Origin of the sequence: Gramella jeungdoensis (assembly GCF_023805255.1) — a bacterium.
Taxonomy (GTDB): Bacteria; Bacteroidota; Bacteroidia; order Flavobacteriales; family Flavobacteriaceae; genus Christiangramia; species Christiangramia jeungdoensis.
The window spans coordinates 1-57671 of sequence record NZ_JAMSCK010000009.1 but is presented as its reverse complement, the minus strand read 5'-3'; the positions used below and the strand labels follow the sequence as shown (position 1 = coordinate 57671).

The 57671-nt window shown below is 38.9% G+C and carries 58 protein-coding genes and 1 other RNA gene (1 of these 59 running past the window's edge); 26 read left to right on the top strand and 33 right to left on the bottom strand.

The features are described from left to right. Positions 1 to 1159, top strand: partial view of an MFS transporter gene (locus NE848_RS17085; RefSeq protein WP_252115829.1) — the 3' portion only. 77 nt of this gene lie to the left of the window's left edge; 1159 of the gene's 1236 nt are visible here — the last part of the coding sequence; the start codon falls outside the window, past its left edge; it ends in the stop codon at positions 1157 to 1159. Between the two features lie 20 nt (positions 1160 to 1179). Here the strand turns inward: NE848_RS17085 and NE848_RS17080 are convergent, their stop codons facing one another. The 4 genes from NE848_RS17080 to NE848_RS17065 form a co-directional block, all read right to left on the bottom strand. Then, positions 1180 to 1713 carry a GNAT family N-acetyltransferase gene (locus tag NE848_RS17080; RefSeq protein WP_252115828.1) on the bottom strand — a complete coding sequence of 178 codons (534 nt, stop codon included), beginning with the start codon at positions 1711 to 1713 and terminating at the stop codon, positions 1180 to 1182. Positions 1714 to 1795: 82 nt separating this feature from the next. Continuing rightward, positions 1796 to 2347 (bottom strand): lipocalin family protein, encoded by a 552-nt coding sequence (locus NE848_RS17075; RefSeq protein WP_252115827.1) that lies wholly within the window; start codon positions 2345 to 2347, stop codon positions 1796 to 1798. Between the two features lie 103 nt (positions 2348 to 2450). Further along, complete coding sequence (locus NE848_RS17070) at positions 2451 to 2879, bottom strand: DUF4268 domain-containing protein (RefSeq protein WP_252115826.1); 429 nt, start codon at positions 2877 to 2879, stop codon at positions 2451 to 2453. Then, on the bottom strand, positions 2880 to 3563 hold the full coding sequence (locus tag NE848_RS17065) for a ZIP family metal transporter (protein WP_252115825.1): 684 nt from the start codon (positions 3561 to 3563) through the stop codon (positions 2880 to 2882). It abuts the gene before it with no gap. Between the two features lie 113 nt (positions 3564 to 3676). On the opposite strand from NE848_RS17065, the gene NE848_RS17060 reads away from it, so the two are divergent. Continuing rightward, on the top strand, positions 3677 to 4837 hold the full coding sequence (locus NE848_RS17060; RefSeq protein ID WP_252115824.1) for a THUMP domain-containing class I SAM-dependent RNA methyltransferase: 1161 nt from the start codon (positions 3677 to 3679) through the stop codon (positions 4835 to 4837). Here the strand turns inward: NE848_RS17060 and NE848_RS17055 are convergent. The 3 genes from NE848_RS17055 to rlmD are packed head-to-tail and all read right to left on the bottom strand — an operon-like array spanning position 4834 to position 7447. Continuing rightward, positions 4834 to 5538 carry a DUF6048 family protein gene (locus NE848_RS17055; RefSeq protein ID WP_252115823.1) on the bottom strand — a complete coding sequence of 235 codons (705 nt, stop codon included), beginning with the start codon at positions 5536 to 5538 and terminating at the stop codon, positions 4834 to 4836. The two genes, NE848_RS17060 and NE848_RS17055, sit on opposite strands and share 4 nt — an antisense overlap. Beyond that, on the bottom strand, positions 5519 to 6037 hold the full coding sequence (locus NE848_RS17050) for a DUF6452 family protein (protein ID WP_252115822.1): 519 nt from the start codon (positions 6035 to 6037) through the stop codon (positions 5519 to 5521). Before NE848_RS17050 ends, NE848_RS17055 begins: the two co-directional genes overlap by 20 nt. Beyond that, entirely contained in the window at positions 6038 to 7447 is a 1410-nt protein-coding gene (gene rlmD, locus NE848_RS17045) for a 23S rRNA (uracil(1939)-C(5))-methyltransferase RlmD (RefSeq protein WP_252115821.1), read from the bottom strand. It abuts the gene before it with no gap. Positions 7448 to 7620: 173 nt separating this feature from the next. Here rlmD and rocD point away from each other — a divergent pair, with 173 nt between their 5' ends. Beyond that, entirely contained in the window at positions 7621 to 8904 is a 1284-nt protein-coding gene (gene rocD, locus NE848_RS17040) for an ornithine--oxo-acid transaminase (RefSeq protein WP_252115820.1), read from the top strand. A gap of 69 nt (positions 8905 to 8973) precedes the next feature. On the opposite strand, the gene NE848_RS17035 is transcribed toward rocD, so the two are convergent. Genes NE848_RS17035 through NE848_RS17025 form a run of 3 tightly spaced genes read right to left on the bottom strand, consistent with a single transcriptional unit; the run spans position 8974 to position 11356 of the window. Beyond that, entirely contained in the window at positions 8974 to 9300 is a 327-nt protein-coding gene (locus NE848_RS17035; protein ID WP_252115819.1) for a CCC motif membrane protein, read from the bottom strand. A gap of 17 nt (positions 9301 to 9317) precedes the next feature. Then, positions 9318 to 9611: a DUF2752 domain-containing protein gene (locus tag NE848_RS17030; protein WP_252115818.1), complete on the bottom strand. Its 294-nt coding sequence runs from the start codon at positions 9609 to 9611 to the stop codon at positions 9318 to 9320. Continuing rightward, on the bottom strand, positions 9608 to 11356 hold the full coding sequence (locus NE848_RS17025; protein ID WP_252115817.1) for a T9SS type A sorting domain-containing protein: 1749 nt from the start codon (positions 11354 to 11356) through the stop codon (positions 9608 to 9610). Before NE848_RS17025 ends, NE848_RS17030 begins: the two co-directional genes overlap by 4 nt. 76 nt (positions 11357 to 11432) lie before the next feature. Between NE848_RS17025 and NE848_RS17020 the strand changes: the two genes are divergently transcribed. Continuing rightward, positions 11433 to 11636, top strand: coding sequence for a hypothetical protein (locus NE848_RS17020; protein WP_252115816.1), 204 nt, complete (start codon positions 11433 to 11435; stop codon positions 11634 to 11636). Next, a complete protein-coding gene (locus NE848_RS17015) occupies positions 11636 to 12184 on the top strand; it encodes a Smr/MutS family protein (protein WP_252115815.1) in 549 nt (182 codons plus the stop codon). Before NE848_RS17020 ends, NE848_RS17015 begins: the two co-directional genes overlap by 1 nt. Before the next feature lie 3 nt (positions 12185 to 12187). Here the strand turns inward: NE848_RS17015 and NE848_RS17010 are convergent, their stop codons facing one another. After that, positions 12188 to 13183: a hypothetical protein gene (locus NE848_RS17010; protein ID WP_252115814.1), complete on the bottom strand. Its 996-nt coding sequence runs from the start codon at positions 13181 to 13183 to the stop codon at positions 12188 to 12190. 87 nt (positions 13184 to 13270) lie between these two features. On the opposite strand from NE848_RS17010, the gene NE848_RS17005 reads away from it, so the two are divergent. Then, entirely contained in the window at positions 13271 to 14419 is a 1149-nt protein-coding gene (locus NE848_RS17005; RefSeq protein ID WP_252115813.1) for a cysteine desulfurase family protein, read from the top strand. A 63-nt stretch (positions 14420 to 14482) separates the two neighbouring features. Here NE848_RS17005 and NE848_RS17000 read toward each other — a convergent pair whose 3' ends face one another. Beyond that, the gene (locus NE848_RS17000; protein ID WP_252115812.1) at positions 14483 to 16174 is read right to left on the bottom strand and encodes a M23 family metallopeptidase; all 1692 of its coding nucleotides are present in this window, start codon (positions 16172 to 16174) and stop codon (positions 14483 to 14485) included. Positions 16175 to 16356: 182 nt separating this feature from the next. Here NE848_RS17000 and NE848_RS16995 point away from each other — a divergent pair, with 182 nt between their 5' ends. The 4 genes from NE848_RS16995 (at position 16357) to rny (ending at position 18750) form a co-directional block, all read left to right on the top strand. Next, positions 16357 to 16647, top strand: a complete 291-nt coding sequence (locus NE848_RS16995) for a hypothetical protein (RefSeq protein WP_252115811.1) — start codon at positions 16357 to 16359, stop codon at positions 16645 to 16647. A gap of 8 nt (positions 16648 to 16655) precedes the next feature. Next, entirely contained in the window at positions 16656 to 16949 is a 294-nt protein-coding gene (locus tag NE848_RS16990) for a cell division protein ZapA (protein ID WP_252115810.1), read from the top strand. 50 nt (positions 16950 to 16999) lie between these two features. Then, positions 17000 to 17131, top strand: a non-coding RNA gene (gene ssrS / locus NE848_RS16985) — 6S RNA. Positions 17132 to 17187: 56 nt separating this feature from the next. Further along, complete coding sequence (gene rny / locus NE848_RS16980; protein ID WP_252115809.1) at positions 17188 to 18750, top strand: ribonuclease Y; 1563 nt, start codon at positions 17188 to 17190, stop codon at positions 18748 to 18750. Between the two features lie 161 nt (positions 18751 to 18911). Here rny and NE848_RS16975 read toward each other — a convergent pair whose 3' ends face one another. Next, complete coding sequence (locus NE848_RS16975) at positions 18912 to 19862, bottom strand: aldo/keto reductase (RefSeq protein WP_252115808.1); 951 nt, start codon at positions 19860 to 19862, stop codon at positions 18912 to 18914. A gap of 77 nt (positions 19863 to 19939) precedes the next feature. After that, positions 19940 to 20836 carry a site-specific tyrosine recombinase XerD gene (gene xerD, locus NE848_RS16970; protein ID WP_252115807.1) on the bottom strand — a complete coding sequence of 299 codons (897 nt, stop codon included), beginning with the start codon at positions 20834 to 20836 and terminating at the stop codon, positions 19940 to 19942. 112 nt (positions 20837 to 20948) lie between these two features. Here xerD and NE848_RS16965 point away from each other — a divergent pair, with 112 nt between their 5' ends. The 5 genes from NE848_RS16965 (at position 20949) to NE848_RS16945 (ending at position 24090) form a co-directional block, all read left to right on the top strand. After that, positions 20949 to 21542, top strand: coding sequence for a porin family protein (locus tag NE848_RS16965; protein WP_252115806.1), 594 nt, complete (start codon positions 20949 to 20951; stop codon positions 21540 to 21542). Between the two features lie 123 nt (positions 21543 to 21665). Next, the gene (locus tag NE848_RS16960) at positions 21666 to 22139 is read left to right on the top strand and encodes a hypothetical protein (protein ID WP_252115805.1); all 474 of its coding nucleotides are present in this window, start codon (positions 21666 to 21668) and stop codon (positions 22137 to 22139) included. Positions 22140 to 22288: 149 nt separating this feature from the next. Further along, positions 22289 to 22900, top strand: a complete 612-nt coding sequence (locus NE848_RS16955; protein WP_252115804.1) for a porin family protein — start codon at positions 22289 to 22291, stop codon at positions 22898 to 22900. Positions 22901 to 22975: 75 nt separating this feature from the next. Continuing rightward, a complete protein-coding gene (gene aroQ, locus NE848_RS16950; protein WP_252115803.1) occupies positions 22976 to 23398 on the top strand; it encodes a type II 3-dehydroquinate dehydratase in 423 nt (140 codons plus the stop codon). After that, complete coding sequence (locus NE848_RS16945) at positions 23398 to 24090, top strand: Dph6-related ATP pyrophosphatase (RefSeq protein WP_252115802.1); 693 nt, start codon at positions 23398 to 23400, stop codon at positions 24088 to 24090. The genes aroQ and NE848_RS16945 overlap by 1 nt, the downstream gene beginning before the upstream one ends. A 198-nt stretch (positions 24091 to 24288) precedes the next feature. Here NE848_RS16945 and lpdA read toward each other — a convergent pair whose 3' ends face one another. The 5 genes from lpdA to NE848_RS16920 all read right to left on the bottom strand — a co-directional run bounded on the left by lpdA (position 24289) and on the right by NE848_RS16920 (position 28144). Next, positions 24289 to 25680, bottom strand: coding sequence for a dihydrolipoyl dehydrogenase (lpdA, locus tag NE848_RS16940; protein WP_252115801.1), 1392 nt, complete (start codon positions 25678 to 25680; stop codon positions 24289 to 24291). Between the two features lie 141 nt (positions 25681 to 25821). Next, positions 25822 to 26343, bottom strand: coding sequence for a collagen-like protein (locus NE848_RS16935; RefSeq protein WP_252115800.1), 522 nt, complete (start codon positions 26341 to 26343; stop codon positions 25822 to 25824). A gap of 15 nt (positions 26344 to 26358) precedes the next feature. Continuing rightward, on the bottom strand, positions 26359 to 26751 hold the full coding sequence (gene msrB, locus NE848_RS16930; protein WP_252115799.1) for a peptide-methionine (R)-S-oxide reductase MsrB: 393 nt from the start codon (positions 26749 to 26751) through the stop codon (positions 26359 to 26361). Between the two features lies 1 nt (position 26752). Next, positions 26753 to 27241: a peptide-methionine (R)-S-oxide reductase MsrB gene (msrB, locus tag NE848_RS16925; RefSeq protein WP_252115798.1), complete on the bottom strand. Its 489-nt coding sequence runs from the start codon at positions 27239 to 27241 to the stop codon at positions 26753 to 26755. A gap of 24 nt (positions 27242 to 27265) precedes the next feature. After that, positions 27266 to 28144 (bottom strand): alpha/beta fold hydrolase, encoded by an 879-nt coding sequence (locus tag NE848_RS16920; protein ID WP_252115797.1) that lies wholly within the window; start codon positions 28142 to 28144, stop codon positions 27266 to 27268. Between the two features lie 189 nt (positions 28145 to 28333). On the opposite strand from NE848_RS16920, the gene NE848_RS16915 reads away from it, so the two are divergent. Both NE848_RS16915 and NE848_RS16910 read left to right on the top strand, forming a co-directional pair. After that, positions 28334 to 29164: a M48 family metallopeptidase gene (locus NE848_RS16915; protein WP_252115796.1), complete on the top strand. Its 831-nt coding sequence runs from the start codon at positions 28334 to 28336 to the stop codon at positions 29162 to 29164. Between the two features lie 68 nt (positions 29165 to 29232). After that, positions 29233 to 30558: an MFS transporter gene (locus tag NE848_RS16910; protein ID WP_252115795.1), complete on the top strand. Its 1326-nt coding sequence runs from the start codon at positions 29233 to 29235 to the stop codon at positions 30556 to 30558. A gap of 150 nt (positions 30559 to 30708) precedes the next feature. Here the strand turns inward: NE848_RS16910 and NE848_RS16905 are convergent, their stop codons facing one another. From NE848_RS16905 to NE848_RS16890, 4 genes are read right to left on the bottom strand one after another with little or no spacing between them, the layout of a single operon-like run. After that, positions 30709 to 31434: a head GIN domain-containing protein gene (locus NE848_RS16905; protein ID WP_252115794.1), complete on the bottom strand. Its 726-nt coding sequence runs from the start codon at positions 31432 to 31434 to the stop codon at positions 30709 to 30711. A gap of 25 nt (positions 31435 to 31459) precedes the next feature. Continuing rightward, positions 31460 to 32584 carry a hypothetical protein gene (locus NE848_RS16900; protein ID WP_252115793.1) on the bottom strand — a complete coding sequence of 375 codons (1125 nt, stop codon included), beginning with the start codon at positions 32582 to 32584 and terminating at the stop codon, positions 31460 to 31462. After that, positions 32565 to 33125 carry a DUF4179 domain-containing protein gene (locus NE848_RS16895; RefSeq protein ID WP_252115792.1) on the bottom strand — a complete coding sequence of 187 codons (561 nt, stop codon included), beginning with the start codon at positions 33123 to 33125 and terminating at the stop codon, positions 32565 to 32567. The genes NE848_RS16900 and NE848_RS16895 overlap by 20 nt, the downstream gene beginning before the upstream one ends. Then, positions 33115 to 33675: an RNA polymerase sigma factor gene (locus NE848_RS16890; protein ID WP_252115791.1), complete on the bottom strand. Its 561-nt coding sequence runs from the start codon at positions 33673 to 33675 to the stop codon at positions 33115 to 33117. Before NE848_RS16890 ends, NE848_RS16895 begins: the two co-directional genes overlap by 11 nt. 211 nt (positions 33676 to 33886) lie before the next feature. On the opposite strand from NE848_RS16890, the gene lon reads away from it, so the two are divergent. From lon to rpsA, 3 genes are all read left to right on the top strand, one after another. Beyond that, positions 33887 to 36337 carry an endopeptidase La gene (gene lon / locus NE848_RS16885; RefSeq protein ID WP_252115790.1) on the top strand — a complete coding sequence of 817 codons (2451 nt, stop codon included), beginning with the start codon at positions 33887 to 33889 and terminating at the stop codon, positions 36335 to 36337. A gap of 88 nt (positions 36338 to 36425) precedes the next feature. Next, positions 36426 to 37130 carry a (d)CMP kinase gene (cmk, locus tag NE848_RS16880; RefSeq protein WP_252115789.1) on the top strand — a complete coding sequence of 235 codons (705 nt, stop codon included), beginning with the start codon at positions 36426 to 36428 and terminating at the stop codon, positions 37128 to 37130. A gap of 202 nt (positions 37131 to 37332) precedes the next feature. Next, positions 37333 to 39192, top strand: coding sequence for a 30S ribosomal protein S1 (gene rpsA, locus NE848_RS16875; RefSeq protein ID WP_252115788.1), 1860 nt, complete (start codon positions 37333 to 37335; stop codon positions 39190 to 39192). Between the two features lie 78 nt (positions 39193 to 39270). Here rpsA and NE848_RS16870 read toward each other — a convergent pair whose 3' ends face one another. The 6 genes from NE848_RS16870 to NE848_RS16845 all read right to left on the bottom strand — a co-directional run bounded on the left by NE848_RS16870 (position 39271) and on the right by NE848_RS16845 (position 47822). Continuing rightward, the gene (locus tag NE848_RS16870) at positions 39271 to 39666 is read right to left on the bottom strand and encodes a response regulator (protein ID WP_252115787.1); all 396 of its coding nucleotides are present in this window, start codon (positions 39664 to 39666) and stop codon (positions 39271 to 39273) included. Continuing rightward, positions 39653 to 42730, bottom strand: coding sequence for a PAS domain-containing protein (locus tag NE848_RS16865; RefSeq protein ID WP_252115786.1), 3078 nt, complete (start codon positions 42728 to 42730; stop codon positions 39653 to 39655). Before NE848_RS16865 ends, NE848_RS16870 begins: the two co-directional genes overlap by 14 nt. Before the next feature lie 123 nt (positions 42731 to 42853). Continuing rightward, positions 42854 to 43276 carry a response regulator gene (locus NE848_RS16860; RefSeq protein ID WP_252115785.1) on the bottom strand — a complete coding sequence of 141 codons (423 nt, stop codon included), beginning with the start codon at positions 43274 to 43276 and terminating at the stop codon, positions 42854 to 42856. Positions 43277 to 43511: 235 nt separating this feature from the next. Next, on the bottom strand, positions 43512 to 44429 hold the full coding sequence (locus NE848_RS16855; RefSeq protein WP_252115784.1) for an alpha/beta fold hydrolase: 918 nt from the start codon (positions 44427 to 44429) through the stop codon (positions 43512 to 43514). A gap of 112 nt (positions 44430 to 44541) precedes the next feature. Beyond that, positions 44542 to 46917: an alpha-L-rhamnosidase-related protein gene (locus NE848_RS16850; protein ID WP_252115783.1), complete on the bottom strand. Its 2376-nt coding sequence runs from the start codon at positions 46915 to 46917 to the stop codon at positions 44542 to 44544. A 59-nt stretch (positions 46918 to 46976) separates the two neighbouring features. Beyond that, positions 46977 to 47822: a GNAT family N-acetyltransferase gene (locus NE848_RS16845; protein ID WP_252115782.1), complete on the bottom strand. Its 846-nt coding sequence runs from the start codon at positions 47820 to 47822 to the stop codon at positions 46977 to 46979. 96 nt (positions 47823 to 47918) lie between these two features. Between NE848_RS16845 and NE848_RS16840 the strand changes: the two genes are divergently transcribed. Continuing rightward, complete coding sequence (locus NE848_RS16840) at positions 47919 to 48923, top strand: alpha/beta hydrolase (RefSeq protein ID WP_252115781.1); 1005 nt, start codon at positions 47919 to 47921, stop codon at positions 48921 to 48923. Between the two features lie 9 nt (positions 48924 to 48932). Here the strand turns inward: NE848_RS16840 and NE848_RS16835 are convergent, their stop codons facing one another. Beyond that, positions 48933 to 49535 (bottom strand): hypothetical protein, encoded by a 603-nt coding sequence (locus NE848_RS16835; protein WP_252115780.1) that lies wholly within the window; start codon positions 49533 to 49535, stop codon positions 48933 to 48935. Between the two features lie 177 nt (positions 49536 to 49712). Here NE848_RS16835 and pyrR point away from each other — a divergent pair, with 177 nt between their 5' ends. From pyrR to NE848_RS16810, 5 genes are all read left to right on the top strand, one after another. Further along, positions 49713 to 50252 carry a bifunctional pyr operon transcriptional regulator/uracil phosphoribosyltransferase PyrR gene (gene pyrR, locus NE848_RS16830; protein ID WP_252115779.1) on the top strand — a complete coding sequence of 180 codons (540 nt, stop codon included), beginning with the start codon at positions 49713 to 49715 and terminating at the stop codon, positions 50250 to 50252. 7 nt (positions 50253 to 50259) lie between these two features. Then, complete coding sequence (locus NE848_RS16825) at positions 50260 to 51192, top strand: aspartate carbamoyltransferase catalytic subunit (RefSeq protein WP_252115778.1); 933 nt, start codon at positions 50260 to 50262, stop codon at positions 51190 to 51192. Positions 51193 to 51248: 56 nt separating this feature from the next. Next, complete coding sequence (locus NE848_RS16820) at positions 51249 to 51581, top strand: ribonuclease Z (RefSeq protein WP_252115777.1); 333 nt, start codon at positions 51249 to 51251, stop codon at positions 51579 to 51581. Positions 51582 to 51624: 43 nt separating this feature from the next. Beyond that, a complete protein-coding gene (locus tag NE848_RS16815; RefSeq protein ID WP_252115776.1) occupies positions 51625 to 52533 on the top strand; it encodes a ribonuclease Z in 909 nt (302 codons plus the stop codon). A 217-nt stretch (positions 52534 to 52750) separates the two neighbouring features. Beyond that, positions 52751 to 53215 carry a CAP domain-containing protein gene (locus NE848_RS16810; RefSeq protein ID WP_252115775.1) on the top strand — a complete coding sequence of 155 codons (465 nt, stop codon included), beginning with the start codon at positions 52751 to 52753 and terminating at the stop codon, positions 53213 to 53215. Between the two features lie 117 nt (positions 53216 to 53332). On the opposite strand, the gene NE848_RS16805 is transcribed toward NE848_RS16810, so the two are convergent. From NE848_RS16805 to NE848_RS16795, 3 genes are all read right to left on the bottom strand, one after another. Further along, positions 53333 to 54817 carry a S41 family peptidase gene (locus NE848_RS16805; protein WP_252115774.1) on the bottom strand — a complete coding sequence of 495 codons (1485 nt, stop codon included), beginning with the start codon at positions 54815 to 54817 and terminating at the stop codon, positions 53333 to 53335. A 531-nt stretch (positions 54818 to 55348) separates the two neighbouring features. Beyond that, positions 55349 to 57211 (bottom strand): OmpA family protein, encoded by a 1863-nt coding sequence (locus tag NE848_RS16800; RefSeq protein ID WP_252115773.1) that lies wholly within the window; start codon positions 57209 to 57211, stop codon positions 55349 to 55351. 17 nt (positions 57212 to 57228) lie between these two features. Continuing rightward, positions 57229 to 57671 (bottom strand): PorP/SprF family type IX secretion system membrane protein (locus NE848_RS16795; protein WP_252115772.1); only part of this gene is annotated, 443 nt, incomplete at its 5' end.

Here is a 57671-nt window from a genome sequence, read left to right as displayed (position 1 = left end):
AGCCTTAAATCCCAGTGCATCGGCCAGTTTCGATTTAACCGAAACTATGGCCGGATTCCTGCCGTTTTCTTTTTTTATCGCATATGGGGTGATGTCTATACCAGCTGGTTTTCTACTGGAAAAATTTGGAGAAAAAAGGATGATGATATCAGGTTTTATCCTGGCATTTATGGGTTCTTTATTATTTGCACTCTTTCCCACTTTTTGGTTGTTTGTGATCAGTTTGTTCGTGATTGGAGCAGGTATGGCTATTTTACAGGTGGTAATTAATCCTTTGCTAAGAATTGCCGGAGGTGAAGAGCATTATGCATTTAATTCTGTTCTTGCTCAGTTAATGTTTGGGCTTGCTTCTTTCATAAGTCCTTTGGTATATTCGTTTCTTGTTGTGAATATGGCTGGCTCTGAAGTTTCATCAAATCTGAACTTCCTTAATAGTATTGTGAATGATGAGATGACCTGGACAATCATGTACTGGTTGTTCTCAGGAATTTCGATTATTATGATAATTGTGGTCTTTTTAACGCCAATGCCAAGAATCTCTTTAAAAGAGGAGGAAAAGGTTGGAAGCGCAAAGACCTATTTAAAATTATTTCGCAGCAGAACCATTATTTTATATTTTTTCGGAATTTTCTCCTACGTTGGTATAGAACAGGGAATATCTTACTGGATGTCTAAATTCCTTCAAATTTATCATGGTCTTGATTATGAAACTACAGGGGCGGTAGCAGTTGGAAGATTTTGGGGGCTTATGACAATTGGTGGGATAGCAGGTCTTTTTTTATTAAAGCTGTTGGATAGTAAACTCGTTCTTAAGATATTCAGCATTCTGGCTATTATTTGTCTTGCTTCAGGGTTGTTTGGGACTACCCAAATTTCTTTTTATGGTTTTCAGGCCAGTGGGTTCTTTTTAGCAGTAATGTTTCCTATAATAATTTCATTAGGTCTTAACTCTTTGAAGGAACATCATGGATCGGCAGCGGGTATTTTTATGTCTGGTATAATGGGGGGCGCGATATTTCAAATACTAATAGGGTTTTTAGGAGATACTTTCTCATTAAAAACTGGGATGATGTTTAATTTCCTTGGGCTGGCATATATTTTAAGTATTGGTTTTTGGGCCAAACCTTTGATAAATAATAAGACCTTAAATAAAAAATAGTTTGAAGGCTGATTAGAGTACTATCTGGCTGGATTTATCTTTGCATAAAATTCCACGTTAATATATTTACCATTTTTTATTTCAGATTCCTTCATACATCCTTCATATTCAAATCCCAGTTTTTTCAGGACTTTGGATGAATTTTTATTTTCTGATTCCACAAAGGCTTCTATTCGATGAAGCTTAAAATCTTTAAACAAATAATTGATCACTTTTTCCCCGGCTTCCTGAATAAATCCATTACCCCAATGATTGGGTAGTAGCCAAAAGCCTAATTCAGCTTTATTATGCTCTTCATGAAAATCATTTAAGCCAATGGCCCCACAGAATTCTTCAGAATTTCTTAACCAGATTGACCACCATTTCCCCGAACCCGATTTTTCCAGGTTTTCATACCAGTTCATCTGTTCTTCTGTTTCTTCGAAACTATCAAAATGAACCCCATAAAACTTAATAACTTCGGGGTGGGAGAGTCCTTTAAAGATGTTTTCATGATCTGCTCTCTGAATTTTTTTTATAATAAGTCGCGGGGTGTTAAGATTGTTTTCGGTCATATTTCTTTATTGCACCATAAAAATAAAAAGCCGCGCCAAAACCAGCACGACTTATATAAGTAATTATTAAAAGTAGTTTATATTATTGGGAATAAACCTGTTTTCCGGTGATGGTCATTTCATAATTAATACCTTCTTCACTGCCTTCCTGCGTGATGTCAAATGCGAGAACCATTCTGGTAGCGGTCAATTCTTGAACTGTATAGGTAAGCACCTGAGGCTGGTTTACACTTTGGGTATTGATTTCTCCGATCTGGTTGGAGATAGTAATTTTGTTTCCGCTAATGGTCCATTCTCCCGTTCCGTTAAAATCAACATTATTGATATTCATATGCATTTGTTCACCCATAAAATCATAGGTCATCAAATAGCTGATACTTCCCTGTGAAATAAATTTTTTATCACTGGTAAATTCAACAGTTGCGTTAACATCCGAAGTTTCAACATTATAATCCATATCTATCGGCTCTCCGGGATAATCAACTTTTGAATTACCAGTATAATAATAGTCGTCTAAATTCCATGTGCCTACTAGGTTTGAAATTTCTATCGAAGCCATGGTTTCGTTGTCCTCTGAACAGCTCACAATGAAGATCACAAAAAGAAAGAGAATAGAAAATCTGATAGTTTTCATATGAATGGTTTGATTGGTTACCCTTAAAAGGAAAGCATGATAGGGTAAGACGAAGTCTCTAACTTTCTGTGAGTCAAATTAATAAAAAAACAGATTCTTTGAATTAATTTTTGATAAAATCGCTAAAATCTTTAAAAAATTCTTCTAAATGCATCATTTTAGCTGCAAGAAATTCTTTTACTACTGGCCAGTCTTTCCGGTTATGTATACTAACATTATCTAGCTGAACATATATCCTGGATACAATTTTCCCTTCCGGTAGTTCATAATTTTCATCATAGATAATTTCTGGGAGATACTCCTCTTTCAGGATCTTTTGTAGCGATAGGAGCTTTTCAAAATAATATTCCCTTATCAAATCATCCTCATCAATGATATCCAGAGAAACCTGTGCTAACTTTCGGTTAAAGGTAAATTTTAACTGGACCTCTTTAATCTTTGTATTATAGAGTATCCATTTTTTAGGATACTCCTTTCCGAAGCTGGTCCAGAATTCCTGTCTCAATCGTTTTGATTCTTCTCTGCTGAACATTTAAATGAAATAGGCGAGTAGGATACCCAGGATTATCACTGCGAGTTTTGAAGCATTAAAGGAATGGTTCTTTGAGGCCTCGAACAAAATTGTTGTCGACACATGCAGGAAGATCCCTATCACTACAGCATTCACAAAGGTTGAATATTCAGATATAAACTCAACATTATTTTTTAGCCAGCTTCCAAGCGGCGTCATCAAAGCAAAAAAGGCCAGAAATAGAAAAACTTTTGTTTTACTGAGCTTACTATGAACCAGGAAAACCGAAAGTATGGCGGCCACAGGTACTTTATGCACAACTACTCCATGAAGCAAATGGTTATCATTATCTAAAGGAAAACCTTCCAGGAGTGAATGAAGGCTTAGACTAAAAAGTAACAGAACAGGGAAAGCTGCTGAGTTTTCCTGGAAATGCAGATGCCCATGTTCCACGCCCTTGGATAGGAATTCTAGAATTATCTGTAGTAATAATCCCAGCATAATAAAAACACCTATCCCTGAATCGGGATCCCGGTACACATCCGGCAAAAGCTCAAGTACCGTTACTGCAAGCAGATAGGCCCCACTAAAGGCTAGCAAAAGCTTAAATCCCGAAGAACTTCCCGGCTTTAAAAAAAGAGAGATTAAATAACCTACAGCAACTGCAAGTATGGGTAGCAGATAAATATAAAGGTTCGTCAACAAAGTATTACTGGTTGGTTGCTTACCGGATGCGCCACGTAAAGCGGAACAATCCTGTAATTATTATACTTTCCGCACAAAATTAACTTATTTTTGTCGTTCTATAAAGAAGGATTATGGCGAATAACTTTAAAATGATCGCAAAGACCTTATATGGTTTTGAAGCGATCCTTGCAAAAGAATTACTGGATCTTGGTGCTATGGATATCAAACAGGGTAACCGGATGGTTAGCTTCGTTGGTGATAAAGGTTTTATGTACAAGGCAAATCTGTGCCTTCGTACAGCCATAAAGATCCTTAAGCCATATGAAAGCTTCAGGGTGAATTCTGAGCAGGAATTATATGATAATATAAAGCGACTGCCCTGGGAAGACTTTCTGGATGTGAATGGTAGTCTTGCAATAGATTCAGCCGTGCACTCTGATATTTTCACGCATTCTCAATATGTTGCATTAAAAACCAAGGACGCCATCGTAGACAGGTTTCGTGACCGATATGGAAAGAGGCCTGATGTAGATCTTGATTTTCCCGATCTTAGGATCAATATTCATATTGAGAAGAATTACTGTAATGTTTCTTTGGACAGCTCTGGTGATTCCCTCCATAAGCGAGGATACAGGGGCGCTACCAATATAGCTCCCATAAACGAGGTGCTTGCCGCAGGGATGCTTCTTCTTTCGGGATGGCAGGGGCAGTGTGACTTTCTGGATCCTATGTGTGGGAGTGGCACTATTCCTATAGAGGCTGCTATGATCGCATGCAATATCCCGCCTAACATTAATAGAAAGGAATTTGCATTCGAAAAATGGAAAGACTGGGATGAAGATCTATTTGAAAAGATCGAGGAATCTGCAATGAAGAAGATCAGGGACTTTAATTTTAAGATCAAGGGCTATGACAAAGCTCCTTCAGCAGTAATGAAGGCCCGGGAGAACGTGAAGAATGCTAATCTTTCAGATTTTATCCAGATAGAACAGAAGAACTTTTTCGAGAGTGAAAAGGAGAATAAAGGATACCTGCATATGCTTTTTAATCCTCCATATGGTGAACGACTGGAAATCGATGTCGAAGAGTTTTACGCTAAAATAGGGGATACCCTTAAACAAAATTACCACGGAACCCATGCCTGGTTCATAGCTACTAATTTTGACGCTATAAAAAGTGTAGGACTAAGAGCTTCCAGAAAGATCAAACTTTTTAATGGTCCTCTGGAAGGAAGACTATTGAAGTATGTGATCTATGAAGGTTCTAAAAAGAAAAGCAAACAGGACAATTAATTCCTCTCTCTTTTATAAAGTGGTATCAGGTAAGAGATAGAATAGCCATAGCCTGCGCCAAATTCACTGCCGTCATAAGTACGTCCAAACCCCGGAATAACCAGATTGTCAAAGTTAGTCGGACTGTTCTGGCCAATTCTTCTTTTTAGTTGAACATTGGCCGAAAGATAAAGATTGTTAAGTACCTCTACCTTAAGACCTACAACCAATTCTGCCCAATTGGCAGTGAGTCCGCTCACTTCACTGTCGTCTTCTCTTATATCCGGTCCAAAATAATCGGAAGAAGTATAAACCCTATATTGATCCAGTGTTTGAGAAAATGTGGCAAAGCCATAACGAACTCCTACAAAAATGGCATTTTGCATATCCTGCCAGTTCTCATAAGCGTTATAATCACCCCCGACTTTAATATAGCTCCCTTTTGTTAAGGTCTGGATATTATCGCCCTCAAAAGTCACCTCTTCGTTTCCTATTTCGGCAGCAGCATAGAAATTATTATAAACCCGGTAATCACCCACCAGTTCCAGGCCGCTATATTTATCATCAAGCAAGGTTCTGAGAGGTTTACTAAGATCTACACCAACTCTTACCCCGTATTTTTCTTTATACCGAACAGTATCTGTTTCGGTCGTCGTTTCCTGGGCAAAACCAGGAAGGCATAAAATCAGGAGAAAAATTAGGCTAGAAAAATATCGATACATGGGCCTGATTTTGATCTTCAACAATTGGGCGTTCAATCTGAATATCCTGTATCCAGTTATCATCGTCATTTTCTACATCTATCTTTAAACCAACATAATTTACCTTATATGCACATGCCCGGTTCAGGTATTCTTCCTCACGGCCATAACTGATAGTTAAAATATCAGAATTTCCAGGCTCTTCGGGCTCTTCACCTTCCTGGGGATCGGCTGGAGTATTCAATGTGAAAATGTATTCTGTAATATCCTGATCGGTCCTAAGAGGAACGGCAATACTATCCTGACTATAACGATTATAAACATAGCTGGTATCATTTCCCACAGAGCGAACTCTGAGGTTTTGCGGAGCCTGAAGTTCTTCGGGAGCTTCATTATCGTAGAACCTGATGATGAGCAATGGAGTGGTCTCAGTACTTTCAGGACAGATGTCGTCACGCTGACAGCCAAAACTGGCTAATAAAAAGCAAATAAGTAAAAATTTACAGGTATATATTTTCATTTATCTTCTTTCTAAGCAAACCACGTTCTCAACATGATGCGTTTGCGGGAACATATCAACTGCCTGTGTGGCCGTTACCTTATAATGTTCGTCCAGCAAAGCCAGATCTCTCGCCTGGGTAGCCGAATTGCAACTAACATACACGATTCGTTCCGGCAATATACCAATAATTTGTGCTACCACATCCTTATGCATACCATCCCTTGGGGGATCGGTTATGATAACGTCTGGATGTCCATGTTTATTGATGAAACTTTCGGTGAAAACCTTACGCATATCGCCAACATGGAATTCCACATTCTCGATATCATTTCTTCTGGCATTTTCCTTCGCGTCGGCAATTGCTTCTGGCACAGCTTCAACGCCAACCACTTTTTTTGCCTGTTTTGCCACGAACTGTGCGATGGTTCCGGTGCCGGTATAAAGATCATATACCAGTTCGTCACCTTTCAGATTGGCATAATTTCTCGCAATCTTATAGAGATTATAGGCCTGGTCAGAATTTGTTTGATAAAATGATTTTGCGTTTATCTTGAACTTGAGACCTTCCATTTCCTCAAAAATATGATCACGACCTTTATAGCATATCACCTCCTGATCGTAAATGGTATCATTTGGTTTGTTATTGACCACATACTGTAGCGAAGTGATCTCTGGAAATTTTTCGGCCAAAGCATTCAGCAATAGCTCACGTTGTTCTTTTCTATCTTCAAAGAACTGAACGAGTATCATTATTTCTCCGGTAGAAGAAGTCCTTATCATAAGAGTACGCAGAAGCCCTTCCTGATTTCGAGTATTGAAGAATTCCAATCCATTCTCAGTAGCGAAATCTTTTACAAAATTCCTGATGGCATTGCTGGGATCTTCCTGAAGATGACACTTTTCAATGTCAAGGATCTTATCCCACATTCCCGGAATATGGAAACCAAGCGCGTTGCGATTTTCAATGTTCTCACCGCTTTGAATCTCTTCCTGGGTTAGCCAGCGGCTATCGCTGAATGAAAATTCCATTTTGTTGCGATAGAAGTAAATCTTTTCACTACCTAATATTGGTGTAACCTCAGGCAATTCTATTTTCCCAAGTCGGCGAAGATTATTTATCACTTCCTGCTGCTTATATTCCAGCTGGTATTTGTATTCCATATTCTGCCACTTGCAGCCACCACAGGTTCCAAAATGTCTGCATACCGGCTCCGTTCTTTTGTCCGAAAGTTTATGGAATTCAACAGCAGTTCCCTGGTAGTATGATTTTCTGCGACGCGTAGTCTGTACATCTGCAATATCTCCGGGCACGGCATTATCTATAAAGATCACTCTTCCATCTGGAGATTTGGCAACTGCCTTGCCTTTGGCACCCGCATCGGTCACTTCAATTTCGCTGAAAAGCTTGTTTTTATTTCTTCTGGCCATAGCGCAAAAATAGGATAATTAACAAGATTTAAAGAGAGGGCGGTTGAAATTTTCAGCAAACATTTAGTATTTTGCAGGAATTCAAAATTGAGGATGATTTCTCTCCTTTTCGTGGGTACTTCCAGAGAAAAAAGAAGGAATTGCGTAACACTAATACAAAAAACAGATTTTACATGCCATTACCAAAAATTAATTCTTCTGAAGAAGCTATTAAACTTGAAGACCAACATGGAGCTCATAACTATCATCCACTACCTGCAGTATTAAGCAGGGGAGAAGGCGTTCATGTATGGGATGTGGAAGGCAAAAAATACTACGATTTTCTTTCGGCCTATTCAGCGGTGAACCAGGGTCATTGTCACCCTAAGATCGTTGAGGCTCTGCATGGGCAGGCTTCTAAACTGGCGCTTACTTCACGTGCATTCCATAACGATGTACTTGGTGCTTATGAAAAATATGCTACGGAATATTTCGGTTTTGATAAGCTCTTACCAATGAACACTGGTGCTGAAGCCGTTGAAACCGCAATCAAGATCGCTCGAAAGTGGGCTTATGAAAGAAAAGGTGTTAAGGAAACCGAAGCCCAGATCATAGTTTGTGAAAACAATTTTCACGGAAGGACTACGACCATTATATCATTCTCTAATGATGAAGAAGCACGTAAGAACTTTGGGCCATATACGCCGGGATTCATAAAGATCCCTTACGATGATCCCGAAGCACTTGAAGCGGCGATCGAGAATAACCCGAGCGTAGCCGGATTTCTTGTGGAGCCTATTCAGGGTGAAGCCGGAGTTTATACGCCAGCTGATGATTTTATGAGTAAGGCCAAAGAGATCTGTAATAAACATAATGTGCTTTTTATGGCTGATGAGATTCAGACAGGAATTGGAAGAACAGGAGGCCTGCTTGCGGTTTGTGGGCACTGTACCTGTGAGAACCATTGTGAAAGGCAGGAAGAAACCTATACCAGACCCGATATTCTGATTCTTGGGAAAGCACTTTCCGGAGGAAATTACCCTGTTTCTGCAGTACTGGCCGATGACGAAGTGATGGATGTGATACAGCCGGGACAGCATGGGTCAACTTTTGGAGGTAACCCTGTAGCTGCAGCCGTAGCTGTTGCGGCCCTTGATGTTGTGAGAGATGAACATCTTACCCAGAATGCAAGAAAGCTAGGGAAACTTTTTCGAAGATTGCTTGATGATTATATCATGGAGTCCAATATCGTTAACCTCGTTAGAGGGCGTGGTCTGCTGAATGCGATTGTGATAAATGATTCTCCTGAAAGCAGCACTGCCTGGGATATTTGTCTGGCACTAAAAGAGAATGGGTTGCTTGCCAAGCCTACTCATGGCAATATAATTCGTTTTGCTCCTCCTTTAGTGATGAACGAAGAGCAATTAAGAGACTGTGTAGACATTATCATAAGGACCTTAAAACAATTTGAGAAATAGTATTAATTTTAATACTCAATAAAAAATCCCGCCACTAAGCGGGATTTTTTTATTCTATATAAATTTAGATTATCCGCCATATTCCCTTATAATCTCTTGCTGTATCTCATAGATTCCTTCAAAGCTTCCATAGAGTATAAGGCTAACTATCAGGCTTATTATACTTAGTGCACTTAATACAAGACCTATTATTGCCAGAATTCTGCCTGTCTTGACATTCTGATATCCGGTATAAAGTTCGGGATTGGCACTGTAGATCTCCATAGCCCGATTAGACATTATGAGGGCTATAATCCCGAAGACCACACCGAGTATCCCGTAGCAGCAACATCCTACAATCGATAAAATACCAAAAACTAAAATAAGGGTGGAATTGGGTAATTCTTTTTTTTCCATAGTGAGGTTTTAATTGGTTAGTTGAAAATATGAATCATTTTAATGATATACGCGATGGCAATGATAACTGCATTAAAAATGATCAGTCCCATTTTTATGCTGTAATCATATCTAAATTTATAAAAAAGATTGAATAGCAGAAATGCCAATAAAACTAACAGGCTGTAAATTGCCGGATACATAAAAAAGGCTTTTGAGAACTCACCCTGAAAAAGTAATACAGCAGCTCTTTGCGCTCCACAACCCGTACATTCAATCCCGAAAAGGGTCTTGTTAAGGCAGGGTAGCATATATTCCTGGAGATTCGTCAATTCTTGATGCCTATCTTTTTAGTTAGTTCCCGCTGATCGGTTGTATTTACCTTTACAATATAAACAGCATTCGATAAATTTCCTGTAGGAAGTGCAAAATCTTTCTGATTCCCTTTGAAACTCTGACTAAATATGATTTTTCCATTAAGGTCGTAAAGCCGAAAACTACTTATTCCGGTATCATAAAGAACTTTTAACTCTAATTTCTCTTCCCTGTTATTCTGGAAAATGTCTATAGTATTAAGAAGGATATTTGGTGGTTTCGGTTTGTAACCTTCTGGTGCCTCAGGATCAGTTTTACTGGTTGGAAGTTTTTCAATATAACTTAGATAGAATCTTTCATTGTATTCACCTTTAGCTAAACTTAGCTTTAGGTAACCTGTTTTTATGCCAAAATAAAGATCATCTTTAGAATCATATATAAACAAACGGTCTGGATTGAAATTATTCAGTTCTGCAACAGAGAACTTAAGGCTGGTTTCTTTTTCCAGTTTAACTTTTAATGGAATGAGTTCCTCATCCTTTTTAGGTCTAACGTTAATTATATAAGCTTCGCCCGAAAGTGACCAGTTAACATCACTGGGTGCTGAATCCATTTTCCGGGCATCCATGGCATGATCTTCATCGGGCGTGGCATTATCCCTTAAAGCGAGAACAAGTTGTCTTATATACGTGGAATCCATTTCAATATTCAATCTCAAAGAAGGGATTGCGGTTTCATGGTTTTTGAATTCGGAAACTCCTGGCTCTTCCTTTTGAAATACTCTTTGTGAATTCTGAAAAACGATCTTACCCTCATTTTTTCCAATTACCATGAATCCTTGCGCGATAGGGCTTATGTCCCTGGCATATAATTGTCCTATCTCGCCTGTTTCGGTACCATCGGGATATTTTCTGAAAATAGCAGGGACATATATCCCCGCACCTGGAGAATAGGTGCCATAGCCACCTTCATAATCTGAAAGATAATGTGAGTTTCCATTCTTTCTGGAATCCCAGAAATAAGCGATCCCGGTAGAAGAAGTATTTTCTGTGAGGAATTTGTCCAGATCCAGGGCCGACGGATATGGATTTCCCACGAGAAGAGTCTGATCTTTTTGAATTGGTAGTTCGATTTTTCCGTCATTGGGCATTCCTCTAAAATCATAAATTTGGGATGAGCCTGCATTTATGGGCTGTCCTTCAATTTCTTTCAGGTTGATGCCATTAACACCCTTCATGGTGAAACCTTCTCCCGGCTTAAGGTCAAAATGATCACCTGCATAATGCCAGTTGGAATAGCTGGTTCCAGAAAAAGTATAGATCCAACGGTTGGAGATGCTTAAAGGATCGCTGCTTCCGTCCAGGGCAGATATAAGTTTTGCATTCCTGCTTTCTGTATTGCTTAAAGGTTCGTAAATGAAATCATTCAGCTGTTTATTTTTATCTCCAATCCTAACGGGTAGTCCCCAGTAATTATAGTCATAGGCATTGGAAGTGCCTTCTTGAAACACAGAGATCTTGCCCGAGCCTTCATTCTGACTGATATTTTTTGCTCCCTGAATTAATTGAGCTTCATTTCTGAAATAGATACTAGCTTGTGTTTCTTTCCTAAGATTTTCGGTAAGATGAATTTCATTTTCTACATAAAGTAACCGGTCTTTTGCATAGAGATAGCTATCCGACTTTTCAGAAGGGGCAATATACAATTGCGCGTAGATTCCACTTACGCTAAAAATCATTAAAAAAAGGAGTGGAAGCTTCATGAAAGCCATAAATTTGCCTAAAAGTAGTAAATAAAGCATTTCAAAATTCACTTTTTAAATTTTTAACTAACTGAAAATGAATAATTCACAGGTGATAAACACGTTGCTTATTGTTATTGGAGGAGGAGTACTTCTTTATACACTTTCAGCCGATGACGTAAGTCCTTATTTTAAGATTGTTGGGCTCGTAATTATTATGTTGGGGCTATACAGGGCAACTAATTTCTGGGTTGCTACCAAGGATGATCATAAAACTGATAATGATAATAAGGAGGATTAATGGACTTAAAACCAGGAGATAGAGTTGAATTGCTTGATGATGAACTAAGCGGGATCGTCCAGGAAATTAAGGGAGAGGAAGTGAGCATTCGCACGGAAGATGGTTTTATAATGACTTTCCCTGCTGAACAATTAGTAAAGATCCATGATGATATTGATCCGGCAGATATGGGTGGTTTCGATTTTGAAGAAGTACTTGAAGAAAAGAAGCCGGCCAAAAAGCCCAGATCCATTCCATCGAGATCAAAGGACAAAAAGCAGCCTCCAATGGAGGTGGATCTTCATGTGAACCAGCTGGTAAGATCAACTAAAGGGATGAGCAATCACGAAATGCTGAATTTACAGCTGGATACTGCCAGGCATAAACTTGAATTCGCTATTAAAAATAGGATACAAAGAATAGTTTTCATACATGGAGTGGGGGAAGGTGTACTGAAAATGGAACTGGAATATCTTTTAGGCAGATATTCAAATATCAGGTTCTATGATGCCGATTATCAGAAATATGGCCTGGGAGCTACCGAAGTCTATATTTTTCAGAATCCCTAATTACTAGCCTTCTGTTTCAGGTGTTTCTTCTTCCCCGTTGGTATCACCACAGGTTGGATCCTGAGCTGGGCATTGAGGAAAGTCTACCCCAGTTGAATTGAGATTTCCCAGATTATAGGTTTGGAACTGAATGGATTCACCCGAGCCATCCTGCTTTTCAAATTTCAGGTTATTTATAAGGATCTGAAGTCCATAACTGCGGGTAATATCATGAGAAATATAAACCTCATGCTGAAATTCTGAGGTTTGTTCCTGGTTTAGATAATTTGATATGCCCTGGGCAGTTTGAAATGCTGCAGGATTGTCTTCGTTACCTTCTTCAACTTCAAATCTGGTAAGAACCCCGTCATCGTCATCATCATTATCCAGGTAATTTGGAATTCCGTCTTCATCTGTATCTCTAAAACCATCTTCGTTAACCGGATCATCGGCACTGTTGGCTAATTCATTTCTGGTTGGCACATTATCCCCATCATCATCAACATCCAGGTAATCTGGTATTCCGTCTTCATCAGTATCCTGGTTTGAATTCCAACCTTCTTCCTGGTTTTCCAGGCCGTCCCCATCGGGATCGGCAGTACCTGTTTCATCAATAAAACCTGTATTCACCACTACGGTTCCTCCCGGTTCACTTGCCCATTCTTCAATAACATCGGGAGAACTTGGAGGCACTACATTACAGAAATAATTATTAGGCACTTCAGAATAATAGATCCGGTAAACCAGGCGGTTATTTTCGGTCAAGGCGAAAGTTACCTGCTCTTCTTCCGGCGGAATAAGATTATCATCTTCATCCACGTCGAGTTGATTATTGTTGAATTCGAGGGAGATTGATTCAAAAACATCATTGTTATTTATAGCATAGATCACGTTCTTGTTTGGGCCGTTGCAGAATTCAAGGGTGCTATCTTCAAAATCGAAACTGGTAACGATAATCTCTCCGTCATCGCAGGCGCTGAACAGAACTAAAAATAATGTGCCCAATAACAAACGTCTCATCAAGATGCTTTTTCAACAAAAATAAAGGAATCAAACTTATAAGGAAGCGATGTAGGAAATTATTTTATTTCCATTAATTTTGCGGTCATGAATAAAGTCTATTTTGATTCAGCAGCAACAACCCAGTTAAGGGAAGAAGTGGTCGACAAAATGACCCGCGTATTAAAAGAAGTTTACGGTAATCCCTCTTCCACTCATAGTTTCGGGAGATCTTCCAAAGCCTTAATAGAGCAGGCCCGAAAGACTGTGGCAAACATTCTTAACGTAAAAGCTTCGGAAATTGTTTTTACCTCCGGAGGTACAGAGGCCGATAATCTTGCTCTTAATAGCGCCGTGCGGGACCTGGGAGTAGAAAGGATCATTACTTCAAAAGTTGAACATCACGCCGTACTTTATACCGTGAATCAACTAAAGGATTGTTTTGATGTAGAAGTAGAATACGTTGCGCTGGATGAAAGAGGAAATGTAGACCTGGTCGATCTTGAAAAGCGATTAGAAAATTCTGATAAGAAGACACTGGTGAGCCTGATGCATGTTAACAATGAGATTGGTAATAAAATAGATCTCAAGAAGACAGCAGAGCTGGTAAAATCTCATAATGCTTTATTCCATTCTGATACCGTGCAATCCATCGGTCATTTTGAACTGGACCTGAATGAAATTCCTGTGGACTTTACCGCGGTAAGCGCTCATAAATTTCATGGCCCTAAAGGGGTTGGATTTGCATTTATAAGGAGAAATTCCGGACTCAAACCTCTTATTTTTGGAGGAGAGCAGGAGCGAGGCCATCGTGCCGGGACCGAAGGGGTGCATAATATCGTTGGCCTGGAAGAATCGCTTAGGCTTGCTTATGATAATCTTGAAGAGGAGAAGGAGTACATAAGTTCCCTGAAAAGACATTTTATCGATAGTCTTAAAAAGCAGATCCCGGGAGTAAAATTTAACGGGAATTGTGAGGATTTTGAAAATAGTACCTATACTTTGATAAATGTTTGTCTGCCTGTTTCCCAGGAAAAAGCCTTAATGCTTTTATTCCAATTGGATCTTAAGGGTATAGCCTGTTCAAAAGGAAGCGCCTGCCAGAGCGGTAGTGACCAGGGTTCACATGTTTTAAACGCATTCCTGCCTGAAGATGACCTTAAAAAGCCTTCATTAAGATTTTCATTTTCACGTTACAATACCAAAGAAGAAATAGATTACGTGGTGAATAGTCTTAAAGAATTCATTGAGAGTTAATAAAGATATTAGCTGGATTTAGTTCAGCCTTTATAAAAGCCAGAATGCTAATTCTGGCTTTTTTTATTTTCTATAAAACTTCGCAGTGTAAGTAGTAGTATTCCCTACATTATCGGTTACGATCACTTTAAGATCGTTCTCGGTCTCTGTAACTACCCCATCAGTGAAATAATGGGTAAGTGTATTGTTCTTGTATTCGTATTCCATCAAGATGAACTTCCCGTTTACCGTTGCTCTGTAGGAGTCGATTCCAGAAAGATCATCAGTGATCTTAACCTTTAGGGTTTCATTATTGGAGATCCATTGTCCGTCATAGAAATTAACCGGTCTTACTTCAGGTGGATTTATATCAGCCACTATAGTGTATTTTCCAAAGGTCCTGGTTCTTGTGATAAAACGGTTTCCTTTTTTGTAGGTAGTTGAATAGTTAGGTTTTCCATAATCCCCCAGACGTGCAATAAAAAGCATTTCCAAATCCTCTTTAGGATACTTGCTCATATCAAAACCAATGGTCATATTTCTGTGAAGAGGGATCTCGTCACGGTGCAGTTCTATAGTATCACCTGTAAATTTGATATCCAGATAGGCATCTTCATAAAGACTTCCTTCAGGGATATAAACATCTATATTGTTCTCTTTTACTGAAAACGCTTTGTTTGCTTTGGCGAGATATGGAGTCTCTTTTTTATCCCTTTTCTGGATCCTGTCGCTTATCTGTCCTTTTATTGGGATTCTTACCAGTTTTTCATTTCCCTGGATGTCCAGAACACGAATCGTGTACTGATAGTCGAGACTGTCTTTGATATTGAGTTTTCCTTCTTGCTTTAAATTACCATAAAGACTTAAAGGATTACCAGGATTTCTGAAAAGCTTTTGTATCCTGTCGTGATGATTGGCATAGTATTCATAATCGATAAGCTGATTAAGATGTCTTGTTTCTGAAAATGAAAACTTTTCAAAGTTTATCTCGAATACCTGATCTCCATTAAGGCTGGCTTCGATTCTATAAACCCCATTAGGGTTGTAAGCACCATCCTGCCTGTCTATAGCAGAGATACCAAAGCCTATTTCGCCACATGCTTCAACCTGGTTAGTGGTGTAGGTACCATCATTTAAAGGAATAAGCCTAAGTTTCTGACGTTCCTGCGAATTATTTACATGTGCATCTTCTCCCAGAGGATAAGCGAAAAGCCCGTCTATTTGGGGCTCACGATTATCGGGCACTTCAATTCCAAATAATTGTGCGTTCATTGGGCGTTGACCCCCATCCCTTATTTCAAAATGAAGATGAGGACCGGCACTCCCTCCCGTATTTCCGCTATAGGCTATAACTTCTCCCTGCTCCACCTGTAATTCTCCAGCTTCAGGGAAGAGTTCGATTTCGTAAGATTCTTTATTATACTGTCTCTTTCTAACATATTCCTTGATCTTAGGAGCCAGTTTCTGTAAATGCCCATACACGGTAGTATACCCATTTGGATGTTGGATATACAAAGCTTTTCCATAGCCATAATGCTGAATATTTATACGGCTTATATGTCCTTTGGCAGAGGCTTTTACTTCAAGGCCTTCCCGTCCCTCGGTTTTAATATCGAGACCACTGTGAAAATGGTTGGATCTTAATTCCCCAAAGGTTCCTGCAAGTACAACAGGTACATTCAGTGGGTTTTCAAAATAATCGGCGGAAACCGGAGACTGTGAGTGTAAAAGTGTTGAAAAAAAGATTAAAAATAACAGGCTTGTTGCTCTCTTCATAGATCTGGTATATTCAATTTTAAACCTGGCGTAAAGTTAAACAAACTTGGCTCAAAATTAAATGTCTTGCTACCAGAGAATTATTGGAATTGTTGATTATTATTTCAAAACAGCTAAAAAAGTATTGGGATATTTAAAAGCGTATGTTAACTTTGTAAGGGTTCACATCGGTTTTAGCGCTTATGAGTGAAATGACAGAAATAGTTGATAACCTTGAGAATAGGATCAGTAAGCTGCTTCATAAATACGAACTTATGAAACAGTCTAATGAAGCTCTTCAAAAGGAATTAACGTCTGTTAGAACTGAATATGGGAAGCTGGAGGAAGATTTACAATCTTCCAGGGATCAGATTCAGACCTTGAAAGCGGCGAACGCGATGCTTGGCAGTACCGACCATAAAAGAGAAACTAAGCTCAAGATAAACAGCCTGATCAGAGAGATCGATCAGTGCATAGTTCAGTTATCTGAATAACTTAAAAGATGGAAGATAAACTGAAGATCAAAATATCGATTGCAGACCGCGTTTATCCGCTAACTATCCAGCCGAGCCAGGAAGAGGGTTTGCGAAAGGCGGCCAAGAAGATCGAGGCGATGATCAAACAGTTTGAGCAGAATTACGCGGTGAGGGATAAGCAGGATGTATTAGCAATGTGTGCTTTGCAGTTTGCGGCCCAAACCGAACAAAAAAATATCGATAAATCGAGTGAGATGATTGAAGCAGAGGAGAAATTAAGATCACTTAACGATCTGCTGCAGCAACATTTAACCTCATAAGTTCTTTAAATAAAATAAGGTTACTGCCTGTATTAGTGCTTTTTTGATAAACTCAACACGAATTCTTTAAAAAGGGTGAGTCTAAGTTGTAAAAGCGTGCCGTGTCCTTTTTCGGTATATCCGGAAGAGGAGAGCGGATCCTTGATCAGCTTGTTAGCCCTAAACCTGATTTTAAGGAGTTTATAACAAAACCTATCTAATGCAGGCTTTTTTTATATATCTATCTAAACACTGAATAATGGAAATATTAACTATAGCAATAGCCGCGGTGGTGGGTCTCGCCCTCGGTTTTGGAATTGCGAAAATGCTGGAGAAAAAACAGGCGTCTAATACGATTGCCGGTGCAAAAAAAGAAGCAGCCAGTATTATAAAAGAGGCTAAAGCCGAAGGAGAAAGTATTAAAAAAGACAAGATCCTGCAGGCTAAAGAGAAGTTCATCGAACTTAAATCTGAACACGAAAAGGTTATCCTGGCGAGGGATAAGAAGATCAACGATGCCGAAAAGCGTATTAAGGATAAAGAATCTCATGTCTCAAATGAATTAGGTAAAAACAAAAAGCTCAACAAAGAGCTGGAAGATAAGATCGCCGATTATGATCATAGGATCGAATATCTTGAAAAGAAGCAGGAAGAGATAGACAAGCTTCATAACAGCAAAGTTCAGCAGTTAGAGGTGATTTCAGGGCTTTCAGCCGAAGATGCCAAAGCTCAGCTTATAGAATCTTTAAAGGATACAGCCAAGGCCGATGCCATGTCGCTTATTCAGGATACGGTTGAAGAAGCCAAACTTACTGCACAACAGGAAGCCAAGAAGATCATTATCAATACAATTCAAAGAATAGGAACAGAAGAGGCGATCGAGAATTGCGTTTCGGTTTTTAACCTTGAAAGTGATGATGTGAAAGGTAGGATCATTGGCCGTGAAGGTAGAAACATTCGCGCACTTGAAGCTGCTACAGGGGTAGAGATCATTGTGGATGATACTCCGGAGGCAATTATCCTTAGTTGCTTTGATTCGGTAAGAAGGGAAGTAGCGAGACTTTCGCTTCATAAACTAGTGACTGATGGTAGGATTCACCCGGCCCGTATTGAAGAAGTGGTGAAGAAAACCCGTAAACAGATCGAAGAAGAGATTATTGATATAGGTAAGAGAACGGTTATAGATCTTGGTATCCATGGTCTTCAGCCTGAACTTATCAAAATGGTAGGAAGAATGAAATACCGTTCTTCTTATGGCCAGAACTTATTGCAGCACTCAAGGGAGGTTGCCAAACTATGTGGTGTAATGGCGGCAGAACTTGGATTGAACCCTAAGCTTGCAAAACGTGCCGGACTCCTCCATGATATTGGTAAAGTGCCGGAAACCGAAACCGAAGTGCCTCACGCTATTCTTGGAATGCAATGGGCTGAAAAATATGGTGAGAAGCCAGAAGTTTGCAACGCCATTGGAGCTCACCACGATGAGATAGAAATGAATTCACTTCTATCGCCAATCGTTCAGGTTTGTGATGCAATAAGCGGAGCAAGACCAGGAGCCAGAAGACAGGTGCTCGATTCATATATTCAGAGATTGAAAGACCTTGAGGACATAGCCTTTGGTTTTGGAGGTGTAAAAAAAGCATACGCGATCCAGGCCGGTAGAGAATTGAGGGTGATTGTGGAAAGCGAAAAGGTTTCTGATGAAAAAGCATCGAACCTTTCTTTTGAGATCTCTCAGAAGATACAGACAGACATGACCTATCCTGGTCAGGTAAAGGTTACCGTTATTCGCGAAACCAGAGCTGTAAATGTTGCTAAATAGTCTTTAAGTAAAGTGATAAAAAGTAAAAGCCGTTCCTTTAGAACGGCTTTTTTTATTGGTAAGCTATATTACCTAAAATGTCATTTCACTGAAGCAAAGCGGAAGGAGAAATCTAAATCATAAAGATTTCTCTCTTTGGTCGAAATGACATTAATTCTTCACTAATCATCATAAATATTCTCATAGGAATTACCTTCAAGCTCAAAGAATTTTCCGGTAACATATCTGAAATGGTAATCCAGATCAGCGATTTCCTTCATGTCTTCTTCATCCAATTGATATCCGGCGCTCATCAGGTTTTCCTTAATCCGGTTTTCATTGGTGGATTTTGGAATTACAGCCGTACCTCTTTGCTCACTCCATTTTATTAGGATCTGGCCGGGACTTGCTCCGTGTTTTTTAGCGATTTTCACTATGGTAGGATTTTCCAGAAGCGAAGGTTCATCCTTAGCTTTCATTTCATCTGGCCTGTCGCCGCTTCCCAGGGGTGAGTATGCCGTTACATTGATACCATTCTTACTGCAAAATTCGAGGAGTTTATTCTGCTGCAGATATGGGTGTAGTTCCACCTGGTTCATTTCAGGAATATGATCCGTCTCTGCCATCAGATCTTTTAATTTCTGAATGCTGAAATTTGAAACCCCAATGTGTTTTACGAGTCCCTGTTCTTTGGCTTTTATCATTTCGTTCCAGGTTTCGATCAAAGGAGCCTCCTCTAACGAGAGATAATCGTCGGCAGTTTCAGGAAATCCTTCAACCTCGGGATCAAATGCCACAGGCCAGTGAATAAGATAAAGGTCCAGGTAATCCAGCTGCAGGTCATTTAGGGTATTCTTCAATGCGGGAATTACATCTTCTTTTTTATGAGCATCGTTCCACAGCTTAGAAGTAACCCAAACATCCTCGCGTTTTACTTTTCCGTTTTTGAAGATTTCTGCCATACCATTACCGACTTCTTTTTCATTTCCATATACCGCGGCGCAGTCAATATGCTTATAACCATTTTCGAGTGCTATTTTTACAGCTTCAGTAACTTTTCCTTTTTTTGATTTCCAGGTACCCAGGCCTATGGCATCGAGGGTATCTCCGTTCTTAAATTTTAGTTTCTTCATAATTCAATTTTTCATGAAAGTACTAATTATGACAGGGGAGATGAAGTGATAGAATGGGTTTAGCAGAATTTTAATATCTATTTACGAGGGTGATAATCTTCCATAACCTTTCTAAGGTGACTTCTATCTACATGAACATACACTTCGGTTGTTGTAATGCTTTCGTGCCCTAACATTTGCTGAATAGCCCTTAAATCGGCTCCGTTTTCAAGCAGGTGAGTCGCAAAAGAATGCCGAAAGGTATGAGGACTTACTTTTTTCCTGATCCCGGCAGCTTCCGTTAGTCGCCTAACTATTGTAAAGATCATGGCCCTTGTTAATTTATTTCCCCTGCGGTTTAGGAATAAAGTGTCAGTTGCTTCCGGTTTAATATCCTGGTGCACCCTTACCTGGTCCTTATAAATATTGATGAATTTCACCGTATAATCTGAAATAGGAACAAATCGCTGTTTATCGCCTTTCCCGGTGACTTTGATAAAACCTTCTTCAAAGAAAAGATCAGATAGCTTAAGGTCGATCAATTCAGAGACTCGCAGTCCGCAGCCATATAAAGTTTCAATAATGGCGCGATTACGTTCTCCTTCATTTTTGCTAAGATCTATAGCGCCGATAATCTTATCTACTTCTTCAATAGATATGGTATCCGGAAGTTTACGTCCTATTTTAGGAGATTCCATAAGGTCCAGAGGATTATCTTTTCGATAATCTTCAAAGACAAGAAAGCCAAAAAAACTTCGGAGGCCGGAAATTAAACGGGACTGTGACCTCGCATTTAAGCTTTTTGAGGCATCATAGATGAATTCCTGGATGGTTTTATCTGAAATATTCAGCGGACTAACTTCAATTTTATTAACGTTCAGAAAATTGATGAGTTTTATTACATCCAGACTATAATTCTCGATGGAATTTGCTGAAAGTCCGCGTTCAAGCTTTAAATAATGCCGGTAATCCTGTAGCGCATGCTGCCATTTCATGTGTTAAAGATAAGAATTAAGCTTTGTTAGTCTTAGTAATACTTTAGGCTTGGGTAACATTTTTTTAACAAGTTGAAACCTACATTTGACCCGAATCAAAAAACTGAAAGTGATGAAAAAGACATTTTTATTAGTTGCTATTGCGATTTTTGGATTGGGTGCATCAGCAAATGCACAGGAATACTGGAACTTTGGTATTAAGGGTGGAGCCAATTTCACTAATATGAGTTCTGATGGATTTGAAGACAATAACAGTAGAACAGGCTTTCATTTGGGCCTTTTGGCTGAAATTCCGGTAAGTGATCGATTTTCTATTCAACCTGAGGCTTTATACTCTACTCAGGGTTTTGAAGTTGAAACCTCAAATTACACAGATGAGTATAAATTGGACTATATACAGGTTCCGTTAATTGCAAAGATCTATTTGATCGATGGATTTGCAGTGGAAGCAGGACCTTCTTTCAACTTTCTTGTTAATGAGGAATATGAATATGAAAGTGGATTACTGGAAATAGAAAATGACTCTGAACTGGCCAGTAGCTTTGAATTTGGAGGGGCTTTAGGTCTTTCCTATAAATTCAATAACGGTTTCTTCCTGAGCGGAAGATATACGAAAGGCTTCACTAATGTATATGACAGTGATGACTTTGACGATGATGCTATTAAGAATAATGGCTTCCAGGTAGGATTGGGTCTCCAGTTCTAGAATTTTTGAATAACACCTATGAAAAGAAAGCGCAGGAATTTTCCTGCGCTTTTTTATTTTTCTCAATAGATCGGCTTTTTCATTATATTTAATAGTGATTAACAACCTAAAAATCAATTTATTATGAGAAAGCTATTAATTATTGGGGCATTATTTATGGCTTCATTTACAGCTTATCCACAAGGTGGATTTAAAGCCGGTTTGAATTTGGGAATTCCAGTTGGAGATATATCAGATTATTATAATCTCCAGTTCGGAGCCGATGTGGCTTACATGTTTAGTGTTGCAAATACCTTTTCAGTAGGCCCTATGCTTGGTTATTCAAACTTTTTTCCTGAAGACTCCGATGTATATGATAATGTACAGTTCCTACCAATAGCTGCTTCTGGCAGGTTAAATTTAGGAAGCGCATTTTTCCTTGGTGCCGATCTTGGTTATGGAATTGGGATTAATGATGGCAATGACGGCGGTTTTTATTATCGCCCACAGTTAGGTTATGATTTTGGACTTATTGGCCTGGTGGCTTCTTATTCTGGCGTGAGTACAGACGGAGACACAGCCAGTTCAATAAATCTCGGAGTAGAATTTGGATTGTGATTTAAGTTTAGCACTTATTTTTTAAAGCGGAGGTGTAAGCTTCCGCTTTTTTTAGTTGAAGGGAATTTCCCCCTTTATTTATTTATAAGTTATTATCATACAGTGTTTTGTGATATATTTATTTTAATTAACCAATTAAAAATCCCATTATGAAAAAATTAATTTTGGCTTTGGCCATAATCTTTTGTGCCATCTATTCTGTGAATTCCCAGGAATCGCATTTTGGAGTTAAGGCAGGTGTAAATTTCGCTTCAATTGGAGGGGATGATACGGAGGATGCTGATGGAAGAACAAGTTTCCATGTTGGAGTTTTGGCAGAATTAATGTTCACAGATCAATTTGGAATTCAGCCTGAAGTTCTCTATTCAAGCCAGGGAGCTAAAGCCGAAGATTCAGAAAGCGGCTTTACAGCTAAAGGAGAATTGAAGCTGGATTATATTAACGTTCCTATTCTGGCTAAATATATATTCTCGCCAGGATTCAGCGCTCATCTTGGACCTCAAATAGGCTTCTTGACAAATGCTGAATTGGAATATGAGGAATCTTTTGGTGGAGAAACTATTTCAGGAACTGAAGATGTGAAAGAGTTTATGAACGATATTGACTTTGGCGTGGCCGGAGGTCTGGGATATAAACTCGATATGGGACTGTTTTTTAATGCTCGTTATGTTCTGGGTATTTCAGACATTAATGACGATGACGATTCAGATTATAGTCAGCAGAATAATGTATTCCAGTTTTCTGTTGGATACATGTTCTAGAAATAACTTGTATAAAGTTAAAGCGGAAGCATGCCTTCCGCTTTTTTTATGCCTTAATTTTAATACCTTTATTCTATGAAACTGATTATTATAAATGGTCCTAACCTGAATCTGCTAGGTAAGAGGGAACCGGAAACATACGGCCATCGAAGTTTTGAAGAATATTTCTCAGAACTACAGTTCAAATTCAGAAATGTTGAACTTTCTTATTGTCAAAGCAATATCGAAGGTGAATTAATCGATAAATTACACGAGTCTATAGGAGAGTTTGACGGTGTCATTCTAAATGCTGCCGCCTATACACATACTTCCGTGGGCATTGGAGATGCTGTGAAGGCTATTGAGGTTCCTGTTGTAGAAGTGCATATTTCCAATACCTTTTCAAGAGAAGATTTTAGGCATAAATCTTATATTTCCCCTGGCACTAAAGGGGTGATCATAGGTTTCGGATTGCAGAGTTACGATCTGGCTATCCAGAGTTTTCTTGATAAATCCTAATGAAAAAAGCCTGGTTAAACTGGAGCAGTGGGAAAGATTCTGCCATGGCATTATATCATGTACAGCATGAAGATGAATACAGTGTGGAAAAACTCTTTACGACCTTAAGTGATACCCATCAGAGAGTTTCCATGCACGGACTGAGGAAAGATTTGCTCCTTAAGCAGGTTGAATGCATAGGTTTGCCTTTGCATATCGCTGACCTTTCTACAGACACTTCACTGGAAACCTATAACAAGGTGATGGAAGAAGAATGTCTGAAACTCAAAAAGGAAGGCTTCACCCATAGCGTCTTTGGAGACATTTTTCTTGAAGACCTGAGGGAGTATAGAGAGCAGCAACTGAAAAGCATAGGCTTAGAATGTGTATTTCCTTTATGGCAGAAAGATACAGCGAAGCTTATGCGGGAATTCCTTGATCTGGGGTTTAAGGCGATTGTGGTTTGTACCAATTCAAAATACCTGGACGATAGTTTCTGCGGAAGAGTTATCGATAGTGATTTTCTAAAAGACCTACCTGCCAATGTTGATCCCTGTGGTGAAAACGGAGAATTTCACACCTTTGTTTTCGACGGACCGATTTTTACCCATCCTGTGAATTTTAAAATAGGAGAGAAGCATATAAAAACCTATGATTCTGAAGCTGATAAATGGGATAATAGATTTTGTTATTGTGATTTGCTACCTGAATAAAAAACCAGAAACGATTTGTCCAGCTGAACTCGTTTCAGCTTCTCTCTTAAAAGATCCTGAAACTAGTTCAGGATGACATTACTCAAGACTAAGTTTGTGATTAATGAAAAATAAAAAAATCCTGCATTTGAATCAATACAGGATTTTTTAATATTTCTAAAGTCTAAAGTCTAAAGTCTAAAGTCTAAAGTCTAAAGTCTATAAGTGAATTACTTCATCATAAGCATCAGCCACTGCTTCCATTACTGCCTCACTCATTGTTGGGTGCGGGTGAACGGCTTTTAGTACTTCATGACCGGTAGTCTCCAGTTTTCTACCAAGAACGGCTTCAGCGATCATATCGGTAACACCAGCACCGATCATGTGGCAACCAAGCCATTCTCCATATTTAGCATCGAAGATCACTTTTACGAATCCGTCAGATTTTCCAGCAGCCTTGGCCTTACCGGAAGCAGAGAATGGGAATTTACCAACCTTAAGCTCGTAACCGGCTTCTTTAGCCTGTTTCTCCGTCATTCCTACTGAGGCGATTTCAGGAGTTGCATAGGTACATGCTGGGATGTTTCCGTAGTCAAGCGGCTGAACATCCATTCCCTTTATTTTCTCTACAGTGATAATACCTTCAGCAGAAGCTACGTGAGCAAGAGCAGGTCCATGAACCACATCTCCTATCGCATAAATTCCTTTTACATTTGTCTGGTAGAAATCGTTAACAACGATCTTATCTTTTTCGGTTTTGATACCAAGTTCTTCAAGGCCTATATTTTCAATATTGGTTTTGATACCAACAGCTGAAAGTACAACGTCTGCTTCAAGAGTTTCTTCTCCTTTCTTGGTCTTAACCTTCGCCTTTACTTTATTTCCTGATTTTTCAACGCTTTCTACAGAAGAATTGGTCATCACCTTGATCCCGGCTTTCTTCACGCTGCGTTCAAATTGTTTTGATACTTCTTCATCTTCCAGTGGCACCAGGTTTGGAAGGAATTCCACAACAGTCACCTCGGTTCCCATTGCATTGTAGAAATGGGCGAATTCAACACCAATTGCTCCAGATCCAACCACGATCATTTTCTTAGGCTGCTTCTCAAGGCTCATTGCCTCACGATAACCTATTACGGTCTTACCGTCCTGCTTCAGGTTAGGTAGCTCTCTTGAACGTGCTCCGGTAGCGACAATAATATGGTCTGCAGAATATTCCTTTTTCTTATCATCCTTATCGGTAACTTCAACTTTCTTTCCCTGTTTTAGTTTACCAAAGCCATTGATCACATCAATTTTATTCTTCTTCATAAGGAACTGAACTCCTTTGCTCATGCCATCAGCTACATTACGGCTGCGCTTTATAACCGCTCCAAAATCCTTATCTGCTTTTTCCAGTTTTAGTCCGTAATCTTCCGCATGTTTCAGATAGTCAAAAACCTCGGCGCTTTTAAGAAGGGCCTTGGTAGGAATACATCCCCAGTTAAGACATACGCCTCCCAGATTTTCTTTTTCGATGATCGCGGTTTTAAAACCCAGTTGTGAGGCTCTAATGGCAGTTACATATCCGCCCGGGCCACTACCTAAAACTATTATATCATATTTACTCATATTCGGTATATTTTGAATCGGTTACAGAAGTTGCGAATTTAAACAATTTAAGCTTAAACTGAAAGGAAGAGAAGGAGAGATGAAGGCATAAAAAAGCCTGTCTGGTTGAGACAGGCTAATGCTTGGGCTAAAAACTTTTTATCAATTCTGGACTTTAGCCGTGGTTATATTTTTTTCGGAAAGATTTAATGCAGCCTTAACCGATTGATAATTACTTACATCTATATTAGAATCCAGAGCAAAATCTGAAGGTACCACAACCATTCTAAATGTTTGGTCGTCTGTGAATTCCGGACCAAGATCATTGAGATCCACTGTTCCATGTAAATAGACGTTTACATCAAAAGTTGTGTGATTGTAATTGTACTGTACCTCTCCGTCTTCCAAATAAAAGGTTTGTGGAAGAAGACTCCAAACATCGGCTCCATCCTCAACGCTTTCCAGGAGATATACCAGGATCACATCTGAATCAAGAACCTCAACAGACGAAGGTATTTCAACAAATACCGAATAGTCCGGAGCGGCAAGATCAACCGTTGCTTCAAAAGTCTGACCTACAATGTTAAGCCCATCTTCGCCCTTAGGACCTTGTGGCCCAGGATCTCCTTCACAGGAAACAAGAAATATGCTGGCTAAGATTAAAATAGATAATATTCTTTTCATAATTATAGATTTTAGTTATTTATTAAACTCTATACTGGCCGAGTTCACGCAATAGCGCTGACCAGTATCTGTAGGTCCATCATCAAAAACGTGGCCAAGATGACTTCCGCAGGTAGAACAGAGGATTTCAGTACGTATCATTCCAAAACTTCTGTCCTGAACATATTCAATTTTTCCTTCTATGGCATCGTCAAAACTCGGCCATCCACACCCGCTTTCAAACTTGGAATCGCTTTCAAAAAGTTGTTCCCCACAGGCAGCACATTTGTAAATACCATCTTCGAAATGCAGATTATATTCTCCCGAATGAGGAACTTCTGTTCCTTTTTCTCTAAGGATTCGGTACTTCTCAGGAGAGAGCTGTTTTTTCCATTCCTCCTCGGTCTTTTCTACTTTATATTTTTTCATTTTATTTTTTTTCTGGAATAAAGTCCATAGCCACTCCATTTATACAGTGTCTTTTTCCTGTAGTCTCTCTGGGACCATCGTCAAAGACATGACCAAGGTGACCACCACATCTCGCGCAGTGGACCTCGTCCCTCTGAAATCCAAGTTTGGTATCGCTTCCATAAGCTACACCTCCATCTATAGCACGGTCAAAACTGGGCCAGCCGGTACCGCTGTCAAATTTATTTTTTGTTTTGTACAGTTCATTTCCACAGGCTGCACATACAAAAGTTCCTGGTTCTTTAACATTGTTGAGTTCACTTGAAAAAGGTCTCTCGGTTTCCGCTTTTCTTAACACAGCAAATTCGGCTGGGGTAAGCTCCTGCTTCCATTGCTCTTCGGTTTTTGAAACTTCAAATTCTTCAGTTTCTTTTTTGGAATCTTTTTGAGCATTTCCGTTGCAACTAATAAGAATAATGGAAAGTAACGTGAGTAGCAATAACTTTTTCATAGCAATCTTTACTTTTTGATAAAATTACAAAGATTGTGCCGTGATAAAAGTTGTGATTTTGTTAATTACCTCAGTATTTCCAAGAATCCTGCGGTGCCCAAGACCTTTTGTAACATATATTTTGCTGTTTTTTAGAGAATCATGAATTTCATAGGCATCTTTAACGCTTACGTCTACATCTTCTTCATCATGGATCACCAGCGTTGGAACATCAACTTCCCGGGCTGAAACAGCACCGGAATAATCGTCCATATCTTGACCAAATTTAGTGTCAAGATATTTTTTCATTCTTTTGGCAACTTTCTGATTCATATTCATGTTATCGGCAAAATCTCTCGTGATCTTAGTTACACTGTTAGCAGTACCAATAACCACCAGTTTTTTGGTTTTCAAGCCTTCTTTTATTGCCTTAAGGGATGACATCCCTCCAAGTGAGTGACCTACCAGGGCCTCAAAAGGCCCGTGTTTTTGATCCAGGTAATGAATCGCTTCGATAAAAAATGGCATCATACTTATCTTACCAGAGGCCTCCCCGTGACCGGGAGCATCAAAGCTAATGGTAGAATATCCATTTTCCCTGAGTTTTTCCGCAATCCTGGAGAGTTGGGTACCCCGGCCACTCCAGCCATGCACTAAAAGGACCTTTTTATTACTTTCCCCGTATTTATATTCTACTATTTCCCTGTTTATTGAGGGTACCAATTCCTTTTTGATCTCAGATTCTTCATACATTTCCCTTTCTCTCTCCGGTAATTTATATCGAAAAGGTGTTAAGAATAAACGTGCTGCAAATCTACTGGCCAAAAAAGGCGAGACTTTGGTAAGCAACCTGGAGATTTTTAATATATAATCGGGAACAAGTAACTGTTGAACCGGTAATTTATCTTTGATTTCTTTAGTCATATTTTAAGAATTCGGCCCTATTTGACAGATTCAAAATTAAAAATTTTGAAGTTGTGCTAAAGCCTTTCTGCGACTGCGAAGATCGATAATGGTATTGTTTTTGGATTACTATTAACTGTTAAATCATACTTAAACAGAAAAGAGCCAGTAACAAGCTTTCGTACTTTTAAGTAACTAAAACCAATTATTATGAAGCTTAAAAAGACATTTATAGGACTAAGCGTCTTACTCTTAATAGTAGCTTGTAAGACAAATCCATTTACAGGTGAGAAAAACCTGAATTTCGTAAGTAATGACCAGTTATTCCCGGCATCTTTTGCTCAATATGATCAGTTTTTGGAAGAGAATGATGTAGTTAGAGGGACTGCTGAAGCTGAGATGGTAAAAAGAACCGGTAACAAGATAGTTACTGCAGCAGAAAGATATCTTAATGCTAACGGTTACCAGGGGTTCCTGAATGATTTTAGATGGGAATTCAACCTTGTTAAGGATGAAGCGGTGAACGCTTTCGCGATGCCTGGTGGTAAAGTGGTCTTCTTTACAGGAATTATGCCTATCGCCACTGGTGGAGGTGCAGGAGAAGATGGTGTAGCTGTGGTAATGGCCCACGAGGTAGCCCACGCCCTTGCCGATCATGGTGCACAGAGAATTAGTGCTGCACAACTTCAGCAATTAGGTGGCGTAGCAGGTAGTATTGCTTTAAGTGGAAAGAGTGAACAGACCCAGCAAATATTTGCCCAGGCATATGGTTTGGGAACTACAGTAGGAGTGATGCTTCCATTTAGCCGAAGCCATGAAACCGAAGCAGATAGAATAGGGCTTACTTTAATGGCAATAGCCGGGTACAACCCGGCGGAAGCCGCCGATCTTTGGAGAAGAATGCAGCAGGAAAGCGGAGGACAGGCACCGCCTGAGTTCCTGAGTACTCACCCGTCTACCCAAACAAGGATAAATAACCTAGAAAAATGGGCTCCGGAGGCGAAAGCAGAAGCAAGGAAATATGGAGTAACCAAATACTAGTTATCTAAATAGCATAAAAATAAATTTGAAGAGCCGCTGTATTCAGCGGCTTTTTCTATTTTTAAGGCATGAAGCATCTACCTAAAGGAAGTAAAAAGCTGATTAGAGCCTGGGCTTTTTACGATTGGGCCAACTCTGTTTACAGCCTTGTTATTATTTCGGCAATATTTCCAATCTTTTACGGGACCCTGACCATAGTAAAGTCTGGTGACGGAAAAATTCTTGATGATACCGTTAACTTTTTAGGGCATGACTTCAACAATGATGCGCTGATTAGCTATATAACTGCATTGGCATTTCTGGTTGTAAGCATATTGAGTCCTTTCCTTTCCGGAATTGCCGATTATGTTGGGAATAAAAAGAATTTTTTGAAATTCTTTTGTTACCTGGGAGGAATCTCCTGTATCGGACTTTTCTGGTTCGATCTTGAGGTTCTGTGGTTTGGGTTACTCTGTTATTTTCTAGCGCTCATCGGATTCTGGGCCAGCCTTGTATTTTATAATTCTTACCTGCCAGATATTGCATATCCTGAACAGCAGGATAAAGCCAGTGCCTATGGTTTCTCCCTTGGTTATATTGGTAGTGTTATTCTTTTGATTTTCTGTCTTCTGATGATACTCAATTATGATTGGTTTGGCTTTAAAGATGAAGGACTCCCTACGCGTTTGTCTTTTGTATTGACCGGGGTATGGTGGATAGGATTCAGTCAGTATACTTACTACTACTTACCAAAAGGGAATAAAAAAGCGCGTTTAACCCGGAATGTCTTATTCAATGGGTTTAAAGAATTGAAAGGCATATGGGAAGCCTTAAAGCATAATAAGTCACTGAAACGTTACCTGATAGCATTTTTTGTTTACAGTATGGCTGTGCAAACCATTATGCTTGTAGCCACTTACTTTGGGATTGAGGAGTTGGAGTGGGGAGATGATGATCCTACAACCGGGCTTATTGTTAGTATCCTCCTCATCCAGCTGGTTGCGGTTGCCGGTGCGACTTTCACTTCACGACTGGCTATCAGGTATGGAGATATAAAAATTCTTATCCTGATTAATCTCTTCTGGATCGCGATCTGTGGATATGCATACTTCATTACCACTCCTGTTCAGTTTTACATAGCCGCTGCTTCTGTGGGGCTTGTGATGGGAGGTATCCAATCGTTGTCGCGTTCTACCTATTCCAAGATGCTGCCTCCAAATACTCTGGATACTGCCAGTTATTTTAGTTTTTATGACGTATCGGAAAAGATAGGTATTGTGATAGGGATGTTTCTGTATGGCCTTGTTGCTCAAATAACAGGAAGCATCAGGAACTCCATTTTATTTCTTGTGGTATTCTTTATAATCGGAGTGATTCTATTAATGCGAGTTCCAAAAGGACGTATTAAGGCATAAAAAGAGGCTGTCTAAAAAGTAATTTGTCATTACGAACGAAGTGAAGTAATCTGTTTTTTGGTGATTACCAATTATGTAAAGATTGCTTCGTTCCTCGCAATGATGGGTAAGTAACTTTTTAGACAGCCTCTTGAATTTACTTTCAACTAATTAATTTGAGGAAACACTTCCTGAACCGAAGGTCTTGAAATCCTGTTTTTCGGGATTTCCTTTATAAGTTATGTCTCCCGATCCAGATACTCTTGCTGTGAGCGACTGTTTAGCATTCACCATGATATCGCCTGAGCCGGCTACCTTGGCTTCAACATTTTCCGCATCCAGATCATAAGCCTCGAAGTCACCGCTTCCTGTTACGCTGCATTCGAAGTTCTCACTGCTTCCTTTCAGTTTTATATCTCCTGAGCCTGTGATTTTCCCTTCAAGATCCCTTACATTCAGGTTCAATGTCATATCTCCTGAACCGGTTACCTGAACCTTAAAATTTGAAGCTTTGATCACATCTCTATTCCAGATGTCTCCCGAACCCGTTAGTGCTACTTCTTCAAGGCTTTCAAAGGGTACGGTAATTTTAATATCTTCTGTTGGATGAAGGTTGACTCCTTTTTCAGTGGAGATCTTTAGGGTTCCGTTTTTAACTTCTGTAAGGATATATTCCTGGAGGTTACTTTCAGCTTCTACTTTTATATTTCCTTCATTACCTGCTACCAGTTCCACATTCATGGATCCTACAAGCTGAACCCCGTCATAAGAGCCTGTAGATCTTGTTTTGGTGACCATTTCACCGTTACCTTTTATCTTTTCAGAACTCCACCATTGAGCATTGGCGGCGGTCAATACCATTAGAAATGCGGCTAAGAATAAGATTGATTTTTTCATGATTTAAAAATTTTTTGATTGATGATTATTGTTTATTAAAGTTTACACTACCGTAGCTTGTAGTAATATTAAATTTTGCTCCATCACTGGATGACCCGTAATATCCTGCGACACTGTTACTCGTATTACCCTGGTTCCTTTTCTGAACTTCCAGGCCATCAAGTCCTTTTATCCCTCCGTAAGATGTCTTAACGTCAAACTGGAAGCTCATTTCGTTGTCGTAACCGATTTTTACTCCTGCATAATCTGTGTCTATATTCACACTACGTGTACCCTTGATTACTTTTTCAATTGATAATGAGCCGTAGTCAAGATTAAGATCTGCCGATGTGAAAATACGGTTGATCTTCGTGGTGAGGTAATCTCCATCACCTTTAAGAACTTTTACTTTATCTATATCTACACTGCCATAATCGCAATTGAATTCCAGTCTTGAAACTTTTCGGATCTTTGATTTAGTATAATCAGCATTTACCATTAGTTCTTCAGCCTCTCCAATTTCATAATCTGAATAATCGGCATTTATTTCGGCATTGGTCACATACTCAATACGGCTGTTTCTGGTATAATCGAAGTTAATATAGTTTGATTTTCCTCTTAATTCTCCGATATCTATTTTTCCGTAATCACAATCGATCTTGGTATTTCCAGTAGTTCTGTCTATATAGATTCCACCATAATCATTGTTGATGTCCAGGTTGTTACCTTCAGGTGCTCTCACTATATAGTTAACTTCCATATTCACATTGTCGAAGCCATCAAAAATGTTCTTCCACCATGATTTGTTCTCTTTTGAAAACCGAGTCTTCGCATTAACGCCAGATGAGTTCTGATTAAAATCTACATTGATCTCCTCAAGTTTTTCTTCCACTTTATCCTCATCATTCCCATTAGTTTTGATGATAACCTCAATTACAACTCGATTTTCATTCCAGGTAGTGATATCCACATTCCCATAACTGTTATCGATACTAAGGTTGGAGTTGGCACTTACATTAAATTCCTTTTTGATCTTTTTCTCCCTGGTATGTTTGCCGTCCAGCTCATTTTTTTCTGTAATGTAGGCGGTTTTCTCCACTTTAGCATCAAATGAAGGAAGGCCGGGAGCCAGCACAGCAAAGATTAAGATACTAGATAATATTGTTTTCATGATTTTGGTTCTTTAGTGTTTTAATATTTTCAATTTGGGTTAAAACGTTGTTCAACAGGTCTATTCGTTGTTGGAAATTCTGGATCATGGCGTGGATCACTCTATTGTCCTGACCGCTATTTACAAGGTCTTTCCTAAGATCCTGGTATTCTTTTTCCAGTTTTTCCATTTGAAGCATGGCATCGTTAATAATGGCTTCGGTTTCCGGAGTTTTTTCGGCTTCTATGGCATTCAACTCTTTTGTTATCATGCCGGTATAGAATTCCTGGGTTTGTTTCATCTCAGGAGAAATACTGGCAAGATCAGAATTCTTTGTAGTGCTCTGCGGACCAATAAACTCTCCCAGAAGGAAGAAAGCCAGAAGGAAACTTGCTGCGATACCAATTACCGGTGCCCATAGTCTTCGAACTTTCCCTTTCTTTTGTGGAACTGAGGATCTCTTCTCCAGTTTTTTAAAGAAGCGTTCTTTATGGCCTGAATGAGGTTCTTCGATATCGAAGTTTAAACCTTCAAATAGCTCGTCAAAGTCATTATTTTTCATGATGCTCCAATTTTTTTCTTAAGCTTTCTTTTGCCCTGGATATCATCGTTCGGCAATTGGCATAAGAAATATTCATTATTTCACAAATTTCCTCGTAGTCGTATCCTTCAATAAGGTGTAAAGTAAGTCCCAGCCTGTAATTATCTTTTAGAGACTTTATCTCATTAAGGATCATGCGAACTTTTTTGTTTTTATTATCATCATCTTCCATTGCTATTCCGCCAGTATCCGTTTCATTTTTTAACTCGTCATTATAGCTTACTTCTCCAAGTTTCGCGATCTTTTTGTAAGCAGTGAGACTTTCGTTCACTACTATTCGCTTAAGCCAGGCTCCGAAGGTGGAGGTTCCCTGAAAACTTTCGATCTTGGTGAAAGCACTCAGAAAAGCTTCCTGCATAATATCTTCGGCTTCAGCTGAATGACCGGTTATACGATAAGCGGTGTTGTACATAGCTTTGTAATAACGATCATAAATTTCCATTTGAGCACGCTGGTCACCATGGCGACAACGTTCTACCAGGTCATTAATATGTGTGATGGTTGGTGTCAATTAATACTTGGTTTCTGTTATAAAGATGGGTTTATTTCTGTCTTGTTACACTTTTAGAAAAATAATTTTAAAAAAAGCATGGCATGGGAATTGAATAATTGGAATTAGGAAATCTAAAATAATAATGAAGGCTCTATAATTCAAGGCTTTCAGGTAACTTCACTAAATTTAGTATTAATAATTTTGGTGACAGTTTGACTTAAATATAATTATGGCGAAAACAAAGTTTACGAATATTGACAGTTTGTCATTGCAGGGAATTGACGAGGATGCAGAATTAATTCCTTTAATGACTCCTGAAGATGAGGAGGAAATAAACAAAGAGAATCTGCCCGAAACTCTACCAATACTTCCTCTAAGGAATACCGTGCTTTTCCCAGGTGTGGTAATACCTATTACCGCCGGGAGAGATGCTTCTATAAAATTGATCAACGATGCCAATAACGGGAGTAAGATCATTGGTGTGGTATCTCAAAAAGATGAAGAAGTTGAAAATCCTTCAGCAAAAGACATTAATAAGGTTGGTGTGGTTGCAAGAATCTTAAGGGTATTGAAAATGCCCGATGGGAATACCACGGTTATCATTCAGGGTAAAAAGCGTTTTCAGATCACTGAAGTGGTCACGGAACAGCCCTATATGAATGCGACCATTACGGAAGTACCCGAAACTAGACCAGATAAGGATAATGCAGAGTTCTCTGCCATTATAGATTCTATCAAAGACCTTGCGCTTCAAATCATAAAAGGCAGCCCTAATATTCCTTCTGAAGCATCCTTTGCGATCAAGAATATAGAAAGCACTTCGTTCCTAATCAATTTTGTCTCTTCTAATATGAGCTTAAGTGTGGAGGAGAAACAGCAACTGCTGGAGAATAATGATCTTAAGGAGCGTGCGCTGGCCACCTTGAAACATATGAATACCGAGTACCAGAAACTGGAGCTTAAGAATGATATCCAGAGCAAGGTGCAAAGCGATATGAGCCAGCAGCAGCGTGAATATTTCCTTCATCAGCAAATGAAAACCATTCAAGAGGAGCTTGGAGGAGTTTCCCATGAGGGTGAAATCGTTGAAATGCGCGAACGTGCAAAAAAGAAGAAATGGGATGAGGATGTACAGAATCATTTTGAGAAGGAGCTTTCCAAAATGCAACGAATGAATCCTCAGGTGGCTGAATATTCAATACAAAGAAATTACCTGGATCTGTTCCTTGATCTCCCATGGAATGAGTTCAGCAAAGATAAATTTGACCTTAAGAGGGCTAAGAAGATATTAGACCGCGACCATTACGGTCTAGATGATGTTAAGAGGAGAATTATTGAATACCTTGCAGTTCTTAAGCTGCGTAACGACATGAAGTCTCCTATTTTATGTCTTTACGGGCCTCCCGGAGTTGGTAAAACTTCGTTGGGTAAATCAATTGCTGAATCCCTGGGACGTGAATATGTAAGAATTTCACTGGGAGGATTAAGAGATGAGGCTGAGATTCGTGGACATAGAAAGACCTACATAGGAGCTATGCCTGGTAGAATCATCCAGAGTCTTAAAAAAGCAGGAACAAGCAATCCTGTATTTGTACTTGATGAAATAGATAAACTAGCAATTGGTAATGCGGGAGATCCTTCTTCAGCTCTACTTGAGGTATTAGACCCCGAGCAGAACAGTGATTTTCATGATAATTTCCTTGAGATGGGCTTCGACCTTTCCAAGGTGATGTTTATCGCTACTTCAAATACTCTCAGTACCATCCAGCCGGCGCTACGAGACAGGATGGAGATCATAAGAGTAACCGGTTACACAATAGAGGAGAAAGTACAGATCGCTAAAAGACACCTTTTGCCAAAGCAGCTTGAAGAACATGGTTTAACGAGTGATAATCTCAAAATTGGTAAAAAACAACTGGAAAAGATAGTTGAGGGATATACCCGGGAATCCGGTGTTCGCGGACTTGAAAAGCAAATTGCCAAAGTTGTGCGGTATGCAGCGAAGAATATCGCGATGGAAGAAGAGTATAATGTGAAGATTACAGATGAAGATGTTATCGAAATACTTGGTAGCCCTAAGTTAGAACGTGATAAATACGAGAACAACGAAGTTGCCGGGGTCGTGACGGGCCTTGCCTGGACCAGCGTTGGAGGTGATATTCTTTTTATCGAATCTATACTTTCCAAAGGAAAAGGAAACCTGAGCATTACCGGTAACCTTGGTAAGGTCATGAAGGAGTCAGCCACTATCGCGATGGAATATATCAAAGCGAATGCTGAAAGGTTAGGGATCATCCCGTCAATCTTCGATCAGTATAATGTTCATATTCACGTGCCTGAGGGAGCGACTCCAAAGGACGGGCCGAGTGCGGGTATAACCATGTTGACCTCACTTGTTTCCTTATTCACCCAGAAAAAGGTAAAGAAAAGCATTGCCATGACCGGTGAGATCACGCTGAGAGGAAAAGTGCTGCCGGTAGGTGGAATAAAGGAAAAGATCCTGGCTGCGAAAAGAGCAAGAATTAAGGAAATTATTCTTTGTGAAGAGAACCGAAGGGATGTGGATGAAATAAAAGAGGAATACCTTAAAGGACTTACTTTCCACTATGTGACGGAAATGAGTGAAGTGATAGATATTGCGATCACAAAGCAAAATGTGAAGAACGCTAAAAAGCTTTAAATATTAAGCCCCTTATCAGGGGCTTTTTTATTTAAAAAAGAGATTAGCGATAAGAAAAATTTACCTTTACCAACGAAATAATAAATACATGGATAAAAAGATTACGATAGCTATTGACGGATTTTCCTCAACTGGTAAGAGCACCGTTGCAAGGCGCCTGGCCCGGGAGCTTGGTTATGTTTACGTAGATACTGGTGCGATGTACAGGGCAGTTACCTTGTATATGATGCGTAAGGTATTCGTTTCTGAGGGGAATTTTGATAAAGAAGCTATTGTTCGCCATCTGCCCTTCATCAGTTTACATTTTGAATTTGATGAAGAACTTGGTTATGGTCATATGTATTTAAATGATGAGAATGTTGAAGAGGAAATAAGGTATATGGAAGTTTCTCAGAATGTAAGTAAGGTTTCTGCAATTCCGGAGGTTAGAAAGATGTTGGTGGAGCAGCAGCAGGAAATGGGAAAAAATAAAGGTGTGGTAATGGATGGTCGTGATATTGGCACAGTGGTTTTTCCAGATGCTGAACTAAAGATCTTTATGACCGCTTCAACTGAAAAAAGGGCTCAAAGAAGATATGATGAGCTAAAGGGAAGAGGAGATGAGGTAGACTTCCAAGAAGTTCTTCAAAACGTAAAAGACAGGGATTATATGGATTCTACTCGTGAAGACTCTCCGCTTAGAAAGGCCGATGACGCTATTGAATTTGATAATTCGAGTATGGATCTTGAGGAACAGTTCAAGAAAGTATTGAAGTTGGTTAAAGACCGGATTGAAGAGGTTAACGCCCAGTAATCTTAAATTAAAATAATTATCCACAATTAATTTCATTATTAGTTGTGGATTTTTGTTTGGTTATGTATTTTTGCACTCCTTTTTGGCAGAACACCGGGAATCCAAAAAGGCTTGATAATCAAAATTATAAACAACTTCTGAAGTTTCTAATTTGCTAATCAGATTTCCGGAGAAACTCAGAATACAAATTTTATAGTCAGTAATGGCTGAAGAAAACAAAAACAAAGAAGTTCAGGACAACACTGAAAATGTTGAAGTTCAGGACGTAGCAGGTATGGATACCAAATCTCAACCTGAACCAGAAAAACAACAGGAAAATCCTGAAAAATTCCTTAAAGAATTCAACTGGCACAATTACGAAGAAGGAATCGATCCTATCGACGATGAGAAGCTGGAAGAATTTGAAAAGCTGGTTGAAGAAAATTTCGTAGACACTTTAGACGACGAAGTTGTAACCGGAAAAGTGATCAATATCACCGACCGTGACGCAATTATCGATATAAATGCAAAAAGTGAAGGAGTTATCTCTCTTAACGAATTTCGTTACAATCCAGATCTTAAAGTAGGAGATGATGTTGAGGTATTGATCGATGTTCGTGAAGATGCTACAGGACAATTGATTCTTTCTCACCGTAAGGCGAGAGTGATCAAGGCATGGGAGCGTGTTAACAAAGCTCACGATGAAAGCCTTGTAGTAAACGGATTTATTAAATGTCGTACCAAAGGTGGTATGATCGTAGACGTATTTGGTATCGAAGCTTTCCTTCCGGGATCTCAGATCGATGTTAAGCCAATCCGTGATTACGATGCGTACGTTGGTAAGAACATGGAATTCAAAGTGGTTAAGATTAACCATGAATTCAAAAACGTTGTGGTATCTCACAAAGCTCTTATCGAAGCAGATATCGAAGAGCAGAAGAAAGAGATCATCGGTCAGCTTGAAAAAGGTCAGGTACTTGAAGGTACTGTTAAGAATATCACTTCTTACGGTGTATTCGTTGACCTTGGAGGTGTTGACGGACTTGTTCACATTACAGACCTTAGCTGGTCTAGAATCAACCATCCAAATGAGATCGTTGAGCTTGATCAGAAACTGAACGTTGTGATCCTTGACTTTGATGAGTCTAAGACAAGAATTCAACTTGGTCTTAAGCAGCTTAGCCAGCACCCATGGGATGCTCTTGACGAGAACCTGAAAGTTGGTGATAAAGTAAAAGGTAAAGTAGTTGTAATCGCAGATTACGGTGCGTTTATCGAGGTTGCTGAAGGAGTTGAAGGTCTTATCCACGTTTCAGAAATGAGCTGGAGTACTCACTTGAGATCTGCTCAGGATTTCGTAAACGTTGGTGATGAGGTAGAAGCTCAGATCCTTACTCTGGACAGAGAAGACAGAAAAATGTCTCTTGGTATCAAGCAATTGACTCCAGATCCATGGACTGATATCACTTCTAAATACCCAGTTGGTTCCAAGCACACAGGTATCGTACGTAACTTCACTAACTTTGGTGTATTCGTAGAGCTTGAAGAAGGAATCGACGGACTTATCTATATCTCTGATCTTTCCTGGACTAAGAAGATCAAGCACCCATCTGAGTTTACTAACGTAGGTGATGAGCTTGAAGTAGTAGTTCTTGAGTTAGACGTTGAAGGTAGAAAACTTAGTCTTGGACATAAGCAGATCGAGGATAACCCTTGGGATAAATATGAAAAAGACTACGGAGTTGGAACCACTCATACAGCTGCGATCACTGAAATCGTAGACAAAGGTGCAACTATCGACTTCAACGAGGATATCACTGCATTTGTTCCACAAAGACATCTTGAAAAAGAAGACGGAAGCAAATTGAAGAAAGGTGAGGAAGCAGAATTCCAGATCATTGAATTCAACAAAGAATTCAAGAGAGTTGTAGCTTCTCATACTGCTATCCACAAAGAAGAAGAGCAGAAGATCGTTAAGCAGGCTGCTAAGAAAGCTGCCGCTCAAAATGCAGACAAAACCACAATTGGTGATGTAAATGCAGATCTTCAGGCATTGAAGGATAAAATGGAAGGTAAGAAGTAATCTTTCCTGATATTTATAAAGTAAAAACCTCCTTAGGCAACTAAGGAGGTTTTTTTATTGAATTAACGTAATATTATTTTAGAATTCGTTCATTAATTTCTCACGGAGGTTGTTACTATTTATAGGTTTAATCAAATAATTATTGACGTTGCTATAAGATTTTGCCTTTTCCATATCGAATGGATCCAACGAGGACGTTACAATATAAATGGTAATGTTTTTTTCGCAAGGAATTTTAATGAATTCATCTAAAAAATCCCATCCGTTCATTACCGGCATATTTATATCTAAAAGTATAAAGTCCGGTAGTTTTTGCTTTGAAGATATTATCGGTTTTAAACTGTTCAGCGCTTCCGCACCATTGGGAAATACCATGAAACTATTACATATATTTCCCAATTCCATTATTTTCTTTGCCCCAAACACGAAAACGGGGTCGTCATCAATAATGCAGGCTAAATCAATTTTTTTCATATTTAAGATATATTTTAAAGGTTGTCCCTTTATTTAGTTCGCTTTCTACTTCTATTTTCCCGCCCATAGCTTCAATCTGGTTTTTAGTAATAAACAGTCCAATTCCCCTGGCATCTTCATTAGAATGGAATGTTTTGTACATTCCGAAAAGTTTCCTTCTGTGCTTTTTTAGGTCAATACCAAGGCCATTATCTTCAATTTCAATAATTACATACTTGTCTATTGTTGAAGTTGTTATTTTTACAAAACTTTGTTTGTTAGGTGACCTGTATTTAATGGCGTTGGAAATAAAATTCAAAATAATGCTATCCAAATAAGCCGGGATCCCCAGTACATTTGTTTCTTTAGGGACTTTATTTATAATCTGCACATCTTTTTTTTCTGCAAGAGCGGTAAGATTTTCAACCGCGTTGTCAACATATTTTCTAAGCTTTAAAGAGGTTAGACTCTCCTTTACCGAGATATTCATTAGAACCACTTCACTTAAATGTGAAATTGTCTCTTTTAGATTTGCACTTGCTTTATTTAAATGAATCATCATCTCATCTCCTTCAAGACCTTGATTTTCTTCAAGGAACAGGTTAAGGAGCATTTCTATGTTTCCTGCGTGTGATCTAAGGTTATGGGATACAATATGAGCAAAGTTCTTTAATCGTTCATTCTGGCTTTGGGTGATCTTTAGAATTGATTTTATTTCCTTTTCAACTCTTTTTAACTCACTAATATCTGTTCCAACTCCCAAATATCCTACTATCTTACCATTATCCCTGATGGCGGTAATGGTTAGTTGTACAGGGAATTTAGAGCCATCTTTTTTAATAAGCGTCCATTCACGAGAAAACTGGTCACTTTTTACAAGCTCTTTAAAGATATCGAAGCCTTGAAATATTTGCCCGGAATTTTCGGCCAGTTCGGTTGCGACTTCCATAACCTCTTCTTTAACATGGAATAATGAAGGGTTTTGCTTCCCTACCATTTCTTCTTTAGTATACCCCAGCAAGTTTTCAGCGCCTGTATTATAAAAAGTAATAAGGCCTTCAGTATCAGTGCCTACTATCAAGGTACCTGTACTGGCTCCAAGAATAGCTTCAAACCTTGCAATAGTGTTCCTTAAATTATTTTCAGCCTTCTTCTGTTTTGAGATATCAATGACCTGTGTAACCGAATACAAAGGCTGTTGCTTTTCATCGTTTAGTATAGATACTGAAATATAAACAGGAACATAATTGCCATTCTTATGCAGAAGCCTTTTTTCTTCATTATAATATTTAATTTTACCTTCAACAATCTCCATAAAAAGCCTGAGATTATCTTCCCTTTCTTCAGGATGAGAGATTTCGGTAAAATGAAGCTTTTCAAGTTCCTCTGCGGTTAATCCCAGTATTTCCAGGAACCTGTCGTTATATCGTGCCCAATTACCCTGCATGTCTAACATGACCATTCCGGTACCGGCATAATCAAAAGTATGACGAAAGACGGTTTCGCTATACCTTAATTTTTCTTCTTTCCTTTTTAACTCTGTAATGTCGTGCATGGCGATCACGGCACCTTTAACATTATTCTCATCATCTTTTAACTGGGAACCACTCACCTTTACACTTTTTGATGGAGCATTTTTGGGGCGGATTACAATTTCCTCATTCTTAATCTTGCCATATTTAAGCATCTCGATTAGAGGAATCTCGTTAACTTCTAAAGGTGTTTCCCCATCTGATTTATACAAGCCATAATAATCAGAAAACTGAGAAGGCGAAATATCCATTGCGGGCAATCCATGCCACTCCCTTGTTGCTTTGTTAAAAAGGGTAAGTTTACCCTCGCTGTCACAGGATACAACGCCTACATTGATATTTTTTAAGATAGTTTCGAGGAAATTCTGCTTTTCCCTGGCTGTATTCTCAAGACGTTTTATATGGCTGATATTAGCGGTATGCATAATAATCCCACCTACCTCATTTTCGTCATTATACCAGGGCCTTACTTCCCAGTTGATCCATATTTCACTTCCATCTTCCCTAACGAAGTGGTCATCTTCTCTTTTAATTATTTCTCCTTTTAGGCATCGTTGATGGATTGCTTTCCATTCTTCACCTATTTCAGGAAATACCTCATAATGATTCTTTCCTATTACATCCAGGTGCTCAATATTATAGTCCTCAAGCCATCTATTTGATACGGCTATATAATTGAGCTGCTTATCGAACATTGCAATGGCACTCGGAGCATGTTTTATAAAGGATCTTTTTAAAAGAAGTCTTTCCTTCATTTCATTGATCTCTTCATGAAAGCCGGTCATCCATTCTGGTTTTCCTTCTTCTGTCCAGGTAACTACCTTACCTTTATCTTCTATCCAGATCCAGTCTCCATTTTTGTGTTTCATACGGCATTCGCACTCGTAGAAATCAGTTTTTCCTTCTAAATGTTCCTTTAACAGGCGGTCACATTCCTTGCTGTCATCAGGGTGGGATAGTTTTTTCCAGAGATCGGCCGAGATAGGTTTCAGCTCATCAAGTGTGTAGCCCAGAACATGAGCCCACTGGGGGTGGAATATGGTTTCTCCGGTTTGAATGTTCCATTCCCAAAGTCCAATATTAGTACCTTCAATTATATGTTTGTACCTCTCTACCTGTTGTTCAAGTTTAATGGGTTTTGTTTTTTCTATAACTTTTAATGCTCCCAATAATTTAATGGGTGCTCCTTCTTCATCTTTTAAAATTTTGCAATGGGCTTCTATCGCCATTCTGCTACCAGAGGAATTTTTAAAATTTAATTCAGATTCAAATTCATCAGTGTTTTGTTCCTGGCATTCTCCTAATTTAAACTTTAGATTCTCAAGATCTTCGTGGAAGACAGGTCTTTTATCAATAAGTGCAGAATTGGGGTGTTTGGAATTATAGCCAAGCGTTTTACATAGTTTTTGATCTACCCAAAATCCATTAGGATCTTCTATATCGTACAAAAACAGACCATCTATGGCTTTTTCCTGAATAAAATGAAACAGGGCAATATCATTACAGATATATTCATAAAGTTCATTTTGGGGCGTATTTTTCAATAATCTCATTCAGTCCTTAATTTTATGAGGTAAGGATATAATTTTATTTAAAAAGTAGGGAAAAGATATAATTATATTATGGCAAATCTAATGCTATTTTGAATAATATAATTTAATTAAAATATTGGTGGTTTAGGCGGAGGAGACGATCCAGTAATTATGAGGTGTATTTTCAATGATATTTTTCAGTTCATTTCTGGACATGGGCTTTGTGATATAACCTGATAGATCGTTCATTTCTCGTGCCTTGTGAATATCTTCAGGGTTCGCAGAAGATGATACTATGTAAATGGAAATATCCTTATCTATTTTATATTTCAGCTGGTCATAAAAGTCCAGGAACTGCCATCCATCCATGATGGGCATATTTATGTCAAGTAAAATTATATCGGGAATATGGCAGGTTTTACAATCTTTTTTTAATCCGTTTATGGCTTCCTGACCATCGGTATAAGTTATAACTTCAATGTTTTGGTCTAAAGCTTTGATGCTTCTTTTGACCATAAACTGAAAAATATCATCATCATCTACCACATATAAAATTTTGGATCCCATAATTCACCAAGTTAAGTTTAGAAATTGAAATCTTTTAAAAATTTCATTTCCGGTAATAAATCTACGTAGGGGTAGGGTATACTTGAACCATAAATTTAACTGAAAACCAATAAAAAACTTCAAATAAAATCATAAATCATGTTAAATAGATGCTATTAATCATTTAAAACTGGCTTTTTATTCAATTAATTATTTTGTTTAGGAAGAATATTAATTGATTGGAATTCCCGATATTTTATTGAATAAAGAAATTATACTTCTTATTGAAATTTAAGATAGCCTTCTCAAGGTCATTAGTATTTTCCAGAAACGGAACATGGCCAACCTCGCTTTTCCATAGTAGCATATTAGGAAAGGTCACATTTTTATAATGGTCAGGGCCTACCATCCAATCTGTAGTTCCATAAAAGAATAATACGGGTATGTCGACCGATTTTGTCATTTCAAAATAGCTTTTCCAGTATTCATCATAAGCCAGGGCGGCATTTCCGAGATCATAGTTCCAGTTCTCAATTTCTTCCCACGTGGCATTCATAATTGCTTCATTCTCCTTTTCTGAATATGCCATTTTCCAGAATAAATCTTTCTCTCTTAGTTGAGATCCAAGCATTCCCATTCTTTCCATCATAGGAAGGCTGTCCTGCTCACAACCTGAATATTCCTTGCCAAGGAATTCTGATGCTTTGGGAGCCCAGCTTTTACAGAAACTATCCTTTAGGGATAAAGTACAGTTGATCATCATCATTCCTTTTTGAGCCTTGGGAAATTTTTCGGCATATCCCATTTGTAATATTCCACCAAAAGAATGTCCTAGCGTTAGCCAATCATTAAAACCCAGTGCTTTACGGACCTCCTCGAAATCAAGAGCCATTCTTTCAAGACTGTAATCATTATTGGCAGCACTTCCCGACCTTCCAACACCTCTTTGATCCAGGTAGATCATCGTGAAATTCTCTTCCATAAAATCACCAAAGAATTTTTCAAACCAGTAACTTCCTGAGCCCGGTCCGCCATGAATATAAAGGCAGGGAGTTCCTTTCCCTTCAATTTTCACATAAAGTTCAACTCCGTCTGAAGTGGTGATCCTTTTTTCTTCCGATTTGGCAGAAAATCCCGCAGTGATAAAAAGCAATACTAGAAATAGATTTTTCATTTTTTTAGAATAAGTATTTCCTGTATTGACGTTTCAAAAGATTTTTTGTTACTGCCAAGAGTAACAATTTTAATCTCAATACATCATTTTAAGTAACATATTCTGAAAAATCTTAGTTCAATTCCTGTATTGTAAAGATAGGAGAGGAGGAAAACACTCTGACTTTATTCTCTGAAGCCTTTACTGCTCCGCCAGTAACATCATAGTTCTTTTCTGGTAATATCACCTCAATTTCCCAATCCGTTTTATCCTGATGAATTTCTAAATTTAACTTCCCGTCTGTGATTTTATGATAGACAGAGATCTGATTATCTCCGATTTTCACATTTTCCAGGGAGGCATGATCCCATTCAGAAGGGAATTGAGGTTTTATAGTGATCTTTTTATCGATGGCCATTGGTTGAATTCCGAAGAACTGCTTTACTATAGGAACTGCAAAACCATAGATATTCCATGCCTGGGTGATCATCCCATAATCTGGTGATACTTCATACATGCTGCCTGGAAATGCAAAGCTGAAAGATTGCGTCATCCTTTTAAGATAATCCAGGGCTTTATCAGGATTCCCATAATTGTTTTCTGCCACAGCCTGGACTCCCGTAGGTAAGGTCATTACTGCTCCGGTATAGGAAAAAACTTCACTGCCTTTAAATGAAACCTCATCGGTTCCCGCAGTCTCATCACGATCTATCCCTGTAACAAAAACCCCAAAAGGATTCGTATAGTTTTCAGCAGTTTTAAGGGCGATCTTTGCCTTTTCAGGATCGGCTATGTTCATTTCCATTGGAGTATTCACAACCCAGTTATGATGAAGTACAAAAGGTCTTGAGGTTTTTGAAGGATTCTCTTCGATGTATTTTCTTGTTCTTTTAAGTTCCTTTACCGACCATGGTTTGTTGAGTGTGTCGGCACGAACTATGGCATCATCTATTAGTCTTAGGGCCTGCTTATCAGTGCCAATAAAGTCAGCATATGAACCAAAATCTTCAGACCAGAATTCATTATTGATCTTTTCTTTAAGTTTATTTGCCTTGCTTTTATATTCCATGCTAAGTGAATTCTTTCCCAGTTCCTTAGCTATTCCTGAGGCATCGTCAAAGCCTTTTTGTGTATAAGCAGCCACATCTATCATCTCACTGTCCAGGCCATGGATTTCCATCATCCCAAAGCCATCGGGAAAAAGGTTATTATCAGAGTCATTTTCCTCCAGAAGCCACTGTAATCCCTTCTGAATAGTAGGAAAATAGTCTTGCAAAAATTCCCTGTCACCTGTCCATTTATATACCTCCCAGATGAGTGATGCAAATTGTGGTGTCTCGTTGATGTTCCCTTTATTGAAAACAGCACCATTGGTAGACATCTCATGGATAATTCGTCCGTTCCCGTTCACCGCTTCAGAAACACTGTCTAGCAGCCTGATGGTTTTATAAACCGGTTCCATTTGGCCAATTGCCAGGTATCCTTTGAGCGCATATTCACTATCAACGCCAAACCACCATGGATAATCGGGAATACCAGCCGTAATGCCGGTGCCTATCTCAGGAACTTCCTGCACCAGCCAGGCAGAATTGTATTTTAACCATTCAAAGGTTTGCTGTAATTTTTTATCAGGTACTGTAAGTTTAGTTTGTTTTGCGATCTCTTCATATTTTTCCCTCTTCGTAATGATCTCCTTTTCCAGATTTTCCTGAATATACCTAAGGTCTTTCAGGCTTTCTGAAACGGAATTAAAGGATCCGGCAAGGAAGAAGGTAATATTTTCAGATTCTCCTGGAGCAATGGAGATTTTGTAAGTAAGAAGAGTACCCTTTCCAAGACCTTTATAACTGGATGATGCGATTTGATAACTATCTGACTTGCGGTCGGCTTTATAAACTGCACTCCAGGGATTAATACTGTCCTTTATGATCCAGTAATCGTGGTTCTCATTATAGGCAGACCGATCTGGAGAATCTATCATATTGGTTCTTTCTCCCAGCCAGGTAGGGCGAAGGTCGGAAAAGGATTTGAAATTGAATTCAAAATCCTGTGTTTGAGAGCCATTGTTCTTAAATACGAATTGAATTGCGAAGCTTTGTTCCTGATCAGGAACGAACTGCCATCTTTCAATTTCGATATTCTTACCTGAAATATTGAAATCGTGCTTGCTGGCAATAGGGTAATTAACAAAAGAGGTAGCTTTGTTTAGAGTTATGGTATCCTGTTCAAAAACTGTTTCAGCTTCAAAACCATCAAAAAGCTTAATTGGGTGATTCCAAACTCCGCCCATTTCACCTTTGATATGCCAGCCTATCTCAGGAAAACTTCCATCCTGGTGCCCAACAATATAAATTCTGTTCCCCGCAGTGACGAATGGAGAGTCAAGGTAATCTTCTTTACCTTCTATAAACGGGGTTTCTACAAGTAGATCTGAAATTCTGGGCTGCTGCTGCTGCGCAAAACAGTTTGCCACAAGAAATAAAATAAGCAGAGTCGATAATGCTTTCATAGTAACTTTTCCATGGGTTTAGAGTTAAAGCTACTTAAATTCCGCTAAACTTCTTTCAGTTATAATTTCATTATCATTTCATATTGCGATAAGAAGGCTTTTAACCCGATGGATTTTAAAAAACTGATCGTATCAAAAGCTCTGGAATCAATATTAATTATAGAAATGTCGTGTTTCAGGCTTTTCTGCAATTCCTGAAAAAGAAGCGTTCCAACTCCCTGCTTACGATACTTGTCTTTAACCGCGAACTGTGAGACCCTTGCCGTTTCAGGATTATAAGTAATGAAGGCAACGGGTTCTTCATTTTTTTCGGCGGTGATTATGTTTAAATCATTCCTGGAGCGCTCAATGGCTTCAAAAGAATTTTGCCAGGAAGGATCCCAGTCAAAAAAACTTTTATAAATATGAGAATTTATGGAATCCGGTTCGTTGAGGGAGAAAGACTCCAGAAGTGGAATGGGTTCTTTAGTTACAGATCCTTTAAAGCAAAGGAGTTCCCTGGTTCTTTCATAACCAATTTTTTCATAAATCTTAATTGCGGGACCATTGTAAGTAATCACTTCCAGCAGACATTGAGCAGTTTGAGCTTCTTTGAGAATCGGAAGTATAAAATCATATAACCTGCCTGTGATTTGTTTCCCCCTTTCAGAAGGTATTACGCCCGTACCAGCATTATAGGCTGTAGGAAGTCCCTTAAATGAACCTTTACCATGAAGAATAAAACCAACCAGCCTTCCATTTTCAAAGGCTCCCGCCGAAATATCCAGATTAACCCCATCATTCTTCATTTTTTTTGCCAGCTGTTCTTCAGTGAGCTGAAGTGGAACCAGGTAGTCTGAAAAAGCAAGATTAAAAGCTTCTGCCAGTTCACTAATAGAAATATTTTTCAGGTCTTTAATTTCCATTTAGTTATTTTGAGTTAAGATCAATGAGTTTAGGATTGGGCAAATAAAGAAAATTTTATATTCATAATTCTCATTTCATTTGGCTATCATTGAAAAATGAAAAAGCGTTACTGGTTTATACTTTTACTTTTTGCGGCAATCATCATAGGATATTTCTCAGGTCCTGTCCCTCAGGAACCTGATTATTCAGAGAAATTGCCTGATCTGCCATCAGACCTAAAGAAACTGGAATCATATATAAAACAAAAGGAAGATTCCCTTCCGGTAAGAGAAGATAATGAGGCTCGCATAATTTGGGCTAAGGAAGAAGCTAAGGTTACAGAATATAGCCTTGTATACCTTCATGGTTTTGCGGGAAGTTACAGAGATGGTTTCCCTGTTAATAGAAAGATAGCCGACACCCTGAATGCCAATCTTTTCCTTTCCCGATGGGCCGGCCATGGCCTGAAACCTCCCGCATCATTGAATAAATTCTCTGGAGAGAATGCCTGGGTATCTGCAAAAGAGGCTTTAATGATCGGCGAGAAACTGGGGAATAAGGTAATTATTATGAGCACATCTACCGGTGGGACCCTGGCTTTAAAACTGGCCGCTACCTATCCCGAAAAGGTTCATGCACTGATAAATCTTTCGCCTAACCTTGAGGATGATGTTCCAGGCACCTTTGTGCTTAACTCACCATGGGGATATGAAATAGCTAACATTATTTCATTTGGAGAGAAAAAGAAAATTGAGCATGAGCAGGAAATAGCGAAACATTACTGGGATACGATCTATCCGTCACGGGCTTTGGTGGATCTTCAGGTGCTGGTAGAAAGCACTATGATTCCCAAGACCTATAAAAAAGTTCAATGCCCGGTTTTAACCCTCTATTATAAAAAGAATATTTTTCAGAAGGATGACCATGTAGAGGTGGGTGTATATTCAGAGGCCCATAAGTTATTTTCCACTCCAGACTCGCTTAATGTTCTAAAAGCATTAAAAACCCCGGGAACTCATTTTATTGGCAGTGATATCAAGTCGAAGGATATTAATATAGTTGAAAAGGAAATAACAGACTTTTTAAGGAATAGAATGAAAATAGACCTGGATTCAATATAAAATTCAGGTTTAGAGTTTTCCCATATTGAGAAACTCAGCATAGCCCATACTGTTTTTTCCATTAAGGGTTGAATTCCCAAGGATTTTCTCAACCAACTCAGGACCTACTTCTATTTCTTTTTCTCCAAACCATTCGAGGCCGAAAGTGTACCAGGTGGTATTGTTCAATTTTATCCGGGTGTATTCTAGCTGGCAACCATAAGGAATCTGGTCTTCAATTTTCACCAAATGTTTTATGCCATTGGATCCTTCCATTAGTTTGCATCCCATTCGTTCTTTTTGTACCTCCAGCCAGTCATATTCTTTGGCCTGAATTATCTTGTGGCTCAAAACATCATCTTTTTCGGTTGAAAAACTCCATTTGGTGTAGCGTTCAAAATAGCCATGAGCCTTAGCTGAAAGTTTCCCTTTTTCAGGTTTTGCTAAAAGGTGCTTGATCTCTATGTTACCTTCTCTTAATTTAATACCGATGTCTTTCTTTCCTGGGAGAGGTAAATAAAAATCTGTTCTCGGCTCTGTGTTTTCAAACGTAATTCCCCTTCCGGCAAACCAGCTGCTTATCTCTTTATCTTCTTTTTTACCGAACCATCTTATTTCTTTGCTATTAAACATGACAGGGAAATTTCAAATTATGGAAATCAATATGTTATGATAAAAATAACCGATAACAACTAAAATTAGTAAAATCGTGAATTTTCATTTCCTAAAATTCGATCAATTTTGATCTGGCAATTGCTGCTATCTTATTCAAAAAAAACCTTACTTTTGTTGCAATCCACAAATAGTCTTATGAGCCGGAAAGTACTATTAGACTCTAACCAACTCAATATTATTCTACATCGTTTGGCTTGTCAATTAGTAGAAAAACACAACGATTTTAAGGATACTGTACTTGTAGGCATTCAGCCCAGAGGTATCTATGTGGCAAGTCGTATTGAAAAGATTCTTAAAGAAGAATACGGTTTGAATGATATTAAGAGCGGACAGCTGGACATTACCTTTTACAGGGATGATTTCAGAAGAGGAGAGAAGCCTCTTGAGGCGAATAAGACGAAAATAGATTTCATCGTGGAAGATAAGCGGGTGGTTTTTATAGATGATGTTTTGTATACCGGCCGTAGCATTCGGGCGGCTTTAACAGCCATTCAGTCTTTTGGCCGACCCCGGGAGATCGAACTTTTAAGTTTGATAGACCGAAGGTTTAGCAGGCATTTGCCAATTCAGCCAGATTATAACGGGAGACAGGTAGATGCGATTAATGAAGAAAAAGTGAAGGTAAGCTGGAAAGAGAACGATGGGGAAGATGCGGTTTACCTTATTTTAAAATAGATAAAAAATGAGCAGCGAATTAAGTGTGAATCACTTACTGGGAATCAAATATCTGAAACGTGAAGATATTGATCTTATCTTCAAAACAGCCGATCATTTTAAAGAAGTAATTAATCGCCCCATCAAAAAAGTTCCTTCCCTCAGGGACATCACAATTGCTAATCTTTTCTTTGAGAACAGCACCCGAACAAGGCTTTCCTTTGAACTTGCTGAGAAACGTCTCAGTGCAGATGTCATTAACTTTTCCGCGGCTTCATCTTCAGTTAAGAAAGGGGAGACACTTATAGATACGGTTAATAATATACTCTCCATGAAGGTGGATATGGTGGTAATGCGCCATCCTAACCCAGGCGCGGGTATATTTCTATCTAAGCATGTGAAGGCAAGTATCATTAATGCGGGTGATGGAGCACACGAGCATCCCACCCAGGCCCTTCTGGATTCCTATTCCATACGTGAGAAACTTGGAGAAGTGAAAGGAAAGAAAGTGGTGATCGTGGGGGATATTCTACATAGCAGGGTAGCCCTTTCCAATATTTTTGCACTTAAACTTCAGGGAGCTGAAGTGAAGGTGTGCGGCCCCAAAACATTGCTTCCAAAGTATATAGAATCCCTGGGAGTAGAGGTAGAGACCAATTTAAAAAAGGCTCTGGAATGGTGTGATGTGGCAAACATGCTCAGGGTTCAAAATGAAAGGATGGACATTAGTTATTTCCCGAGTACCCGTGAATATATAAAACAGTTCGGGCTAAATAAAAAACTACTGGAAAGCCTGGATAAGGAGATCGTTATCATGCACCCTGGGCCTATTAACAGGGGAGTAGAGATCACCAGCGATGTGGCCGATTCCGAACACGCGATAATTCTGGACCAGGTGCAGAATGGAGTTGCCATTCGAATGGCTGCGATCTATCTTTTGGCCTCGAAGATTAAACAGTAAAGCTTTCTAAATAGAAATCAGTTTTTGTTAACTTTAAGCAGAAATAGATATTTACTATGAAAACTGAAAAAAAAGAAAATTTTCTTCTTATTGAGAATGATGCCGAATCTTTAACCGACTTTTCTTCGGAACTTACGAAGCATCATGAGGATATTAAGAATGAAAATGTCGTGGTTAACCTTTTAGACCATAAGGATATTGAAGCCGACAATCTTTTAGCTTTCCTGGAAATATCGAATTTTCACAGAAATCAGAACAAAAGCTTTGTTATTGTAAATGACGTGGTAGGAATTGATGAACTACCCGATGAACTTGTTGTAGTCCCTACTCTGCAGGAGGCTGAAGATATGATTCAGATGGATGAAATCCAGCGAGATCTTGGATTCTAAAACTTAGAGAGTAATTCTCCCTTAACAGAAAAATACAGTTTTAATGAAAGTTACCATTCTGGGTTGTTACGCTGCCACACCTCGCAGCTTTACAAACCCTACTTCACAGGTACTGGAAGTAAACAACCACCTTTTTCTAATAGATTGCGGGGAAGGCACACAGGTTCAGCTACGGAAGAACAGGATCAAATTTTCCAGGATAAAGCATATTTTCATTTCCCATTTACATGGAGACCATTTTTATGGACTGGTAGGACTTGTCTCGACCTTTCGTCTCCTTAATCGTGAAAAAGAGTTACATATTTATGGTCCCAAGGGAATAAAGGAAATTATTACTCTCCAGCTAAAACTTGCCAATTCCTGGACTAACTACCCCCTTATTTTTCATGAACTTACTTCCAGGGAGCCTCAACTTTTGTTTGAGGATACAAAAGTTAGTGTAAGTACCATTCCCCTGAAGCACCGGGTATATACAAACGGCTTTTTATTCAGGGAGAAGGAGGGAGATCGAAAACTTCTTATCAACGAGGCCTTAAAGTATAATATTGATGTCACCTTATACAGGAGTCTTAAAAAGGGTAAGGACGTAGTCTCTGAAGACGGTAAGCTTATTTCAAATCATCTGGTGACTGCCGATCCACCACCTCCAAAATCCTACGCTTTCTGTAGCGATACTGTTTATGATGAAGAAATAGTTCCTTTTGTTAAAAATGTGACAGCTCTTTACCACGAATCAACTTTCCTTGAAGAAGAAGTGGATCTCGCATTTCCTACCAAGCATTCCACCGCAAGACAGGCAGCGACCATTGCAAAACTGGCAAAGGTCAAAAAACTAATTCTCGGGCATTATTCTACCAGATATGACGATATAGAGCTATTCAGGACCGAAGCCGAAAGTATTTTTCCAGAAATCATTTTGGCCGACGATGGTAAAGAAATAATCGTTGAATAGCACAATTTCTCTTTCTCTCATTTAAGCATTTAATCGATTGAAAATGAATTAAATGACTGTAAATTCCTACAGAAAGTGTTAAAACTTCTTCAAATTTAGACTTTTATTAAGGTTTGAGCGTATTTAGTCGATAAAATATGTACATTTATCCCCTCTGAATCTAACAAATGAATCGATGAAGAAAATTACGTTAACAGGATTTATGTTAATTTTTTGTATGATGTTTCTTACATCATGTTCAAAAGATAATATTGAGGATGAGGTTACAGCTTACAATCAGGTTGTAACAAATAAAGCTGAATATACTTATAGTGCTATAGAAGTTGAGATCCTTGAAGATCTGAATATATATAGAAAAGCTTTAGGCTTATCTGAATTAAAACCTCTTGCTGAACTTTCTGTTGAGTCTGAAGATCACAATGAATATATGATCCAGAAGGGAGTGGTGAGCCATGAGAATTTCTCTCAAAGAGCTTCTTACCTTATGAATGAAGTAGGAGCGCAGACGGTTAGTGAAAATGTGGCTTTTGGCTACAGGACTGCAGACGCTGTGATCAATGCGTGGCTTAAGAGTAAGGGACATAAAGATAATATTGAGGCCGATCATACTCACTTTGGAATCTCTGTTAGACAAGATGCCGATGGAAAAAACTATTTTACAAACATATTTATAAAGAAATAAACCGCAAGTTTTGTTTTCCCCCCAAATCTAAAAAAGGGTTCAGGCTAGAGGCTGGCCCTTTTTTTATGCCTTAAATAAAGAGCCCCGGTAATATTACCGGGGCTCTTTATTTGAATCTTATTGATTCCTGTTAAGTATTGGGGGTATTTCTTCTATGTACATTCGCTGAAAATCAGGTTCGTTCATTCCACTTTCACCTATTTTCCTGTACTTTCGTGCTGTCTTGTAGGCAGACTCATCCTGTTTTACCTGCGCACGTCCAAAGATATCATTTATAGCAATTTGTAGTAAAGGTTCAGTAGGCTCTCCTAAAGTCCCTAAATTGCCAAGATTTTCTCTATACTGTATATCTGGAGCCAGACCGTTAGTATAATCTGATTTCCCATGTGCGTTTATCGATTTAAATACCAATGGCTGAATAGCATAGGTATGCTTATCATTTATATTTTTCTTTGAGAAATCCGGACTGTCATAAAGTGTCACCGAAGCCTGGAATTTACCGGTAGTAGTTTCTCCCACCTGTACCACATCGATATAAGGTGCTAATCCGTTTATTACCAGTTCGCTTGCAGAGGCTGTGGTATTTGAGGTAAGAATATATACTTTATTTAGGTTAAGGTGGTTGATCGCTGCTCCTGTCCTGATTTTGGAGTCAAAACGGTTTATCAGTCTTTCAGGATCGGTCGATTCAAAATGTTCCTGGTATTTCTTATTCCATTGCTCTTTCATAAATACCTCACCTTCATACTGGCCGGTGATCATACTGGCAAGATCTACTGCAGATTCTACTGAACCACCACCATTGTACCTCAGGTCTAAAATAAGTTCAGAAATTCCATCAGCCTTAAACTTTCCGAAAGCGGTATTGAGTTCATCATCAAAATCTCCAATAAAGCTGTTATACATAAGGTATCCGATCTTCTGGTTCTCTATATTCAAAGTTTTAGCGATATAAACCGGATTTGAAGTGTAAGGATCATCTGTTAGCGTAACGGTTTGATCTGTCATTTGAAGACTTCCGTCTACTATTCGGCCTATATTGATACTAAATGAATCGTCATCTAGCAAGCGCTGGTAATTGCTAATAGTCAATTTTTGGCCATTCACTTCGGTAAATACAGTACCTCTTTTAAGTCCGGCTTCCTCTGCTGAAGTTCCCGGAAGGATATACTGAAGGAATCCAAAGACATTGTTGGTTCCCTCTATTCTGCCCAGGCCATATTTCATCCCGGTACTTCCGCTTATTCCCTGGAACCTGTTTTCCAGGCTTTCATAATCGTCTGTAATAAAACTAAACCTGTCCTCACTATAGGTTAGGGTATTGAAAAGTTCTTCAGGTGAACTGAAATTCTCCAGGTAGCTGTACTTTTGGTCTTCAGTGGAAAAATAATCATCAGCAAGTTCAGGAACCTCGGCCTTATAGAGATAGATCTCGTTCATTCCTTTATATATAAAATCTTCAATTTCGAGGTTCTCATTATTGCTCGACTGGGTGTGTTCTTCGGTAGATCCAGAAACATTATTATGTAGGTCTGTTTCTTCTTTTTCACAAGAGGAAAAAAGGCTACCGAGAACCCCCAGTATCATTATAATCTTCTTCATGTCAATATTTAAGATTTGGGGATTAATATCTTTTAATTCTATTATTATTCAGTTTCTTATAACTATTGATTATAATTCATCAATTATGCCAAAATATTTATACGGTTCTTAAAATGTTAAGACCTAAAAGGGATTAACATAATGGAATTATAAAATATCCATGACTATTAAATCTTGTCGATCATTTAAGAACAATTAAGAATTACCCCCTGGTTTTAAAATTTCTTTAAATAAAAAAATCCCTCCGGATGTGGAGGGACTCATTTCTTCTTTGGTAATTATTTTTTAATTGAAAAAGGTTCAGGCTAGAGGCTGAACCTTTTTCTTTTAATCGATTTGTTGGGGTCGATTTAATTCTAGTAATCTTTCTGATAACCCAGTTACCGATTACCTACACTAAAATGTTGGGGAACACTAATTTTATAGAAAGAGGTCACCTGAAAACTCTTTGTGGTTCTGGAAAACCAGAATCATTTTCGGGGGGACAAAAAGTTTTTCAGAAAACCTCTTTCCTTCAGGTTAGTTAGATCTTTATTTCATTTTTACTACTTTGAACATAGATCTTCTATTGAGTTGGTGTTCTTTCTCGGTGCAACGATCACAGTCTATCGCCGGTTTGGTTTCTCCATAACCTTTATATTCAACGATTCTTTCAGGAGCGATCCCTTTAGAGATCAGATAATCATAAGTTGATTTTGCCCGTCTCTCGGCCAGTTTTTCATTATAAGCGTTTGTTCCCCTTCGGTCTGTATGAGAGCCTATCTCGATTACCAGGTCCGGATACTCATTCTTCATAAGGTCCACAAGCTTATCGAGTTCTTTGGCGGCATCGGGACGAATGTTCGATTTATCAAAATCAAAATAAATGTTATCTATTTCAGCCAGGTACTCCACATCTTTTACCGGGTCAAGCTGGATGTCATAGACTAATTCATCCTTATCATCGGTATTACTGGTATTAACCTCTCCTTCAAAAGTTTCATACTCTATTTCCTTGGCTTCAACCGGTAAGGTTTTATCCCTGTCTACCTCGGTCTTGTAATTTCCGTCTGAATCGGTTTCAAGGAAAGCGATCTGCTGGTTGTTCTCATCCATGATCCTCACGGTAGCCTGTGGGATTGGATTACCATTTACAGCATCGGTTACCTGACCTTTAAGGATAAGCGGATTTAATTTGTTGAAAACATAAATATCATCACTTGCGCCACCCCTGTTGGTGGAGATATAACCTTCTCTGGAATCAGCTACCTGGAAATAAGCAAAATCATCCATGCTACTGTTCACCGGTTCTCCTACATTTTCTACCTCTCCATTATCAGTTAGTCTGAAGATATCGAATAAACCCAGTCCTGCATGGCCGTTAGAGGAGAAGTAAAGCGTCCCGTCGGTATCCATAAAAGGGAAACTTTCATCAAACTCTGTATTCACCGGTTCTCCAAGATTCTCAGGGCTTCCAAAACTTCCATTTTCTTCGATACTTACCTTGTAGATATCGGTTCCTCCCATGCCATTAGGCATATCTGATGTAAAATAGAGTGTTTTTCCATCAGGCGATAGGGTAGGATGGCCTACAGAATATTCATTGCTGTTAAATGGCAATTCCTGCACATTGGTCCATTGGTTACCAGCTTTGGTAGCCGAATATAATTTAAGATGGTTGGTCTTTTCCTTATCCCTTTTACCTTCTTTATTGTTGATGTAATTGTTCCGGGTAAAATACATGGTATTACCATCGGGGCTGATCACTGCAGGCCCGTCATGCAATTTGGTATTGATTTCACCGGCAACCGGAGTGACATCCCCAGAGTTCTTATCCATTACATAGATATCAAGGAAAGGTTCTCCATTCCAGCTGTAGGTCTTCTCTTTTACATCCACCCCCAGCGCTCTTGCAGACACGAAATATACCTTGTCATCTTTTACAAAGACCCCAAAATCACTTACCTCTGAATTAAAATCTGAAGCTTGCAGCTTGTAAGTAGCCTTGCTTTTGAACTCGTTCTTTTCGATCATGGTTTCCACTTCATCAGAGCGGTTACCGCTCTCGAGGTATTTTTTCAACCATGTCCTGGATTCATCATAGCGCTTCACACCACGCAATGCCTGGGCATATTTGTAATAATACTCCGGAGAGATGGTGGAATCTTCAATAACATCCCCATAATAGTGTACGGCGTTTTCCGGACTCCTAAGCATCATATAGGCATCTCCCAGCTTTTTGCTATTGTAGGTGACATTATAATCCTTTTCAATAAGCTCTTTATAAACTTCGGTGGCTTCCAGATAGGCAAAATCGTGATAAAGCCTATCCGCCTTTTTTTGTTTTCCACTCTGTGCCTGCATGCTGATGGAGCAGGTGAGAAGTATCAGGAATAAAAAGTAACTATTTTTCATAATAAACAGGCTTTAGATTAGAAGAAACGGGGTGATTTATACCTGGTGTTTTTAAATCTGAATTCATATATCAACAGGATCTCATGGGAGCCTGAGGTATAAGGTCTGATGTCGGAGATGGGATATTCATAGGCATACCCGGCACGAAACCCGTCAAATAACTGGACATCCAGGAACCCTCCCACGGCATCATCAACACGATAGGTGGCTCCCAGGTAGAACTTTTCATTAAAGATGGCTGCCGCCGTAAAATCTACTGAAAGCGGCGCTCCATTTGTGGCTTTTAATAAAGTGGTTGGCCTAAGCTTTACATTATCGCTTAGATCGAATACATAACCACCGGTTAAATAATAATGAACCTGCTCAAGAGCCAAATATTCACTGAATTCATTATTGTCATTGTTGATCAGTTTAGGAGCAGAACCTCCTATGTACCAATTCTGGGACGACAAATAAAAAC

Coding starts and splice junctions, on each gene's coding strand:
- NE848_RS17080 (WP_252115828.1), bottom strand. CDS start 1,713: ATGACCGAAAACAATCTTAACACCCCGCGACTTATTATAAAAAAAATT.
- NE848_RS17075 (WP_252115827.1), bottom strand. CDS start 2,347: ATGAAAACTATCAGATTTTCTATTCTCTTTCTTTTTGTGATCTTCATT.
- NE848_RS17070 (WP_252115826.1), bottom strand. CDS start 2,879: ATGTTCAGCAGAGAAGAATCAAAACGATTGAGACAGGAATTCTGGACC.
- NE848_RS17060 (WP_252115824.1), top strand. CDS start 3,677: ATGGCGAATAACTTTAAAATGATCGCAAAGACCTTATATGGTTTTGAA.
- NE848_RS17055 (WP_252115823.1), bottom strand. CDS start 5,538: ATGTATCGATATTTTTCTAGCCTAATTTTTCTCCTGATTTTATGCCTT.
- NE848_RS17050 (WP_252115822.1), bottom strand. CDS start 6,037: ATGAAAATATATACCTGTAAATTTTTACTTATTTGCTTTTTATTAGCC.
- rlmD (WP_252115821.1), bottom strand. CDS start 7,447: ATGGCCAGAAGAAATAAAAACAAGCTTTTCAGCGAAATTGAAGTGACC.
- rocD (WP_252115820.1), top strand. CDS start 7,621: ATGCCATTACCAAAAATTAATTCTTCTGAAGAAGCTATTAAACTTGAA.
- NE848_RS17035 (WP_252115819.1), bottom strand. CDS start 9,300: ATGGAAAAAAAAGAATTACCCAATTCCACCCTTATTTTAGTTTTTGGT.
- NE848_RS17025 (WP_252115817.1), bottom strand. CDS start 11,356: ATGAAGCTTCCACTCCTTTTTTTAATGATTTTTAGCGTAAGTGGAATC.
- NE848_RS17020 (WP_252115816.1), top strand. CDS start 11,433: ATGAATAATTCACAGGTGATAAACACGTTGCTTATTGTTATTGGAGGA.
- NE848_RS17015 (WP_252115815.1), top strand. CDS start 11,636: ATGGACTTAAAACCAGGAGATAGAGTTGAATTGCTTGATGATGAACTA.
- NE848_RS17010 (WP_252115814.1), bottom strand. CDS start 13,183: ATGAGACGTTTGTTATTGGGCACATTATTTTTAGTTCTGTTCAGCGCC.
- NE848_RS17005 (WP_252115813.1), top strand. CDS start 13,271: ATGAATAAAGTCTATTTTGATTCAGCAGCAACAACCCAGTTAAGGGAA.
- NE848_RS17000 (WP_252115812.1), bottom strand. CDS start 16,174: ATGAAGAGAGCAACAAGCCTGTTATTTTTAATCTTTTTTTCAACACTT.
- NE848_RS16995 (WP_252115811.1), top strand. CDS start 16,357: ATGAGTGAAATGACAGAAATAGTTGATAACCTTGAGAATAGGATCAGT.
- NE848_RS16990 (WP_252115810.1), top strand. CDS start 16,656: ATGGAAGATAAACTGAAGATCAAAATATCGATTGCAGACCGCGTTTAT.
- rny (WP_252115809.1), top strand. CDS start 17,188: ATGGAAATATTAACTATAGCAATAGCCGCGGTGGTGGGTCTCGCCCTC.
- NE848_RS16975 (WP_252115808.1), bottom strand. CDS start 19,862: ATGAAGAAACTAAAATTTAAGAACGGAGATACCCTCGATGCCATAGGC.
- xerD (WP_252115807.1), bottom strand. CDS start 20,836: ATGAAATGGCAGCATGCGCTACAGGATTACCGGCATTATTTAAAGCTT.
- NE848_RS16965 (WP_252115806.1), top strand. CDS start 20,949: ATGAAAAAGACATTTTTATTAGTTGCTATTGCGATTTTTGGATTGGGT.
- NE848_RS16960 (WP_252115805.1), top strand. CDS start 21,666: ATGAGAAAGCTATTAATTATTGGGGCATTATTTATGGCTTCATTTACA.
- NE848_RS16955 (WP_252115804.1), top strand. CDS start 22,289: ATGAAAAAATTAATTTTGGCTTTGGCCATAATCTTTTGTGCCATCTAT.
- aroQ (WP_252115803.1), top strand. CDS start 22,976: ATGAAACTGATTATTATAAATGGTCCTAACCTGAATCTGCTAGGTAAG.
- NE848_RS16945 (WP_252115802.1), top strand. CDS start 23,398: ATGAAAAAAGCCTGGTTAAACTGGAGCAGTGGGAAAGATTCTGCCATG.
- lpdA (WP_252115801.1), bottom strand. CDS start 25,680: ATGAGTAAATATGATATAATAGTTTTAGGTAGTGGCCCGGGCGGATAT.
- NE848_RS16935 (WP_252115800.1), bottom strand. CDS start 26,343: ATGAAAAGAATATTATCTATTTTAATCTTAGCCAGCATATTTCTTGTT.
- msrB (WP_252115799.1), bottom strand. CDS start 26,751: ATGAAAAAATATAAAGTAGAAAAGACCGAGGAGGAATGGAAAAAACAG.
- msrB (WP_252115798.1), bottom strand. CDS start 27,241: ATGAAAAAGTTATTGCTACTCACGTTACTTTCCATTATTCTTATTAGT.
- NE848_RS16920 (WP_252115797.1), bottom strand. CDS start 28,144: ATGACTAAAGAAATCAAAGATAAATTACCGGTTCAACAGTTACTTGTT.
- NE848_RS16915 (WP_252115796.1), top strand. CDS start 28,334: ATGAAGCTTAAAAAGACATTTATAGGACTAAGCGTCTTACTCTTAATA.
- NE848_RS16910 (WP_252115795.1), top strand. CDS start 29,233: ATGAAGCATCTACCTAAAGGAAGTAAAAAGCTGATTAGAGCCTGGGCT.
- NE848_RS16905 (WP_252115794.1), bottom strand. CDS start 31,434: ATGAAAAAATCAATCTTATTCTTAGCCGCATTTCTAATGGTATTGACC.
- NE848_RS16900 (WP_252115793.1), bottom strand. CDS start 32,584: ATGAAAACAATATTATCTAGTATCTTAATCTTTGCTGTGCTGGCTCCC.
- NE848_RS16895 (WP_252115792.1), bottom strand. CDS start 33,125: ATGAAAAATAATGACTTTGACGAGCTATTTGAAGGTTTAAACTTCGAT.
- lon (WP_252115790.1), top strand. CDS start 33,887: ATGGCGAAAACAAAGTTTACGAATATTGACAGTTTGTCATTGCAGGGA.
- cmk (WP_252115789.1), top strand. CDS start 36,426: ATGGATAAAAAGATTACGATAGCTATTGACGGATTTTCCTCAACTGGT.
- rpsA (WP_252115788.1), top strand. CDS start 37,333: ATGGCTGAAGAAAACAAAAACAAAGAAGTTCAGGACAACACTGAAAAT.
- NE848_RS16870 (WP_252115787.1), bottom strand. CDS start 39,666: ATGAAAAAAATTGATTTAGCCTGCATTATTGATGACGACCCCGTTTTC.
- NE848_RS16865 (WP_252115786.1), bottom strand. CDS start 42,730: ATGAGATTATTGAAAAATACGCCCCAAAATGAACTTTATGAATATATC.
- NE848_RS16860 (WP_252115785.1), bottom strand. CDS start 43,276: ATGGGATCCAAAATTTTATATGTGGTAGATGATGATGATATTTTTCAG.
- NE848_RS16855 (WP_252115784.1), bottom strand. CDS start 44,429: ATGAAAAATCTATTTCTAGTATTGCTTTTTATCACTGCGGGATTTTCT.
- NE848_RS16850 (WP_252115783.1), bottom strand. CDS start 46,917: ATGAAAGCATTATCGACTCTGCTTATTTTATTTCTTGTGGCAAACTGT.
- NE848_RS16845 (WP_252115782.1), bottom strand. CDS start 47,822: ATGGAAATTAAAGACCTGAAAAATATTTCTATTAGTGAACTGGCAGAA.
- NE848_RS16840 (WP_252115781.1), top strand. CDS start 47,919: ATGAAAAAGCGTTACTGGTTTATACTTTTACTTTTTGCGGCAATCATC.
- NE848_RS16835 (WP_252115780.1), bottom strand. CDS start 49,535: ATGTTTAATAGCAAAGAAATAAGATGGTTCGGTAAAAAAGAAGATAAA.
- pyrR (WP_252115779.1), top strand. CDS start 49,713: ATGAGCCGGAAAGTACTATTAGACTCTAACCAACTCAATATTATTCTA.
- NE848_RS16825 (WP_252115778.1), top strand. CDS start 50,260: ATGAGCAGCGAATTAAGTGTGAATCACTTACTGGGAATCAAATATCTG.
- NE848_RS16820 (WP_252115777.1), top strand. CDS start 51,249: ATGAAAACTGAAAAAAAAGAAAATTTTCTTCTTATTGAGAATGATGCC.
- NE848_RS16815 (WP_252115776.1), top strand. CDS start 51,625: ATGAAAGTTACCATTCTGGGTTGTTACGCTGCCACACCTCGCAGCTTT.
- NE848_RS16810 (WP_252115775.1), top strand. CDS start 52,751: ATGATGTTTCTTACATCATGTTCAAAAGATAATATTGAGGATGAGGTT.
- NE848_RS16805 (WP_252115774.1), bottom strand. CDS start 54,817: ATGAAGAAGATTATAATGATACTGGGGGTTCTCGGTAGCCTTTTTTCC.
- NE848_RS16800 (WP_252115773.1), bottom strand. CDS start 57,211: ATGAAAAATAGTTACTTTTTATTCCTGATACTTCTCACCTGCTCCATC.